The sequence below is a fragment of the Thioalkalivibrio sp. ALE21 genome, from assembly GCF_003208255.1.
Taxonomy (GTDB): domain Bacteria; phylum Pseudomonadota; class Gammaproteobacteria; order Ectothiorhodospirales; family Ectothiorhodospiraceae; genus Thioalkalivibrio; species Thioalkalivibrio halophilus.
In genome coordinates this window covers 1-54,927 of record NZ_QKMA01000016.1, presented here as the reverse complement: position 1 = coordinate 54,927, position 54,927 = coordinate 1, and the positions used below count along the sequence as shown (strand labels likewise).

Annotated in this window: 50 protein-coding genes, 3 tRNA genes, 2 pseudogenes and 1 CRISPR repeat array; of the genes and pseudogenes, 12 read left to right on the top strand and 43 right to left on the bottom strand. The window is 67.2% G+C overall.

Annotated features, from left to right (window positions below; translation table 11 throughout):
• Positions 1 to 87: 87 nt before the first annotated feature.
• Genes D893_RS11545 through D893_RS11535 form a run of 3 tightly spaced genes read right to left on the bottom strand, consistent with a single transcriptional unit; the run spans position 88 to position 2,186 of the window.
• A complete protein-coding gene (locus D893_RS11545) occupies positions 88 to 744 on the bottom strand; it encodes a hypothetical protein (protein ID WP_246863920.1) in 657 nt (218 codons plus the stop codon).
• Positions 734 to 1,921 carry a site-specific integrase gene (locus tag D893_RS11540; protein WP_246863921.1) on the bottom strand — a complete coding sequence of 396 codons (1,188 nt, stop codon included), beginning with the start codon at positions 1,919 to 1,921 and terminating at the stop codon, positions 734 to 736. Before D893_RS11540 ends, D893_RS11545 begins: the two co-directional genes overlap by 11 nt.
• 43 nt (positions 1,922 to 1,964) lie before the next feature.
• Complete coding sequence (locus D893_RS11535) at positions 1,965 to 2,186, bottom strand: hypothetical protein (protein ID WP_018870378.1); 222 nt, start codon at positions 2,184 to 2,186, stop codon at positions 1,965 to 1,967.
• A gap of 158 nt (positions 2,187 to 2,344) precedes the next feature.
• On the opposite strand from D893_RS11535, the gene D893_RS11530 reads away from it, so the two are divergent.
• The 3 genes from D893_RS11530 to D893_RS11520 all read left to right on the top strand — a co-directional run bounded on the left by D893_RS11530 (position 2,345) and on the right by D893_RS11520 (position 4,562).
• The gene (locus tag D893_RS11530) at positions 2,345 to 2,554 is read left to right on the top strand and encodes a CopG family transcriptional regulator (RefSeq protein ID WP_110619874.1); all 210 of its coding nucleotides are present in this window, start codon (positions 2,345 to 2,347) and stop codon (positions 2,552 to 2,554) included.
• A 265-nt stretch (positions 2,555 to 2,819) separates the two neighbouring features.
• Positions 2,820 to 2,896: transfer RNA gene (locus D893_RS11525), tRNA-Val, on the top strand.
• 97 nt (positions 2,897 to 2,993) lie between these two features.
• Positions 2,994 to 4,562: a phospholipase D family protein gene (locus D893_RS11520; RefSeq protein ID WP_168409948.1), complete on the top strand. Its 1,569-nt coding sequence runs from the start codon at positions 2,994 to 2,996 to the stop codon at positions 4,560 to 4,562.
• An 18-nt stretch (positions 4,563 to 4,580) separates the two neighbouring features.
• Here D893_RS11520 and D893_RS11515 read toward each other — a convergent pair whose 3' ends face one another.
• Positions 4,581 to 5,171 carry a class I SAM-dependent methyltransferase gene (locus tag D893_RS11515; RefSeq protein WP_024329535.1) on the bottom strand — a complete coding sequence of 197 codons (591 nt, stop codon included), beginning with the start codon at positions 5,169 to 5,171 and terminating at the stop codon, positions 4,581 to 4,583.
• Between the two features lie 119 nt (positions 5,172 to 5,290).
• Here D893_RS11515 and D893_RS11510 point away from each other — a divergent pair, with 119 nt between their 5' ends.
• The gene (locus tag D893_RS11510; RefSeq protein ID WP_110619872.1) at positions 5,291 to 6,142 is read left to right on the top strand and encodes an ion transporter; all 852 of its coding nucleotides are present in this window, start codon (positions 5,291 to 5,293) and stop codon (positions 6,140 to 6,142) included.
• Here the strand turns inward: D893_RS11510 and D893_RS11505 are convergent.
• From D893_RS11505 to smc, 5 genes are read right to left on the bottom strand one after another with little or no spacing between them, the layout of a single operon-like run.
• Positions 6,139 to 6,453, bottom strand: coding sequence for a nucleotidyltransferase domain-containing protein (locus D893_RS11505; protein WP_110619871.1), 315 nt, complete (start codon positions 6,451 to 6,453; stop codon positions 6,139 to 6,141). The two genes, D893_RS11510 and D893_RS11505, sit on opposite strands and share 4 nt — an antisense overlap.
• Complete coding sequence (locus D893_RS11500) at positions 6,446 to 6,838, bottom strand: nucleotidyltransferase substrate binding protein (RefSeq protein WP_110619870.1); 393 nt, start codon at positions 6,836 to 6,838, stop codon at positions 6,446 to 6,448. The genes D893_RS11505 and D893_RS11500 overlap by 8 nt, the downstream gene beginning before the upstream one ends.
• Positions 6,835 to 8,967, bottom strand: a complete 2,133-nt coding sequence (gene ligA, locus D893_RS11495; protein WP_110619869.1) for an NAD-dependent DNA ligase LigA — start codon at positions 8,965 to 8,967, stop codon at positions 6,835 to 6,837. Before ligA ends, D893_RS11500 begins: the two co-directional genes overlap by 4 nt.
• Positions 8,964 to 10,163 (bottom strand): cell division protein ZipA, encoded by a 1,200-nt coding sequence (zipA, locus tag D893_RS11490; protein ID WP_110619868.1) that lies wholly within the window; start codon positions 10,161 to 10,163, stop codon positions 8,964 to 8,966. The genes ligA and zipA overlap by 4 nt, the downstream gene beginning before the upstream one ends.
• Before the next feature lie 32 nt (positions 10,164 to 10,195).
• On the bottom strand, positions 10,196 to 13,711 hold the full coding sequence (smc, locus tag D893_RS11485) for a chromosome segregation protein SMC (protein ID WP_110619867.1): 3,516 nt from the start codon (positions 13,709 to 13,711) through the stop codon (positions 10,196 to 10,198).
• 148 nt (positions 13,712 to 13,859) lie between these two features.
• On the opposite strand from smc, the gene queF reads away from it, so the two are divergent.
• Positions 13,860 to 14,282 carry a preQ(1) synthase gene (gene queF, locus D893_RS11480; protein ID WP_018870388.1) on the top strand — a complete coding sequence of 141 codons (423 nt, stop codon included), beginning with the start codon at positions 13,860 to 13,862 and terminating at the stop codon, positions 14,280 to 14,282.
• A 7-nt stretch (positions 14,283 to 14,289) separates the two neighbouring features.
• The gene (locus tag D893_RS11475) at positions 14,290 to 15,603 is read left to right on the top strand and encodes an FGGY-family carbohydrate kinase (protein ID WP_110619866.1); all 1,314 of its coding nucleotides are present in this window, start codon (positions 14,290 to 14,292) and stop codon (positions 15,601 to 15,603) included.
• A gap of 30 nt (positions 15,604 to 15,633) precedes the next feature.
• Here D893_RS11475 and D893_RS11470 read toward each other — a convergent pair whose 3' ends face one another.
• The 19 genes and pseudogenes from D893_RS11470 to D893_RS11380 all read right to left on the bottom strand — a co-directional run bounded on the left by D893_RS11470 (position 15,634) and on the right by D893_RS11380 (position 33,115).
• Positions 15,634 to 16,806 (bottom strand): aminotransferase class I/II-fold pyridoxal phosphate-dependent enzyme, encoded by a 1,173-nt coding sequence (locus D893_RS11470; RefSeq protein ID WP_110619865.1) that lies wholly within the window; start codon positions 16,804 to 16,806, stop codon positions 15,634 to 15,636.
• Positions 16,790 to 18,235 carry a ribosome biogenesis GTPase Der gene (der, locus tag D893_RS11465; RefSeq protein ID WP_110619864.1) on the bottom strand — a complete coding sequence of 482 codons (1,446 nt, stop codon included), beginning with the start codon at positions 18,233 to 18,235 and terminating at the stop codon, positions 16,790 to 16,792. Before der ends, D893_RS11470 begins: the two co-directional genes overlap by 17 nt.
• 7 nt (positions 18,236 to 18,242) lie before the next feature.
• Positions 18,243 to 19,433 (bottom strand): outer membrane protein assembly factor BamB, encoded by a 1,191-nt coding sequence (gene bamB / locus D893_RS11460; protein WP_110619863.1) that lies wholly within the window; start codon positions 19,431 to 19,433, stop codon positions 18,243 to 18,245.
• A 14-nt stretch (positions 19,434 to 19,447) separates the two neighbouring features.
• Complete coding sequence (locus tag D893_RS11455) at positions 19,448 to 20,062, bottom strand: tetratricopeptide repeat protein (RefSeq protein ID WP_110619862.1); 615 nt, start codon at positions 20,060 to 20,062, stop codon at positions 19,448 to 19,450.
• A gap of 13 nt (positions 20,063 to 20,075) precedes the next feature.
• Positions 20,076 to 21,350, bottom strand: coding sequence for a histidine--tRNA ligase (hisS, locus tag D893_RS11450; RefSeq protein ID WP_026331455.1), 1,275 nt, complete (start codon positions 21,348 to 21,350; stop codon positions 20,076 to 20,078).
• Positions 21,351 to 21,404: 54 nt separating this feature from the next.
• Entirely contained in the window at positions 21,405 to 22,652 is a 1,248-nt protein-coding gene (locus D893_RS11445; RefSeq protein ID WP_110619861.1) for a helix-turn-helix domain-containing protein, read from the bottom strand.
• Positions 22,645 to 23,418 (bottom strand): type IV pilus biogenesis/stability protein PilW, encoded by a 774-nt coding sequence (gene pilW, locus D893_RS11440; RefSeq protein WP_018945663.1) that lies wholly within the window; start codon positions 23,416 to 23,418, stop codon positions 22,645 to 22,647. Before pilW ends, D893_RS11445 begins: the two co-directional genes overlap by 8 nt.
• Positions 23,418 to 24,551 (bottom strand): bifunctional tRNA (adenosine(37)-C2)-methyltransferase TrmG/ribosomal RNA large subunit methyltransferase RlmN, encoded by a 1,134-nt coding sequence (locus tag D893_RS11435; RefSeq protein ID WP_018945662.1) that lies wholly within the window; start codon positions 24,549 to 24,551, stop codon positions 23,418 to 23,420. Before D893_RS11435 ends, pilW begins: the two co-directional genes overlap by 1 nt.
• 353 nt (positions 24,552 to 24,904) lie before the next feature.
• Positions 24,905 to 25,336, bottom strand: a complete 432-nt coding sequence (gene ndk, locus D893_RS11430; RefSeq protein ID WP_018945661.1) for a nucleoside-diphosphate kinase — start codon at positions 25,334 to 25,336, stop codon at positions 24,905 to 24,907.
• 394 nt (positions 25,337 to 25,730) lie between these two features.
• Positions 25,731 to 25,934, bottom strand: a complete 204-nt coding sequence (iscX, locus tag D893_RS11425) for a Fe-S cluster assembly protein IscX (RefSeq protein WP_018945660.1) — start codon at positions 25,932 to 25,934, stop codon at positions 25,731 to 25,733.
• Positions 25,935 to 25,953: 19 nt separating this feature from the next.
• Positions 25,954 to 26,292: an ISC system 2Fe-2S type ferredoxin gene (gene fdx, locus D893_RS11420; RefSeq protein ID WP_024329468.1), complete on the bottom strand. Its 339-nt coding sequence runs from the start codon at positions 26,290 to 26,292 to the stop codon at positions 25,954 to 25,956.
• Positions 26,293 to 26,295: 3 nt separating this feature from the next.
• Positions 26,296 to 28,185: a Fe-S protein assembly chaperone HscA gene (gene hscA / locus D893_RS11415; protein ID WP_018945658.1), complete on the bottom strand. Its 1,890-nt coding sequence runs from the start codon at positions 28,183 to 28,185 to the stop codon at positions 26,296 to 26,298.
• A 55-nt stretch (positions 28,186 to 28,240) separates the two neighbouring features.
• Positions 28,241 to 28,762, bottom strand: a complete 522-nt coding sequence (hscB, locus tag D893_RS11410) for a Fe-S protein assembly co-chaperone HscB (RefSeq protein ID WP_018870402.1) — start codon at positions 28,760 to 28,762, stop codon at positions 28,241 to 28,243.
• A gap of 121 nt (positions 28,763 to 28,883) precedes the next feature.
• Positions 28,884 to 29,207: an iron-sulfur cluster assembly protein IscA gene (gene iscA, locus D893_RS11405; protein WP_018870403.1), complete on the bottom strand. Its 324-nt coding sequence runs from the start codon at positions 29,205 to 29,207 to the stop codon at positions 28,884 to 28,886.
• Between the two features lie 7 nt (positions 29,208 to 29,214).
• Positions 29,215 to 29,622 (bottom strand): Fe-S cluster assembly scaffold IscU, encoded by a 408-nt coding sequence (iscU, locus tag D893_RS11400; protein ID WP_018945656.1) that lies wholly within the window; start codon positions 29,620 to 29,622, stop codon positions 29,215 to 29,217.
• Between the two features lie 48 nt (positions 29,623 to 29,670).
• A complete protein-coding gene (locus D893_RS11395; protein ID WP_110619860.1) occupies positions 29,671 to 30,894 on the bottom strand; it encodes an IscS subfamily cysteine desulfurase in 1,224 nt (407 codons plus the stop codon).
• A 119-nt stretch (positions 30,895 to 31,013) separates the two neighbouring features.
• Positions 31,014 to 31,412 (bottom strand): annotated as a pseudogene (locus D893_RS11390) (Rrf2 family transcriptional regulator); the annotation flags it as partial.
• 60 nt (positions 31,413 to 31,472) lie between these two features.
• On the bottom strand, positions 31,473 to 32,279 hold the full coding sequence (gene cysE / locus D893_RS11385) for a serine O-acetyltransferase (protein ID WP_018945653.1): 807 nt from the start codon (positions 32,277 to 32,279) through the stop codon (positions 31,473 to 31,475).
• A 56-nt stretch (positions 32,280 to 32,335) separates the two neighbouring features.
• On the bottom strand, positions 32,336 to 33,115 hold the full coding sequence (locus D893_RS11380) for an RNA methyltransferase (RefSeq protein ID WP_110619859.1): 780 nt from the start codon (positions 33,113 to 33,115) through the stop codon (positions 32,336 to 32,338).
• Positions 33,116 to 33,275: 160 nt separating this feature from the next.
• Between D893_RS11380 and D893_RS11375 the strand changes: the two genes are divergently transcribed.
• The gene (locus D893_RS11375; RefSeq protein WP_110619858.1) at positions 33,276 to 34,103 is read left to right on the top strand and encodes an inositol monophosphatase family protein; all 828 of its coding nucleotides are present in this window, start codon (positions 33,276 to 33,278) and stop codon (positions 34,101 to 34,103) included.
• A gap of 111 nt (positions 34,104 to 34,214) precedes the next feature.
• Here D893_RS11375 and secF read toward each other — a convergent pair whose 3' ends face one another.
• Genes secF through queA form a run of 5 tightly spaced genes read right to left on the bottom strand, consistent with a single transcriptional unit; the run spans position 34,215 to position 39,632 of the window.
• The gene (gene secF, locus D893_RS11370) at positions 34,215 to 35,168 is read right to left on the bottom strand and encodes a protein translocase subunit SecF (protein ID WP_110619857.1); all 954 of its coding nucleotides are present in this window, start codon (positions 35,166 to 35,168) and stop codon (positions 34,215 to 34,217) included.
• A gap of 16 nt (positions 35,169 to 35,184) precedes the next feature.
• Positions 35,185 to 37,050: a protein translocase subunit SecD gene (gene secD, locus D893_RS11365; protein ID WP_110619856.1), complete on the bottom strand. Its 1,866-nt coding sequence runs from the start codon at positions 37,048 to 37,050 to the stop codon at positions 35,185 to 35,187.
• 13 nt (positions 37,051 to 37,063) lie between these two features.
• Entirely contained in the window at positions 37,064 to 37,393 is a 330-nt protein-coding gene (gene yajC, locus D893_RS11360) for a preprotein translocase subunit YajC (protein WP_018870412.1), read from the bottom strand.
• A gap of 48 nt (positions 37,394 to 37,441) precedes the next feature.
• Positions 37,442 to 38,557: a tRNA guanosine(34) transglycosylase Tgt gene (gene tgt / locus D893_RS11355; RefSeq protein WP_018945648.1), complete on the bottom strand. Its 1,116-nt coding sequence runs from the start codon at positions 38,555 to 38,557 to the stop codon at positions 37,442 to 37,444.
• A complete protein-coding gene (gene queA / locus D893_RS11350; protein ID WP_110619855.1) occupies positions 38,547 to 39,632 on the bottom strand; it encodes a tRNA preQ1(34) S-adenosylmethionine ribosyltransferase-isomerase QueA in 1,086 nt (361 codons plus the stop codon). The genes tgt and queA overlap by 11 nt, the downstream gene beginning before the upstream one ends.
• Positions 39,633 to 39,722: 90 nt before the next feature.
• On the opposite strand from queA, the gene D893_RS11345 reads away from it, so the two are divergent.
• Together D893_RS11345 and D893_RS11340 are read left to right on the top strand one after the other, a co-directional pair.
• Positions 39,723 to 39,807: transfer RNA gene (locus D893_RS11345), tRNA-Leu, on the top strand.
• Position 39,808: 1 nt separating this feature from the next.
• Positions 39,809 to 39,884: transfer RNA gene (locus D893_RS11340), tRNA-Thr, on the top strand.
• A 469-nt stretch (positions 39,885 to 40,353) separates the two neighbouring features.
• Here D893_RS11340 and D893_RS11335 read toward each other — a convergent pair.
• The 9 genes from D893_RS11335 to D893_RS11290 form a co-directional block, all read right to left on the bottom strand.
• The gene (locus D893_RS11335) at positions 40,354 to 40,764 is read right to left on the bottom strand and encodes a hypothetical protein (RefSeq protein WP_110619854.1); all 411 of its coding nucleotides are present in this window, start codon (positions 40,762 to 40,764) and stop codon (positions 40,354 to 40,356) included.
• A gap of 280 nt (positions 40,765 to 41,044) precedes the next feature.
• Positions 41,045 to 41,293 carry a hypothetical protein gene (locus tag D893_RS11330; protein WP_110619853.1) on the bottom strand — a complete coding sequence of 83 codons (249 nt, stop codon included), beginning with the start codon at positions 41,291 to 41,293 and terminating at the stop codon, positions 41,045 to 41,047.
• Positions 41,294 to 41,549: 256 nt separating this feature from the next.
• The gene (locus D893_RS11325) at positions 41,550 to 42,092 is read right to left on the bottom strand and encodes a terminase small subunit (protein ID WP_110619852.1); all 543 of its coding nucleotides are present in this window, start codon (positions 42,090 to 42,092) and stop codon (positions 41,550 to 41,552) included.
• Between the two features lie 29 nt (positions 42,093 to 42,121).
• A complete protein-coding gene (locus D893_RS11320; protein WP_110619851.1) occupies positions 42,122 to 43,072 on the bottom strand; it encodes a hypothetical protein in 951 nt (316 codons plus the stop codon).
• 515 nt (positions 43,073 to 43,587) lie between these two features.
• Complete coding sequence (locus D893_RS11315) at positions 43,588 to 45,318, bottom strand: AAA family ATPase (RefSeq protein WP_110619850.1); 1,731 nt, start codon at positions 45,316 to 45,318, stop codon at positions 43,588 to 43,590.
• Complete coding sequence (locus D893_RS11310) at positions 45,315 to 45,962, bottom strand: hypothetical protein (protein WP_110619849.1); 648 nt, start codon at positions 45,960 to 45,962, stop codon at positions 45,315 to 45,317. The genes D893_RS11315 and D893_RS11310 overlap by 4 nt, the downstream gene beginning before the upstream one ends.
• Complete coding sequence (locus D893_RS11305) at positions 45,959 to 46,198, bottom strand: AlpA family phage regulatory protein (protein ID WP_110619848.1); 240 nt, start codon at positions 46,196 to 46,198, stop codon at positions 45,959 to 45,961. The genes D893_RS11310 and D893_RS11305 overlap by 4 nt, the downstream gene beginning before the upstream one ends.
• A gap of 783 nt (positions 46,199 to 46,981) precedes the next feature.
• On the bottom strand, positions 46,982 to 48,382 hold the full coding sequence (locus D893_RS11295) for a site-specific integrase (RefSeq protein WP_110619846.1): 1,401 nt from the start codon (positions 48,380 to 48,382) through the stop codon (positions 46,982 to 46,984).
• Positions 48,383 to 48,403: 21 nt separating this feature from the next.
• Positions 48,404 to 48,823 (bottom strand): hypothetical protein, encoded by a 420-nt coding sequence (locus tag D893_RS11290; protein ID WP_110619845.1) that lies wholly within the window; start codon positions 48,821 to 48,823, stop codon positions 48,404 to 48,406.
• A 357-nt stretch (positions 48,824 to 49,180) separates the two neighbouring features.
• Between D893_RS11290 and D893_RS11285 the strand changes: the two genes are divergently transcribed.
• The 3 genes from D893_RS11285 (at position 49,181) to D893_RS11275 (ending at position 52,010) form a co-directional block, all read left to right on the top strand.
• Complete coding sequence (locus D893_RS11285; protein ID WP_110619844.1) at positions 49,181 to 49,720, top strand: PH domain-containing protein; 540 nt, start codon at positions 49,181 to 49,183, stop codon at positions 49,718 to 49,720.
• Positions 49,721 to 49,951: 231 nt separating this feature from the next.
• Positions 49,952 to 50,710 (top strand): bifunctional 2-polyprenyl-6-hydroxyphenol methylase/3-demethylubiquinol 3-O-methyltransferase UbiG, encoded by a 759-nt coding sequence (gene ubiG, locus D893_RS11280; RefSeq protein ID WP_110619843.1) that lies wholly within the window; start codon positions 49,952 to 49,954, stop codon positions 50,708 to 50,710.
• Between the two features lie 16 nt (positions 50,711 to 50,726).
• A complete protein-coding gene (locus tag D893_RS11275; RefSeq protein ID WP_110619842.1) occupies positions 50,727 to 52,010 on the top strand; it encodes an FAD-binding domain-containing protein in 1,284 nt (427 codons plus the stop codon).
• 135 nt (positions 52,011 to 52,145) lie between these two features.
• A CRISPR array of direct repeats spans positions 52,146 to 54,632; the repeat unit is 28 nt; unit sequence TTTCTGAGCTGCCTGCGCGGCAGCGAAC.
• A gap of 16 nt (positions 54,633 to 54,648) precedes the next feature.
• Here the strand turns inward: D893_RS11275 and D893_RS11270 are convergent.
• Positions 54,649 to 54,927: pseudogene (locus tag D893_RS11270) on the bottom strand (integrase core domain-containing protein); the annotation flags it as partial.

Below are 54,927 nucleotides of genomic sequence, written 5' to 3'. Positions count from 1 at the left end.
TCAGTTCATCGACGGCATCGAGCAGACCGAACCGACCAACGACGAGGAATCCTCCATCACCGACCGGAGCGCCGCCTGAACCAGCGATCACTCATACACCAGACTTGACCATAACTCCCCCACATCGTGAAAGAGCGCCAGCAGGATCCCGGCTTCCCGCATGCAGGTCGCCACGCTCATGCGCTCGGTGGCCACGGAGACCGCTTCGGCCACTTCCAGGCTGTGGTTCAGCAGACCGCCCCGCTCCGCATGATGACAGCGGCCCGAGGCCGTGCCGGTCACGAAGCTGATGGCGAAGTCGGGGTCGGAAAAGACGTCCCGAACAAACGCTCGATAGCCTTCGGTCTCCAGGCCTTCGACCAGATCGATCAGACGACCCAGATCCTCCGGATTCGGCGCCCGGTGCGCCGGCAGAAGGTCCAGCGCATCCCGTTCGCACGGCGGTTGACCGTAATCCGGGTGCGCGACCAGCACCCGTTGCCCTTTGGGCGTGTCCGCCGTGTGAAGCGAGAGGTCCCGGAGCTGGCCGTCCACCAGACCGTGGCCGGCCCAGTCACCGCACCGGGCAAACGCCCCGACCCATCCGGAAGAGTCATACAGGCGCAGCCTCAGGTACTCCTCACCACTCGGTGCCGTCCCTTTCCCCTGGATCTCGACCCGGGCCGACAGGTCCACCGGTTCGTGGCAGGCGATGTCGTCGAGCTCCACGAACATCTTGAGGTCTTCCACGGTTTCAGCCTTCATGCTCCACCTCCCTGCTGCTGTCGACCGTCCCGCCCTGCAGGCGCATACGCAGGAGCTGGTCGATGGCGGACCCGTCCTGGCGCGTCAGGTTGGGCACATAACGCGAATACACCGTGAACAGCATCTTGGTGTTGGAATGCCCCATCTGCCGGGCAATCCATTCCGGACTCTCCCCGGCCGCCAGCCACAGGGTCGCGGCCGTGTGCCGCGTCTGGTAGGGATTGCGGCGCTTGAGTCCCGCCTTCTTCAGCGTCGGGTACCAGACCCGGTTGTTCACGTTGCGGTAGGCGATCGGATACCCGTACCGGGTGGAGAACACGTAGCGGCTGCGGTGGGTCTCCGGGCGCTGACGCATGGCCTCGCGCTCCTCCATGAGCGCTCGGTACACCACGTCGGACATCTGGATCGTGCGCGTCGACCCGTCGGTCTTGGTCGTGGTCTCCTCGCCCTGCACCCGGGCCGACTGCACCAGGATCTCCCGACGGTCGAAGTCGACGCAGTCCCACTTCAGCCCGTCGATCTCCGAGGTCCGCATGCCGGTGAAGAAGCGGACCAGGAAATACCCGCGCCACTCCGGCGGCGCGGCGTCCAGAAACCGCTGGACCTCCTCCAGCGAGAACGGATCCACCTGCGAACGCCCGATCCGCATGGGCTTGATGCCCTGAAACGGCGTGTTAAAGTCAAAGCGGTCGGCGGCTTCCTCCAGAATCTGCTTCGTTACGTTCAGAATCTGGTTGATCCGAGACGCGGAGAGCGCCTTCCCGGTATCGCGGTTCACTTTGGCGAGTTCTGCGCGATACTGGAGAATTTCGGATTTCTGGATGTCGCCGACCTTTCGGTCCCCGAACTGCGGGACCACGTGCTTCGACAGGATGTCGGTCACCTTCGTCTGGTACGAGGGCTTCCACAGCGGAGCGTTTTCCGCGAACCAGGTGTCACTGAACTCCCGCATCGTGGGCTGATCCGCTGACGACTCGGGACCGCTATCCTGCGACACGACCGCATCCGGCTGCGCGAAGCGCTGCGCATTGCGGCTGTTCGGGAAGGTCTTGGCGTAATCGAAGACCCCTACCCGGATTTCGGCCTCCACCCGCTCCAGCAGTTTCGCGACCCGCTTTCGGTTCGCAACCGTGTCGGTCATGGCCGTGTACTCCCGGCAGCGAACCCCCTGGTACATGAAGTCCAGGAACAGGCGGCCCGTTTCCTTCCTTACACGAACACTACCCATTGGTCTTACCTCCGTTGGCCATCGGGATCGCGGCCACCGCGTCGGTGAACATGTCCTCTTCGATCGTTTCCCAGATGTAGAGCACCTTGCGGCGCCCGAACGGCCGGACGTAGTGCCGTCCTTCCGAGAGGCACTCATGCCGCAGGACGTTGTTGACGTAGCGGGGATTGAGGTGAAGCTTCTCGGCAAGCTCTGCCGAACTCAGATAAGTCATCATTCATCTCCTTTTGTCGGTGTCTAGCCGCTATACGGCCATGCGTTAAGTGTATAGCGGCTATACGTTGGAGTCAAGTAAATAGGCGCTATTCGCTATACGGCTATACGGACGCGCGGGTATACTGCCCGGAATCGAAACCGACGACGGATCTCTCCATGAAACCCTCCAAGACCCATCAGAAGCAGGTGAACATCCGGCTGGACGACGAGACGCTCGACCGCCTTGATGAATGCCGCTCCGATCTCAGAGATCAGTTCCCGAATATCCCGACACGCTCGGATGTCGTTCGGATGGCGATCGAGGAATTTCTGGAGCGCCGTGGCAGAGAGGGCCACCCGCCCTCGGAGTCATCGAACGACCGTTAAGGCCCAACACGGTGGTACTCACTTCTGTGCTTCCACCTCGGCACCGAATCGGGCCAGCCCCGTTCGATCTAGGCACATGTAAGGCCCACACAAGGCCCAGGCAGCATAACCAGCGATGGCCGGTACGGAACCGGGCAGTCCATGATCAACGCGACATGTGCCACAATAGCCAGAACGCCCTTCGAAATGGCTCAACAAATCCGACACTTACAGCATCCTTTGACACACCCGAAAGACGCTGTAGAATACGCGTCTCGGACACGACAGGCGCGTAGCTCAGTTGGTTAGAGCACCACCTTGACATGGTGGGGGTCGGTGGTTCGAGTCCACTCGCGCCTACCAGATTTGTGAAAGGCGAGCCCGACCTGGTCCGGCTCGCCTTTTTTTCGCCCGGAACCCGTACATCGGGTCGGGCTGCCGGAGATCGGGGCGGTCAGACATGGAGTCCAGGCTCAGGGCGTTGGTAACGGGGCTTGCGGTGCTGTTGCTGGCCTCCGGCTGTGCGTCGCTGGAACCGCGCGACGACCGCCCCGCGAATCCGCCCTCTGCACCGGCCGCCAAAGGTCCCCTCGCCGAATGGATCACGCCCCGGGTGGATGCATCTCCGGGGAAATCCGGATTCCGTCTGCTGGATGATGGCGTCGAAGCCTTTCAGTGGCGGGCCTTCAGCGCGCGCAAGGCCGAGGATCGGCTGAGCATTCAGTACTACATCTGGCGCAACGATGCCGCCGGCCGGGCCCTTCTCGGCGAGCTGCTGCGCGCGGCCGACCGCGGGGTCAACGTCTCGGTACTGCTGGACGACATCGATGCCCGCGGCCGCGACGACATCCTCGCCGCCGTCGATCAGCACCCCAACATCGACATCCGCCTGTTCAATCCCTTCCGCACCCGTCACGGGATGCTCGGCAAGGGGCTGGAATTCCTGACCCGGGGCGTTCAGCTCAACCGACGCATGCACAACAAGGCCTGGGTGGTCGACGGCCACCTGGCGATCATCGGCGGGCGCAACATCGGCGACGAGTACTTCGAGGCCAGTCCGGAATACAATTTCGCGGATCTGGACGTGGCGATCGTCGGGCCAATGGCCGCCGAGGTGGAGGCCTCCTTCCACGATTTCTGGAACAGCCAGGGTGCCATCGGCATCCAGCGTGTGGTCTCGCGTCTCCCGGATCCGCCCCGGCTGCAGGAGCATCGCGAGGCCCTGCAGGAATGGCTGTCGACACAGAACGACCACCCGCTGCTGCAGAAGGCCCCGGCCGGGCGCCTGCCCCCCGGACATATCGATGACGATGAAGCCTATGTCTGGACTGCGGCGGCGGACTTCGTGGCGGACCCGCCCGCCAAGGCGCTGGACACCGCGGGTTTCGATCCCGAGCGGGATGGCGGGGTCACCCCGGCGCTGCGGGCCCGCTTTTCCGGGGTACGCAACGAGCTGCGCATCATCACGCCCTATTTCGTGCCGCAGCGGCGGGGCACCCGGGAACTGATCGAGATGGCGGAGCGTGGCGTTCGCGTCAGCGTGCTGACCAACTCGCTGGCCTCCAATGATGTGGTGTTCACCCACAGCGGATATTCACGCCGCCGACCGGCGCTGCTGCAGGGTGGCGTAGAGCTGCACGAGCTGCGTCCCACCGCCCTGCCCAACGGCGAGGAACGGGCCAGGCGCTGGGGCCTGGGGTCGTCGCAGACCAGCCTGCACACCAAGGCCTTCGTGATCGACGGCCACGAGGCGTTCGTCGGCTCCTACAACCTCGATCCGCGTTCGGCCTACAGCAATACCGAATCCGGGGTGTTCCTGCGCGAACCGGCGCTGGTCGGCCAGGTCGTGGACCTGCACGAGCGGATTATCCAGCCCGAGTTCGCCTACCGGGTCGAGCTGGACGCCGAGGACAACCTGATCTGGAGCGACGACCAGGGCCGCACGTGGCGGCGCGATCCCAAGGCCGGCCACATGCGTCAGATCCTTTCGGACCTTACCATCCTGTTCCCGGTGGAGAGCCTGCTGTAATACCCGCGGGCAGCCCGCTCAGGACGGACGCCGGCCGACCACCTGCACCACCGCGCCGCGACCGGTGTGGTAGATCCCTTCCAGCACATCGCGCTCCAGCTCGTGGGCGTAATCGAACTCGAGGCCATCGAGCTCCTCGCTGAGCGCGTTCAGGTCCATCATCAATTCTTCCACCGGCGGGCCACCGGTGCCGTGCGCCAGCTGCGCCGGCGTGTACGCCTCGAGGATGAAAGTCCCGCCGGGGCGCAGCCCCTGTACGACATCGGCATGCACACGGCGACGGATCTCCGGTGGCACGTGACAGAAGATCGACACGATCACATCCCAGCTTTCCGGATCAATGCGGTAGTCAGCCAGATCGGCGACCTCGGTCCGGATACTCACCCCGCGCTCGGCCGCCAGCCGTTCGGCCTTGCGCAGGCCCACCAGAGAGCTGTCGACCGCGGTCACGTCGAAGCCCTGTTCGGCCAGATACACCGCGTTGCGGCCCTCGCCTTCGCCCAGGCACAGCGCGTCGCCCGGCGGCAGGGTCGCCACCGCTTCGCGCAGGAAGTCGTTCGGCTCGGTGCCGTAGGCGAATTCCTCCGTTGAATAGCGTTCATCCCACATCATCCACTCCTTGCATGTTCCGGGCTCCATTGCCGGGCGCGCGGGTTTGGCCTACTCTTGGCGCGCCCTGCAGTCACCCGATTGCTTCTTCATACGTTCGTTTTCACGACCAGGCCACCATGACCGAGACCGTAACCCTGCGCGGCCGCCTGACGGCCCTGATCGAAGCCAATTACACCCAGCGCTTCATCATCGGACTGATCCTGCTGAACGCCCTGACCCTGGGACTGGAGACCTCGCATGCGGTGATGCAGGCGATCGGCCCCGTGATCAACAGCGCCGACGTGATCATCCTGTCGATCTTCACCGTCGAGGTCCTGACCAAGATGTTCGTCTATCGTCTGGGCTTCTGGCGCAACCCGTGGAACGTGTTCGATTTCTTCGTCGTTGGCATCGCGCTGATCCCGGCTACCGGTCCGTTCTCGGTGCTGCGCGTGCTGCGTCTGCTGCGCCTGGTCTCGCTGGTGCCCAAGCTGCGCTTCATCGTCGAGGCGCTGCTGCGCGCGATCCCGGGGATCATCTCCATCATCGGTCTGTTGCTGCTGATCTTCTACGTGTTCGCGATCATCGCCACCGGGCTGTTCCGCGAAACGCATCCCGAGATGTTCGGCAGTCTCGGAGCGACCATGTACAGCCTGTTCCAGGTCATGACTCTGGAGGGCTGGTCGGAAGACGTGGCCCGCCCCGTCATGGAGGAGCATCCCTGGGCATGGGCGTTCTTCGTGCCGTTCATCCTGATCGCCACGTTCACCGTACTCAACCTGTTCATCGCCATCATCGTGGACGCGATGCAGCGCATGCACGACCGCGCGGTGGAGATCGAAAAGCAGGCCATCCACGAGAGTGTGCACGAAGAAAACAAGGCCCTGCACAACGAACTGCAGGCCCTGCACGAGGAGACCAGCGCGCTACAGGAACGCCTGTCCCGGATGCAGAACCTGCTGGAACAGCGATCGCGCGAAGGACGCTAGCCCAGCTCCCCGACCTCCGGGAGCGGCACGCATTCGGCGCGGATGCGGGCCGCGAACGCCTCCGATATGCGGTGCGCATCCACCACATCCACCGGAAACGGCAGATCCGACTCGGCGAGGTCGGCCTCCAGTTCCCCGAGGATCGCGAAGTCCAGGGCCTCGCCGGCATCCACCAGCAGGTCCAGGTCCGAAGCGGGCGCGCTGGACCCGGTGGCGCGCGACCCGAATATCCACACCCGCGTCCCCGCGGGCAGGTGCCGCCTCACGAGACGCTCCACCACCTCCCGCTGAGCCGGCGCAAGATCAACCATCCGGACGCTCCAGCTTCTCGATCAGCGCCTGCATGGCGGGCAGAAAGCTTCGGGCAATCTCGTACACTTCCTCCGCCACGGCTTCGTTATACGTGTGGGAGGTCATGTTGCGGGCCCTGTGAAAGGCAAACCACTGCGCGGGATCCTCGATCAATCGCCGCGTCGCCGCCAGACGAAACAACTCCCGACGACTGAGCGGCATCACCACCTCGCGGCCCTCATCCTCGACCAGGCGCCGCTGCAGCAGCTTCCACGCCAGCTCGAAGCTGTATTCGAAGCGCTGGATGGTCGCGTCGCGCATGAACTCGTCCTTCGGCTGCGCCAGCGCCCGCTCCAGCGAGGCGGCCGCGTCGCGCAGCGGGGTCACCAGCAGGCCGTCACTCATGCGCTGCCTCCTTCCGTGGGCTCGGGCTCGGGCTCGGCCAGCAGATCCTCGCCCTCCAGCAGCCGTGCCAGTTCCTCCGGACCCAGCACCGTGACGCCCAGCGATTCGGCCTTTGCGACCTTGGAGCCGGGGTCGGCACCCGCAATGACCGCGCTGGTCTTCCTGGACACCGAGCCGGTGATCTTCGCACCCAGCGCCTCCAGATGCGCGCGCGCCTCGTCGCGGCTCATCTCCTCCAGGGTCCCGGTGAGCACGAACGTGCGGCCCGCCAGCGGGGCCTGCGCGGCATGGTCCCCGGCGTCGCCGGGCGGGGCCGGCGCCGGCTCCGGTTCCGGCCAGTGCACGCCGGCCGCACGCAGGGCTTCGACCACCTCGCGGTTATGCGGCTCGGCGAAGAAATGCACGATGTGTTCGGCCACCACTGGCCCCACGTCCGGGATCGACTGCAGGGTCTCGGCATCCGCCGCCATCAGGGCATCCAGGTCACGGAAATGCGCGGCCAGGGCCTGCGCGGTGACTTCGCCAACTTCGCGGATGCCGAGGGCGAAGATGAAACGCGCCAGCGTGGTCTCGCGCGCGGTCTCCAGCGCGCGCACCAGGTTGTCGGCCAGTTTCGGCCCCACCCGTTCCAGCTGCTGCAGGGTCTCCGTGTCCAGCGCGAACAGCTCCGCCGGGGTGCGTACCCGGCCGTTGTCGACCAGCTGCTCGATCAGCTTCTCGCCGAAGCCCTCGATGTCCATGGCGCGGCGCGACACGAAGTGCTTGAGCGCCTCGCGCCGCTGCGCCGGGCAGACCAGCCCGCCGGTGCAGCGCGCCACCACCTCGCCCTCTGGCCGCTCAACATGCGAGCCGCATTCGGGGCAGGCGGCCGGAAGCTCGATCGGGCGGGTCTCCGCCGGCCGCTCGCCCCCGGCGCGACCGACCACCTCGGGGATCACGTCGCCGGCGCGGCGCACGATCACGCGGTCGCCGACGCGGATATCCTTGCGCTCCACCTCGTCCATGTTGTGCAGCCCGGCGTTGGAGACCATCACGCCGCCCACCAGCACCGGCTCCAGCCGCGCCACCGGCGTCAGGGCCCCCGTGCGCCCCACGTTAAACTCGACATCGCGCAGCGTGGTGGTGCGTTCCTCGGCCGGAAACTTGTGCGCGATCGCCCAGCGCGGGGCCCGCGACACGAACCCCAGCACCTGCTGGTCGGCCAGATCGTCCACCTTGTACACGATGCCGTCGATCTCGTAATCCAGATCGCGCCGGCGCGCGGCCAGCTCCTCGTAGTAGCCCAGGCAGCCCGCCACCCCGGTCACCACGCGGCGTTCGGGACACACCGGCAGGCCGAGATCGCGCAGGGCGTCCAGCACCGCCGACTGCCGCCCCGGCAGTGCCCCGCCCTCGACATGCCCCACGGAATAGGCAAAGAAACTCAGCGGCCGCCGGGCCGTCACCTTCGGGTCCAGCTGGCGCAGGCTGCCCGCGGCGGCGTTGCGCGGGTTCATGAAACCGCGCTGCCCCTCGGCCTCCAGGCCCTCGTTGAGGCGCAGGAAATCGGCCCGGCGCATGAACACCTCGCCGCGCACCTCCAGCACGGCCGGGATCGTGCCTCCCACGCCCGGCGCCCCGGCCGGATCCAGGCGCAGCGGCACCGGGCGCACGGTGCGCATATTGGCCGTCACGTCCTCGCCGGTCTCGCCGTCGCCGCGGGTGGCGGCGCGCACCAGTACCCCGTCCTCGAACAGCAGCGAAATCGCCAGCCCGTCCAGCTTGGGCTCGGCCATGTAGGTGACGGCCTGTTCGGCGCGTGCCGGATCACCGGTCTCGCGCGCCAGACGTTCGCGTACCCGCCGGTCGAAGTCGTGGATCTCCTCCGCCTCGAAACCGTTGGCCAGCGACAGCATCGGCAGGCGGTGGCGCACCGTCGCGAAGCCCTCGGCCGGCTGCGCGCCCACGCGCTGGGTCGGCGAGTCCGGCGTGATCCATTCGGGGTGCGCGGCCTCCAGCGCCTCGAGCTCGCGCAGGAGCTCGTCGTATTCGGTATCCGAGATCTCGGGGTCGTCGTGGACGTAGTAGCGCCGGTTGTGGTGTTCGATCTGCCGGCGCAGCGCCTCCAGGCGCTCGCGGTCGGCGCTCATTGCGTCCTCCCGCGACGGAGGATGTCGGGCCGGTTGCGCAGCAGCCACTGGTTCAGGTCCTCGCGCATGTGCGCCAGGGTCTGGTTCGTCGCCGTCGACTGCTGTGCGTCCAGGATGGTGCCCCCGAGGTCGCGTGCCAGCGCGTGCGCGTTCTCCAGCAGTGCCTCGAACGCACGCTGCGGATGGGCACTGTAGTGCACCTGGGTGAACAGGGTGACGCCGGGGGTCATCATGTCCGCCAGGTCCTCGTCACGCAGGGTGCCCGGCGCCACCATGTTGGCCACCGAGAACAGCGGCTGTCGTTTGTCGCTCTCGGGTTCATGGTAGTGGTAGATGTCCATCGCCCCGGGCTTGAGGCCCGCGCGCTCCAGCGCGGCGCCCAGCGCCACGCCGGTGAACGGCTTGTTCCGGGGCGCGACCACGTGCAGCAGGAGAATCTTCTCCTGCAGCGACGCCGACGCGGCGCGCGGGTTCTCGCCCGCCTTCCACGGATCGGACACGTATTCGCCCAGCGATTCCGGATCCGGCCGGTCCGGCTCCTCGATCAGATCCGGATCCACCTCGTGGTCCGGGTCCAGGCGTTCGCCCACCGGGCCACGCGACTTGCGTCCGGGTCCCGGCATGCGTGCGCGCACGGCATCCAGACCCTGGCGACCGACGGCAATCAGGCGTTCCCCGGGCGACGGCTTCGCGCTCCGGCGACGCTGGCGCCCCGGAGCCGCACGGCGCCCGGACTCGGGTTCGGGCTCGGGTTCGGGCGCCGCCCGCAGGTCGCCGCCGTAATCGGTCTCGAACCCGCGCGGGCCGGACGCACCATGGTCGGCGGCCCCGGCCCCGGCCCCGGCTCCGGCGCCGGGCTCTTCGTCCTCCAGCACGCCGTAGATGTCGTTGACGGGTTCCTGCGCGGAGGCCGAGCCGCGCGGCGCGGCCTCGAACGGATCATCCGGATCGGGCTCCGCATCCGGGCCCGGTGAGGTCACGCCGAGATGCGGCTCGCGCCGTCCGCCGGTCACCCGGGGGCCCTCGTCCAGCGGATCGGGCGCGCCGGCACGAATATGTACCGCATCATCGGCCCAGTCGCCGGCGTCATCGGCCTCGTCACGCTCGCGCGCACGCGTGCGCACGCGGTGCGTGATCCAGATCCCCGCGATCAGGACGATTCCCAGCAGCAGCAGACTCAACCGCATCCAGTCCACGAAAATTCCTCGCTCGTTGCGCGCCGGCGCCGTCAGGCCCCGGCCATTTCCACGGCCTCGTCGACGTCCACACTGACCAGACGCGACACGCCCGGTTCGTGCATGGTAACGCCGATCAGCTGTTCCGCCATGGACATGGTCGACTTGTTGTGGGTGATAAAGATGAACTGGATCCGCTCCGACATCTCCCGCAGGAGCTCGCCGAAACGCCCCACGTTGGCCTCGTCCAGCGGCGCATCCACCTCGTCCAGCATGCAGAAGGGTGCCGGATTCAGCTCGAAGATGGCGAATACCAGGGCCGAAGCCGTGAGCGCCTTCTCACCCCCGGACATCAGATGGATGGTGGACAGGCGCTTGCCCGGCGGACGCGCCATGATCGCCACGCCGGTATCCAGCAGGTCGTCGCCGGTCATCTCCAGGCGCGCCTCGCCGCCGCCGAACAGGCGCTGGAACTTCTCCCCCAGCCCGGCGTTGACCTTGTCGAAGGTCTCGCGGAACAGCGTGCGGGTCTCGCGGTCGATGCGCTGCATCGCCGCCTCCAGTGTCTCCAGCGCCTCGATCAGATCGGCGTGCTGTTCCTCCAGATAGCGCTGGCGTTCTTCCAGCTCGCGGGCCTCGTCGATCGCCGCCAGATTGATCGGTCCGAGCTTCTCGATCGCCCGGTCCAGTTCGGCGATCGCCCGATCCCAGGCCTCCACGCCGGCGTCGTCCGGCAGCTCGGCCGCCAGCTCGCGCGCGTCGAATCCGGATTCCTGCAGCTGTTCGCGCAGCTGTTCCAGCTGCGTGGCCCGTGAACGCTGGTCCAGCCGGTATTCCTCGCAGGTGGAACGCTGCTGCTCCACCCGCTGCTCCAGCTCCGTCAGCTCGCCGGCCACCTCGCGCAGGGCATGATCGCACTCGTCCAGCTGGCCGCGCGCGGCGGTCAGCGCGCTCTCGGCGGCCTGACGCGCCTCGGCCGCCGCCTGCAGGTCCTTCTTCCACTGTTCCAGCGGGGCACGCCGGCCCTCCAGACCCTCGCGCAGACGTTCCTGACGCTCGCGATCCTCGCTCAGCTGGCGTTCCAGGCGTTCCCGCTCGCTCTGTTCGCGCTCCAGCCGATGGCGCGCCTCCTGCTCGGCCAGGCGCGCCTTGCCCGCGGCATCGCGTGCCGAACGGGCCTGCTCGCGTGCCTGCTGACGGGCCTCGCGGGTCGCGGCCACGCGGGCCTCCACGGCTTCGCGGTCGGCCTCCAGACCCTCCAGACGCTCGAGTGCCCGATTGCGTTCGGCCTCGGCCTCGTCGAACTGGGTGCGTACGCGTTCGTCCTCCTCGGCGACCTCTTCCAGCTCGCGGTCGATGCGCGCCTGCTGCTGTTCCAGTTGGCGCGCCTGATCGTGCAGCCGCTGCACGCGGTTCTCGCCCTCCTGCACCTGCTTGCGCTGTTCCGCGATCCGCGCGTCCACCGCGTCGCGGGCCTCGCGCGCCTCGCCGATGCGCTCCCTGCGCCCCGCCAGTGAAGCCTCCAGCGCCCGGCCGCGCTCCTGCAGGGCATCGCGCTGCTGCTCCAGCTCGCGTGCCAGACGCACCCGCGCGACCGCCCCGCTGACTTCGGCTTCCAGCGTGCCATGCGCCAGCCAGCCCGGGCCCAGCCAGGTCCCGCCGGGCGTGATCACGCTCTCGCCCGGGCCACAGTCCCGGGCCCGCTCGCGCGCCGCCTGCGCATCGGCGGCGCAGTAGATGCCGGCCAGCCAGCGCCGCACGGCAGCCGGACCGCGCACCCGCGCGGCCAGGCTGTCGTCGGGTACCGGCTCGGCGGACGCCGTGCCATCCAGGCGGCGCAGCGGCGCCTCGGGCAGATCGGCCAGGGCCGCGGCCTCCAGCCCCAGGGGATCGCCGGCACCTTCGGGCACCTCGGCTTCCAGCCAGCTCCCCAGCACCGCCTCCACCGCGGTATCCCAGCCGTCCTCGACCTCCAGCGCCTGGACCAGCGGGCGGCCGGCGTCGATACCGTGGCGCCGGGCCCATTCCTCGCGCCGCTTGCGAGTCGCCTCGGGATCGGCCTCGCCACCGAAGGATTCCAGCCCGGCCAGGCGCCCGGCCACCTCGCGGTGCTCGCGCTCCACGGCATGGGCCTGTTCCTGTTCCTCCGCCTGCTCCGCCTCCAGACGTTCCAGCTCGGCGCGCGCCTCGGCACTGCGCGCCTGCTCCGCCTCCAGGGCCTCACGCAGCCCGGCGAGCTCGCCCTCCACGCGCTCGGCCTCCTCGCCCGGATGGGTCTGCGGCAGTGCGGCCTTTTCGGACTCCAGCTTCTCGCGCCGGCGCGCGAGGCGCTGGCGGGTCTGTTCGGCGCTGTCCATGCGCGAACGGGCCACCTGCGCGGCCTGACGCGGTTCGGCCAGATTGCGCTCCCATTCCTGCTGGGCCTCGCGCGCCGCCTGGTCCGCCTGTTCGGCCTCCTCGGCGGCGGCCTCCAGGCGCTGCTGTTCGCGTTCCGCATTCTCCAGCGCTTCGCGCAGGCGCTCGCATTCGCGCTCCGCCTCGCGGATGCGCCCGGCCACCGCATCCTGCTGCTCGCCCGCCGTGCGGATGCGCGTGTCCAGGTCCTCCAGTTCGCGCGTCTCGCGCTCCAGTTCGGCCTCGGCATGGCGAATCGACTGCTCCAGGCGCGAGACCTCGGCGGCGCGATCGTAGTACGCGCTCTGTGCCTCGGACACTGCCGCCTCGCGCTCCACGCGCTGCTGACGCAGGGTCTCGGAGCGGGTGCGCGCATTCTGCGCCTCGGCCTGCAGCCGGGCGAGTTCGGTCTCGGCGGCGGACAGCTCGGCGCGGCGGCTTTCCAGCGCGGCCTCTTCCGCCTGCAGCCGCAGCAGGATCGCCTCGGCCCGCTTGCGCCGGCGATCCGCGGCCAGCTGCTGGTAGCGCTCCGCGGTCGCCGCCTGTCGGTTCAGCCGCTCCGCCTGCTTGCCCACCTCCTCGCGCAGGTCGTCCAGGCGCTCCAGGTTTTCGCGCGTGTGGCGTACGCGGTTCTCGGTCTCGCGCCGGCGTTCCTTGTATTTGGAGATTCCGGCCGCCTCTTCCAGATAGGTGCGCAGGTCCTCCGGACGCGCCTCGATCAGCCGCGCGATCATGCCCTGCTCGATGATGGCGTAGCTGCGCGGCCCCAGGCCGGTGCCCAGGAACAGGTCCACGATGTCGCGCTTGCGCGCGCGATGGCCGTTCAGGTAGTACTTCGACTGCCCGTCGCGGGTGAGCGCGCGCTTGACCGCGATCTCGGTGTAGGCGCTGTATTCGCCGCCCAGTCGCCCTTCGGAGTTGTCGAACACCAGCTCGATGCTGGCCTGCCCCACGGGCTTGCGGCTGGAGGAGCCGTTGAAGATCACGTCCTCGCCGGAATCCCCGCGCAGATGCTTGGCCGAGGATTCGCCCATCACCCAGCGCACGGCATCGATGGTGTTCGACTTGCCGCAGCCGTTGGGGCCCACCACGCCTACCCGGTTGCCGGGCAGCACCAGGGTGGTGGGGTCCACGAAGGACTTGAAGCCGGCCAGCTTGATTCGGGCAAGGCGCACGTCGGTATCCTGGGTGTTCCGCAGCCTGGGGTGTACGGGCGTAGAATGGTACACGCTTACAGGTCGAACGTGACCCCGACGGGAACTCGCGCGCGACCCGCTTCTCCAACCGCGCACGCAAAAACAGCCGAAACACGAGAACGCATTCATGCCCAGCCAGCCGAGCAAGACCCTGGACACCTTCGACAACCCCTCCCCGGACAACAACTTCGCGATCTACATCCGGATCCCGGAGTTCACCTGCCTGTGCCCGGCGACGGGGCAGCCGGACTTCGCCGAGCTGCATCTGCAGTACGTGGCGGACCAGCGCTGCGTGGAACTGAAATCGCTGAAGAACTACATGTGGTCGTTCCGCAACGAAGGGGCGTTCCACGAGGCCGTGACCAACCAGATCCTCAACGACCTGGTGGCCGCGACCGATCCGCGGTTCATGCGCCTGACCGCAAATTTCTACGTGCGCGGCGGGATCTACACCACGGTGGTCGCGGAACACCGTCAGGAGGGCTGGACCCCGCCGGAGAGCGTGACCCTGCCGCCGCCGACGCGCAGCCCGCAGGGCACCGAATACTGACGCCGCCGTGCACCCGTCCCGGGCCATAGGACTGGACGTCGGCACCTCGGGGGTGCGCGGCGTGCTGCTGGACCCCGACGGAGGGCGCCGGGCCACCGCCAGCCGCGCGCTGGAACCCGCCGGTATCCGGCATGACGGGCCACTGCACGAACAGGAGCCGGAGCACTGGTGGGATGCGCTGCAGGAGGTCCTGGCAGAGCTGACCGACGGCCTGGAGGGTGAACCCGCCGCCATCGCCGTGGACGGCACCTCGGGCACCCTGCTATGTGCCGACGAACAGGGCCACCCGCTCCACCCGGCGCTGATGTACGACGACCGCCGGGCGGCCCCGGCGGTGCCCCGCCTGGCGCGCCTGGCCCCGCCCGAGGCCGCGGTCCACTCGGCCTCCAGTTCCGCCGCCAAGCTCCTGTGGCTGCGCGGGGAACACGGGCTCTACGGCGTGCGCCGCGTGCTGCACCCCGCCGACTGGCTGGCCGGCCGCCTGCGCGGACGCTACGACCGCATGGACGAGAACAATGCCCTCAAGCTGGGCTACGACGTGGTCCGGCGCCGCTGGCCGGAATGGCTGCTCCGCGAGCTCGGCACCCATGCCGGCCTGTTGCCCGAGGTGGTGCCGGCGGGCACCCCGCTGGGCCCCGTGGACCCGGACCTGGCCGCAAACCTCGGCCTGAGTCCGGCCTCGCAGGTGGTCGCGGGCACCACCGACTCGATCGCCGGTTTCCTCGCCGCCGGGGTCGCGGATACCGCCACGGGTGTCACCAGCCTGGGCTCGACGCTGGCACTCAAGCAGCTCTCTCCGCGGCCATTGTTCGCCCCGGAACTGGGGGTCTACAGCCACCGCCTCGGGGATCGCTGGCTGGCCGGCGGCGCGTCGCACAGCGGCGGGGCCGTGCTGCAGCAGTTCTTCGACAATGCAGACCTGGAGCGGCTGGGTGCGGCGCTGGATCCGGAACACGACAGCGGCCTGGACTATCTCCCGCTGCCCGGCCCCGGCGAACGCTTCCCCGTCAACGATCCGGATCTGCCGCCCCGCATGGAACCCCGCCCGACGGACGATGCGCGTTTTCTGCAGGGGCTGTTCGAAGGGATCGCGCGCATCGAACGCGATGGCTATGCTCGGCTGCGGGAACTCGGCGCGCCCGAGCTGCAGCGCGTGGTGACCCTCGGCGGTGGCGCGCGCAGCCCCGCCTGGAGCCGCATCCGGGCGCGCATCCTCGGGGTCGAGGTAAGCATAGCAGCGGACGACGAGGCCGCGGTCGGTACTGCCCGTCTGGCGCGGGGCACCGCGCTCGCGGCGCTGCAGGAACCGGCTCCGGCCTGACCCGGAGACGGGCCCGGCTCTACGCCCGGGTCAGGTCAGCACGCCGCGCAGGCGCTCCACCGCCTCGCGCAGCCGGGCCTCGCTCTGGGTATAGGCGATGCGCAGATGGCGCGCGCCATCGGATGGACTGAAATCGGTCCCCGGCGTCAGCGCGACGCCCGCCTCGTCGAGGATGCGGGCGCACAGGGCCTCGGAATCCGCGCCATGGGCACTGCAGTCGGCATAGATGTAGAACGCCCCTTCGGGACGTGCGCGCACCTCCAGGCCGAGTTCCGGCAGGGCCTGCAGCAGGAAGTCGCGGCGGCTTTCGAGCTCGCGCACCCGCTGCTGCAGTTCCGCTTCGGTGTCCGGTTCGAAGGCGAACATCGCCGCCGCCTGGGCCACGCTGGAGGGCGCCACGAACAGGTTCTGCGCCAGGCGGCGGACCGGATCGACCCACGAGGGCGGCACCACCATCCAGCCCAGACGCCAGCCGGTCATGGCGAAATACTTGGAGAAGCTGTTGATCACCACCACGTTGGGGTGCAGGGCCGCGGCACTGCGCTCGGGCTCTCCGAACACCAGCTGGCCATAGATCTCGTCCATGATCACCAGCCCCCCGCGGGCCTCCACCACCGCCACGATCTCCGCGAGGGTCCCGCGCGACAGACAGGTGCCGGTGGGGTTGGCCGGCGACGCCAGCAGCACCGCGCGGGTCGTGTCGCTCCAGGCCGCGGCCACCGCGGCGGCGGTCGGCTGCCAGGCGTCCTCGGCCGACACCACCAGGGGCCGGGGCCGCGCACCCCGGGCCGCGACGAACTGCCGGTTGCAGGCGTAGCCCGGGTCCGGCAGCAGAACCCCCTCCCCGGGATTCACGCCGGCCGCCAGCGCCAGCAGGATGGCCGCCGAGGCCCCGGACGTGACCACGACCCGTTCCGGGTCCACTTCGGCCGCGTGGCGGTTGCGGTAGTCCTGCGCGATCGCCCGGCGCAGTTTTTCGCGCCCGTGCGCCGGCGTGTAGCGGGTTTCCCCGGCGGCCAGGGCGATCTCGCCGGCGGACACCACGCCACGCGGGGTCACGAAATCCGGCTCGCCGACCTCCAGATGGATGATGTCGCGGCCGGCACGCTCGGCCGCCTGGGCGCGGTCGAGGATGTCCATCACGCGGAACGGCTCGACCACCTGCGCGAAATCCGACAGGGCGGGCTCAGCGCTTGCGGACATGACGCATCAACCTTTTGCGTTTCTGCTGCTGGCGCGGCGTGAGCTTGTTGCGCCGGCCGGCGTAGGGGTTCTTCCCGGAACGGAACTCCAGCCGCAGGGGCGTCCCCACCAGCTTCAGCTGGCGGCGAAAGAAGTTCTCGAGATAGCGCTTGTAGGCCCCGGGCAGACGGTCGGTCTGGTTGCCATGGATCACGACCACCGGCGGGTTCTGTCCGCCCTGGTGGGCGTAGCGCAGCTTGATCCGCCGCCCGCTGACCAGCGGCGGCGCATGCTCGGCCACCGCGGCCTCCAGCAACCGGGTCAGCTCCGGGGTGGAGATGTCCACGAACGCACTGGCGTGGGCCTCGCGCACGTCGTCCAGCAGGTGCCCGACGTTGGTGCCGTGCAGGGCCGAGATCAGGCGCATCCGCGCGTAATCGACGAAACCGAGGCGGCGCTGCATCTCGGACCGGACCCACTCGCGATCATCCGGGTCCATGCCGTCCCACTTGTTCACGGCCACCACCAGCGCACGGCCGGCATCGATCACCAGCCCCAGCAGGTGGGCGTCCTGATCCGAAAGACCGGCACGCGCGTCGATCACCATAATGACCACGTGCGCGGCCTCGATCGCCTGCAGGGTCTTGACCACGCTGAACTTCTCGACGGTCTCGTGGACCCGGGCACGGCGCCGCACCCCCGCGGTGTCGATCAGGGTATAGTCCTGATCCTCGCGCGTGAACGGCACGAAGATGCTGTCGCGGGTGGTACCCGCCACCTCGGTGGCGACCACCCGTTCGTCGCCGAGGATGCGGTTGACCAGGGTGGACTTGCCGGCATTGGGCCGCCCCACCACCGCGACACGGATACCCGGCCAGTCGTCCAGGGCGGCCTGCTGGGCGTCCACGTCGAGGCCGTCGCCGGCGCCCTCGCCTTCACCACCCGCCGCTTCCCGATCCCGGGCCACGTCTTCCCGCACCGCCTGCATCAGGCCGCGCACACCGCGACCGTGAGTCGCCGCGATCGGGGTCACTTCACCCAGCGCGAGGGCGTAAAACTCCGCACTGACCACGTCGGCGTCCAGGCCGTCGGTCTTGTTGACGATGACCCGGGCACGCACGCCACTGGCGCGCAGCTGTTCGGCGATCGCCTCGTCCTGCGGTGTCAGACCGTCGCGCGCATCCACCATGAACAGGACGTGATCGGCCTCGGCGACCGCGCGGCGGGTCTGTTCGGCCATGGCCCGGTCGACCCCGTCTTCCTCGCCGGACAGGCCGCCGGTGTCCACCACCATGTAGGGAAACTCGCCCACCCGGCCAATACCGTACTGGCGGTCGCGGGTCAGACCGGGCATATCCGCGACCAGCGCGTCGCGCGAGCGGGTGAGCTGATTGAACAGGGTCGACTTGCCCACATTCGGGCGGCCGACCAGCGCGATGACGGGGATCATGAGGGGATCAGGCGTCCTCGTCGATGCGCGCGTCGATCGCAGTCAGCCGACCATTGTCGGTAATCACGTACAGGGTATCGCCCGCCAGCACCGGCCGCGCCACCACGGCACCGCGCGCCACGCGGGTGCGGGCGGCGAATTCGCCGTCTTCCAGGTCGAGCCAGTGCAGGTAGCCCTCGAAATCGCCGACGATGGCGTAACCCTCGTGAATCACCGGCGCGGTCACCCCGCGCAGGCGCAGACCCGCGTTTTCCCACAGATCCCCGCCGTTGCGCGGATCCACCGCGCGCACGTGGCTGTCGGCGTCGCTGACCACCATCACGTTGCGGCTGATCGAGACATCCCCGCCCTGATAGGACGAGAACTCCCGGTCCCAGTAGAGCTCGCCGGAATTGAGATCCACCGCGGCCATGCGCCCCTGGTAGCTGACACCCAGCGCCGCACCACGGTAGACCGGAATGTGGCCATCCACGTCCACCATGCGCTCAACCTCGGAGCGGCCGGTGGGCACGCCCAGGGTGGCCTCCCACAGGGTGTTGCCGCGGGTGAGGCCCAGCATCATCAGCCGACCGTCATCAAAGCCAGCCAGCACGCGCCCGCCAACGATCTGCGGCACATGCGCCCCGCGCAGGCTCAGTGCCGGCGTGGTCCGCAGCGCGGTCCACTGCACCGCGCCGGTGGCCGCGTCCATGGCGTGCACCCGCCCGTCGTTGGTGCGCGCGATCACCATTCCCGACGCGACCTCCGAGATCCCGATGACTTCGCTGGAGAGCTGATTCCGCCAGCGCTCGCCTTCGCCGTCATCGCTCACCGCAATCGCCAGACCTTCCAGCGTCCCCACAACCACGATGCCCTCGCCGACGCCCACGCCCGAAGCGATGCGCACGTCGTCCAGTCGCGTCTGCCAGGCGCGGGCCCCGGATTCCCGGTCGTGCGCCACGATCCGGCCATCCGCGCCAGCCGCGAACACCCGGTCGTCCTCGATCGCCGGATAGACTTCCCAGAGGAAGCGATCCCCGCCCCGCCCCAGCGAGGCCGACCAGCGCTCGGAGGGTTCGCCGCGCACTTCGAAATCGGTCAGTTCCGCCGGAGGCTCGCTCTCATCCCGGGAAAACAGGCCACAGGCACTCAGTGACAGTGCCAGGCCCGCCACCGCGAACCACTGCAGGGCGTAGCGAATTTTCGCGAAATGATCCATGTCGGCGGGCGTCCTCACGCGGAGAGATCCTCGAATTTCAGTTGCAGGTATTCCGGGCTGTGGCCGGCGTCCAGGGCCTCGCGGTAGCGCTCGCGGGCAGTGTCGTGGTCACCCCGGGCACGTGCCAGATCCCCGTCGAGTTCCAGCCGCAGGCCGCGGAATGCATCGTGCTCGACGGTCGCAAGGACCGATGCGGCTTCGTCCAGGGCCTCGGTCCGGATGAGCTGACGCACCAGCCGCAGACGGAACAGCGCACGATGGCCGTCATCCGGGGCGGCGTCCACCGCCTCGCGCAGGGCAGCGACCGCGGCGTCGCGTTCACCGCCGGCCAGGGCCACCTCGGCGCGATGGGCCCAGGCCAGCGCCACGTAGGGCGTGCGCCCGCCATGTTCGATCAGTTGCCGGGCCATTTCGTCGGCCTGCTCGTACTGGCCGGCGCGCATGCTGAACTGCAGCGCCTGGTACATCTCCGAGGCCTGCTCGGCACGTTCGGCCTGCTGACCGCTCCACCAGTTGTAGCCGAACAGGCCGGCGATCCCGAGTACCAGCCCGGCGATGACCGCCATGCCGTTGTCGGACCACCACTGCTTGATCCGTTCCGCCTTTTCTTCGTCGGTGAGATAACTCATGTCAGGTATTCCTTCAGGATTGCAGGGCGGTGTCCATATGCGCGGACAGATCGGCACGCGCCACGGTCTGCTGTTCGCCGCCCTCGCCGCGCAGCGGCTTGACGGTCACGGTGCCCGCCGCGGCCTCGTCGGGCCCCAGTACCAGCGCCACGCGCGCACCCAGCCGGTCCGCGCGTTTCATCTGCGATTTCATGCTGCCACCGCCGCAGTGCTGTACCAGTTGCAGATCGGGACGCGCCTCGCGAAGTTCCTCGGCCAGGCGCAGCGCCTCGCCCGTCTGTTCCGTATCCGGCACCACCAGATAGGCGTCCGGCACCCCCGCCGCCGGCGCGTCTTCGCGGGCCTCCAGCAGGGCCACCAGGCGTTCCAGCCCCATGGCCATGCCGATTGCCGGCGTCCCGCGGCCACCCAGCTGCTCCACCAGGCCATCGTAACGGCCACCGGCGCACACCGTACCCTGCGCCCCCAGCTCGTCGGTGATCCACTCGAACACCGTATGGGTGTAGTAGTCCAGCCCGCGCACAAGACGCGGGTTGTGCTCCCACGCGATGCCCAGCGCATCCAGGTGACCGCAGAGCGCATCGAAATGCGCTCGCGATTCGGCGTCCAGATGGTCCATCAGCGACGGGGCCGTGGCCACCACCTCGCGGGTCCCCGGATCCTTGCTGTCGAGGATGCGCATGGGATTGTCGTACAGCCGGTTGCGGGCCTCTTCGTCCAGCTGCTCGCGATGTGCCTCGAAGTGCGCGATGAGGTGCTCCCGATACTGCGCGCGGCACTCCGGGGTTCCCAGCGTGTTGAGCTCGAGGCGCACATTGCTCAGACCGAGCATGCGCCACAGACGCGCGGTCATCGCCAGGACCTCGGCATCGATGTCCGGTCCCGGCAGCCCGAACACCTCGACTCCGACCTGATGGAACTGGCGATAACGCCCTTTCTGCGGACGCTCGTGGCGGAACATCGGACCCATGTACCACAGCCGCTGAACCTGATTGTGCAGCAGCCCGTGCTGGATACCGGCGCGCACGCAACTCGCCGTGGCCTCCGGGCGCAGGCTCAGGCTGTCACCGTTGCGGTCCTCGAAGGTGTACATCTCCTTCTCCACGATGTCCGTAACATCGCCAATGGATCGCGCGAACAGCTCCGTGGCCTCCACCAATGGCATGCGGATCTCGTGGTAACCGTAGCGCGTCAGCAGGTCGCGCAACTGGTCCTCGAGGTGCTGCCACAGGTGAACGCTGTCGGGCAGGATGTCGTGCATCCCGCGAATGGATCGGATGGCTTTCATCGGGTGTATTCGGATTGGTATCGGGTTGGGGCGCGCCGAATGATGCGCGCCTGATTATTCTTCCAGATCGAAGCGGGCCGTACGGTCGTCACGGACATGCTCGTCAAATGCCACCGGCTCGCCGTTCAGCGTGAGATCCACGCCGGCGGCATTGCCCAGGACCGCACGTCCGGGGAGTTCCAGCTGCAGTTGCTCGCGCGTGCCCGGCGACAGCACGCCGGTCAGGACCACCGCCCCGTCCGCGTCACGGATCTCCACCCAGGAGGTCTCGCGGATCTCGAGGATCAGTTCGGCCCGCCCGTCCGCGGACGGCGCCGATTCGGCCTCCCCGGTCGTTCCCTCGGTGATTTCCTCGGGGACTTCGACGACTTCGGTTTCCTCGCCGGCCGCACCGGCCTCGTCCACCGGGGCCGGCGCGACCGGTTCGTCGATCCCCGCATCCTCGGGCACGGTATCCATGCCCGTGTCCGCTGCGGTGTCCTCCGACGCCTCCTCCGCAGCCGGATCACGTTCCGGCCGGGCCAGGGGTTCTGGCGGACCGATGGCCGGCGTTTCGGCCTCAACGGTCCCTGTTTCCGTGTCGGGGGCAGTGTCGCCCTCGGTGGCGGCCCCGGGCTCATCTTGTGGCCGACCTTCAGCGGGCTCTTGCCCTGCCGGCTCGTCCGGTGTGGTCTCCGTTTCCAGAGTCGGCAGGCCATCGCCCGTACCGAACTCCGGCAGCGCATCCAGGGAGACGTCTTCCGCCCAGAAAACCGTGGCGACGGCCAGCAGCACAACAACCAGCAGTGCACCCACCCAGTACGGCCACACCGCGCGGCGCCGGTTAGCCCGATGCTTGCGCGTGGCGACCGGTCGCGGAGCCGGCTCGGCCGGTGCCCGACGATCGTAGGCCTGCACCCAGGGCTCGGCATCGACCCCGAGTTCCCGGGCGCAGGACCGAAGATACCCGCGCACGTACGCCGGGGTGATGTGTTCGAAGCGATTGGCCTCGAGGTCTTCCAGCAGCGCGCGCCCCAGGTGGGTGCGGCGCGAAAGCTCGGCGATTTCCAGGCCGGCGCCCTCGCGAGCCACGCGCAGGCCGCGACCGGGCTGCGCGTCAGCGTCGTCCATGTCGTCAACGCTCACGCCGACGCCGTCCGAAACACCCTCCGGCTGATCACGCGTTGAAAGACCCGCCGTCAGCGGCGGTTCCTCGCCGGCGCCTGCGCCCGGCTTTCCACCCAGCGCAGGCCGGCCGGAGGCCGTATCATCCACGTCCTCCACCCGGCCAAGCTCCGGATCCCGGTCGCGACGATCAGCCACCGTCACGCTCCAGGCGCCGCAGCCGTTGGGCTTCGTCACTGTCGGGGTAATCCTCGCGCAGGCGGTCGGCACAGGCGCTCGCGTTGCGATCCCGTCCCAGCGCCGTCTCCGACTGATAGCAAAGCAGCAGCGTCTCGGCGTTCTCGATGCCGCGACCGCTCAGCCGCTGCAGGAAGGCGCGCGTCTGCATCGGCTGGCCCGCCTGATAACTGACCGACGCCAGCTCGAGGAGCGCGCGCGGATTCTCCGGGCTGCGTTCCAGTGCATCCCGAAGGCGCTGCTCGGCACGCTCGTATTCACCCGCATCGGCGTAACAGGACCCCGAATTCAGGAGCGCAACATCGCGCCGGTCGTAATCCACGTTGTTGATCGCCTTGTCGAACAGCTCCTGGGCCCGCTCGAACTCGCCCTGGCGGCAGAGCATTGCGCCGGTGCTCACCTGGATGTGGGGATCGTCCGGGTCCTGCGCCAGCGCCACCTCGTAGTGCTCGACCGCCTCGTCGACCGCCCCCCGGCGTTCATACACCGTCGCCATCCCCAGATTGGCCATCGGATGCCGATGGTCGAACTCCAGCGCCCGCTTCAGGCTGCGTTCGGCCTGTTCCATTTCGCCTTCACGCAGGTAGCCGATGCCGAGCTCCGCATTGATATCCGCCGCTTCTTCGCCATCGCGACCCGTTTGCCGGTCCATCCCGGCACAACCCTGCAGCAATGCCACCACAACCAGCATTGCGGCCGCCTTCCCCTGCCAGCCACCGCGCATCATCACGATGCCCTCCGTTCGGTTCCCGGGATCTCCGCATGCAGACGGATCATGCGCATCCCGCGATTGGTACGGTCCTCCACCTGACCGACGAGCTGACCGCAGGCGGCGTCGATGTCATCGCCGCGCGTGCGCCGCACGGTGGTCACATAGCCGGCCTTCTGCAGCAGACGTTCAAAACGTTCGATGTCCGCCTCGGAGGGCCGGTCGAACGGCGCGCCCGGGAACGGATTGAACGGGATAAGATTGAGCTTGCACGGCAGCTCGCGCAGCAGCGCCGCGAGCTCGCGCGCATGCTCCGGCCGGTCATTGACCCCGGCCAGCAGCACGTATTCCACGGTAACCCCGCTGTGCGACCCCGTTGCTTCCACATACCGTCGGCAGGCGTCGATCAGCGGGGCAATCGGGTATTTCCGGTTGATCGGCACCAGCCGGTCCCGCAGCTCGTCATTGGGGGCATGCAGGCTCAGAGCCAGGGCGACATCGGTGTGCCCGGCCAGGCGGTCCAGCGCCGGCACCAGGCCCGAGGTGGACACCGTCACCCGCCGGCGGCTGAGGCCATAGGCATTGTCGTCGGTCATCAGCTGCAACGCCGGGACCACCGCATCGAAATTGGCCAGCGGTTCGCCCATGCCCATCATGACCACGTTGGTCACGGCGCGCGGACGCCCTTCGGGCGCCGGGAGGCGCTGCATGGCCAGCCACACCTGACCGATGATCTCGGCGCTGGTCAGATTGCGGTTGAACCCCTGCTGCGCGGTGGAGCAGAAGGTGCAGTCGAGGGCGCAGCCCACCTGAGAGGACACGCACAGCGTGCCGCGACCGCTGTCGGGGATGTAGACGGTCTCGATGGCGTTGCCATCGGGGAGACGCAGCACCCATTTGACGGTGCCGTCGTCGGAGGTCTTTTCCAGCGCGACCTCGGGCGGCCGAATCTCCGCCTCACGCGCCAGTCGCTCGCGCAGCTTGCGCGAGACGTTGGTCATTGCGTCGAAGTCCGTGACCCCGTGCTGATGCATCCACTTCGCGACCTGGGTGGCGCGAAAGCTCGGCTCCCCCCATTCCCCGAACAGCTCCGAGAGCTGATCGCGGCTGTAACCCAGCAGGTTGACGGGGACGTGGTTGGGCAAGGACATTCTTACGACCGATTGGAGCGGATGCCACAGTGTACTTCGCCCGGGCACCGCATGCCTACAGGGCGACCCCCATCGGCAGGAGGCCAACCCTCCGGCCGATTGTGCGTCCGGGGCACCTCCTGTGCCAGGTCGGGCCACGCCGGGTCGGCCAGCGGGCTGGCCTCCTGCGGGTCGAACCCTGCCCCGGCAGGAGGCCGACCCTCCGGCCGATTGTGCGTCCGGGGCACCTCCTGTGCCAGGTCGGGCCACGCCGGGTCGGCCAGCAGGCTGGCCTCCTGCGGGTCGAACCCTGCCCCGGCAGGAGGCCGGCCCTCCGGCCGATTTCACGCTCCTGCGGTTTGACCGCAATCGCCTCAGCGGGTGCGCGGGCAGACACCGTCATCGCCGAAGAAGAACGCGATCTCGCGTTCGGCGGTGTCCGCGGCGTCGGAACCATGCACCGCGTTCTCGTCGATGGAGACCGCGTAGTCGGCACGGATGGTACCGGGGGCCGCTTCAGCGGGGTTGGTCGCCCCCATGATGTCGCGGTTCTTGGCGATGGCGTCCTCGCCTTCCAGAACCTGCACCATGACCGGACCCGAGATCATGAACTCGACCAGATCGTTGAAGAACGGGCGTTCCTTGTGAACTTCATAGAAACGCTCGGCCTGGGCGCGATCGAGGTGCATCATGCGCGCGCCCACGATCTTCAGGCCGGCCTTCTCGAAGCGGCTGTAGATCTCGCCGATCACGTTCTTGGAGACGGCGTCGGGCTTGATGATGGAAAGGGTACGTTCTTCGGCCATGGGGCGGCTCTCCTGTAGGGGCAATGATTCGAGTCGGGTCGCCACCCGCTCCCGCAAACGCGAAACCCGCCATATGGCGGGTTCCCGATGCGAACGCGGTCACGGGGCAACATGCGGCGCGCAGTGTAGCGGCCCGGCCGGCGCGCGGCAACGGCCGCCCCCGCAGGAGGCCAGCCTCTGGCCGATCCGGCACCTGCCGATCCCGCACGTCCGTTCGCGGCCGAGGCCGCTCCCACATGCCTGACGAATCCTGCAGGAGGCCAGCCTCTGGCCGATCCGGCGCGGTAGATGGGCCGGACGGGGAATCGGCCGGAGGGCCGGCCTCCCACCGGGGACAGGGTTCAACCTGTGGGAGGCCAGCCCCCTGGCCGATCCGGCGATTCGGCGCCGCCGCTCAGTCGTCGACGTCCGCCTCGTCCATCCAGGCGAGCTGGATCGCCTCCAGGATGCGCTCGCCGGACCGTTCCGGATCGTCATCGAACTCCGGCAGTTCCACCACCCAGTTCCTCAGGTCAACGAAGTTGACGTTGCGCGGATCCACGTCCGGATGCTCATCCGCAAGCTGCATCGCGATTTCGCTGGTATCAGTCCATTTCATGACCGCACTCTCCCGCTGATCAGTGGTGCTCGGACACCTGGTTGATGGTGTACTTGGGCAGCTCCACCACCAGATCCGCATCGCTCACGACCGCCTGACAGGACAGGCGCGAATCGGGCTCGAGCCCCCAGGCCTTGTCGAGCATGTCCTCTTCATCCTCGCTGGGCTCCTCGAGGCTGTCCATCCCTTCGCGCACATACACGTGGCAGGTCGTGCAGGCGCAGGACTTCTCGCAGGCGTGTTCGATCTCGATCCCGTTCTTCAGGGCGAGATCGCAGATGCTGATGCCCGGCTCGGCCTCGATGGAGGCGCCCTCCGGACAGATTTCCTGGTGCGGCAGAAAGATCACCTGTGGCATGGGTCAGTTCCCTGAGTCGTCGTATTCGGAGACGTTGTGCCCCGCCAGTGCGCGGCGAATGCTGTCGTTCATGCGGCGCGCGACGAAGGCCTCGGATGCCTGCTCGACGCGCTTGCGCGCGGCTTCGATGGCGTCCGGATCCTCGCCCCGGCCGCGTTCTTCGGCCAGGGCGTCGCGGGCACTCTCGATGTTCGCGCGTTCCTCGGCGTCCAGATAACGGTCGCCGTCGGTTTCCAGGGCGGCGTTCAGCGCCTCCAGCACGCGATCGGCCTCCACCTGCTCCTCGCGCAGGCGGCGGGCCTCCATGTCGTCACGTGCCGCCGAGGCGGAATCACGCAACATCTGTTCGATCTCGGCATCGGTCAGGCCGTAGCTGGGCTTGACCTCCACGTGGGCCTCCACGCCCTGCGTCTGCTCCCGCGCGGTCACGCTCAGCAGGCCGTCGGCGTCCACCTGAAAACTCACGCGGATGCGCGCGGCCCCGGCGACCATCGGCGGGATCCCGGACAGGGTGAAGCGTGCCAGCGAACGGTTGGCGTCCACCACGTCGCGCTCGCCCTGCACCACGTGCACCGACATGGCGGTCTGGCCGTCCTTGAAGGTGGTGAATTCCTGCGCCCGACTGACCGGGATGGTGGTGTTGCGCGGGACAATGAACTCGACCAGCCCACCCATGGTTTCCAGTCCCAGCGACAGCGGGATCACGTCCAGCAGCACCAGCTCGGTGTCCGGCTTGTTGCCGGCGAGTATGTCAGCCTGTTGCGCCGCGCCGATCGCGACCACGCGATCCGGGTCGATACCGGCGCGCGGTTCGCGGCCATAGAACTCCTGCACGGCCTCGCGCACGGCGGGCATGCGGGTCGACCCCCCCACCAGAATCACCTCGTCGATGGCGTCGCGCTCCAGATCGGCGTCCGCCAGAACCTGACGGCAGGACTCAAGGGTGCGGTCCAGCAGCGGGCGCGCCAGTTCCAGCAGGCCGGCGCGATCCAGCTGCCCCTGCCATTCACTGCCATCGGCGCGCGTCACCCGCACCTTGGTGGTGTCGGCCTCGGTCAGGGCCTCCTTGGCGCGGCGCGCCTCGAGGGTCACGCGGCGCAGGCGCTGCGGATCATTTTCCCCCTGCATCCCGGCCTGCTGCAGCAGCCACTCGGCCACGCTGCGGTCCACGTCGTCGCCCCCCAGCGCGGAGTCGCCGCCGGTGGCCAGCACCTCGAACACGCCGCGACGCAGCTGCAGGATGGAGATGTCGAAGGTTCCGCCGCCGAGGTCGTACACCGCGATGGTGCTTTCCTCACCCTGGTCCAGCCCGTAGGCGACCGCCGCGGCGGTCGGCTCGGAGATCAGGCGCAGGACATTCAGGCCCGCAAGCTGGGCGGCGTCACGAGTCGCCTGGCGCTGGGCGTCGTCAAAATACGCCGGCACGGTGATCACCACGCCTTCCAGCTCATCGCCCAGGCTCTCCTCGGCGCGCGCCCGCAGGCTGCCGAGGATATCCGCGGAGACCTCGACGGCGCTCTTGTCCCCGGCGGCGGTCTCGATGCGCGGCACGCTCGAACCGTCTCCGGTCTTCAGCCGGAACGGCAGCTCGCCCGAGAGCGTCGCCACGTCGGATGCCGCGCGGCCGATCAGGCGCTTGACCGATGCGATGGTGTTGTGCGGATCATCGCCGGCATGCTCCGCCGCCTCGTATCCGACCTGCGCACCGTCCGCCGAATAGTGCACCACCGAGGGCAGGATATGGCGACCCTGTTCGTCCGGCAGGGTATCGGCCTCGCCGCTGCGGACCGTCGCCACCAGCGAGTGAGTGGTGCCCAGGTCGATACCCGCGGCCAGGTGACGCTGGTGCGGGGCGGAATCAACGCCGGGTTCGGTGATCTGCAATAACGCCATCGCGTTCGGCTCCTGATGAAGCTCTCGGTCGGGGGGAATCTTCCGCCGGCGTCGGTTACGACGCCAGCGACTGTCGGGTTCGCTGGAGCTCCTCCAGCAAACGGTCGAAGAATCGCAGCTCGAGCACCCGATCACGGGCATCGTCCGCCGGTTTCTCCGGGTCGGCCAGGGCCGTGGCCACTTTCTCGCGTGCCTCGGCCCGCGCCCCATTCAGCTCGTCGGCCAGGGTATCCAGTGCGGCGGCATCGCCGGCACGTTCCGCATCTTCCAGGCGTTCCCGCCATTCGATCTGGGCCTCGATGAACCCCATGTCCCGGCTGGTGTCGCGTTCGGGATCGAATTCGAACCCGGCCCGCTCGAGGATGTGCAGGGCGCGCCGATAGTCGTTCGCCAGGATATCGTGGGCCTCGTTCACGTCCGCCGCCATCGCCGCGGCCATGCGCCGCGCCTGATCGCCCTGACGCACGAAGCGGTCGGGATGAAGCTCCGCCTGCAGGCGCCGGAAACGTTCCTCCAGGGCATCGCGATCCACCTCGAAGGCGACCGGAAGATCGAACTGTTCAAACGGATCGTTCATCGGCCGACTGTCATCCCTTGTCCGTAGCGAAAACCGGGCCCGCAGGCCCGGCAAAGAAAAGGGGTGAGCGGGACGCCCGTATCCGGACGATCCCGCCGCACCCCGCGCTGGCCCGGTACCTTCAGACGTTGAAGCTTTCACCGCAGCCGCAGCGGGCCTTCTCGTTCGGGTTGTTGAAACGAAAACCCTCGTTCAGGCCTTCCTTGCCGAAGTCGAGCTCGGTGCCGTCGAGGTACACCAGGGACTTGGGACTCACCACCAGCTTCACCCCGTCGACCTCGAACACCGTGTCCGTTTCCTCGACCTCGTCGGCGAACTCCACCACGTAGGCCATGCCGGAGCAGCCCGTGGTCCTCACCCCGAGCCGCACGCCGACACCCTTGCCCCGCTGTTCGAGGAAGTGCCGGATGCGGTCGGCCGCGCTGTCGGTCAGTGTGATTGCCATATCGTCTTCAGGCCGTCTTCTGTTCCGGTTCCTCGGCGCCGTGCTTCTCCTGATAGTCGGAGATCGCTGCCTTGATCGCATCTTCGGCCAGCACCGAGCAGTGGATCTTCACCGGCGGCAGCGCCAGTTCTTCCGCGATCTGCGTGTTCTTGATCTGGCTCGCTTCTTCCAGGCTCTTGCCGCGCACCCATTCGGTGAGCAGCGAGCTGGACGCGATCGCCGAACCGCAGCCGTAGGTCTTGAACTTGGCGTCCTCGATCACGCCATCGTCGTTGACCTTGATCTGCAGCTTCATCACGTCACCGCAGGCCGGCGCACCGACCATGCCGGTGCCTACCGATTCATCGCCCTTCTCGAAGCTGCCGACATTGCGCGGATTTTCATAATGATCCATCACCTTGTCACTGTAAGCCATGATGACTCTCCTGTTCGCGTACCCGTGGGTGGATGTTCCGGAACGGCCTCAGTGGGCCGCCCATTCGATGCTCTTGAGATCGATCCCGTCCTGGTACATCTCCCAGAGCGGCGACAGTTCGCGCAGCTTGCCAACTGCCTTGTGCACGATGTCGATGGTGTGGTCGATCTCTTCGACCGTGGTGTAGCGGCCAATGGAGAAGCGGATCGAGCTGTGCGCCAGCTCGTCGTCGCGACCCAGGGCGCGCAGTACGTAAGAGGGCTCCAGGCTGGCCGAAGTGCAGGCCGAACCGGAGGAAACCGCGATGTCGCGCAGCGACATGATCAGGCTCTCGCCCTCCACGAAGTTGAACGACACGTTCAGGTTATGGGCCACCCGGCGTTCCTTGTCGCCGTTGAGGTAGACCTCTTCCATGTCATCCAGGCCTTCCCACAGGCGGTCGCGCAGCATGCGGATACGTTCCAGCTCGCTGCCCATCTCTTCGCCGGCGATGCGGAAGGCCTCGCCCATGCCGACGATCTGGTGCGGCGCCAGCGTGCCGGAGCGCATGCCGCGCTCGTGGCCGCCGCCATGGATCTGCGCTTCGATACGCACGCGGGGCTTGCGCCGGACATACAGAGCGCCCACGCCCTTGGGCCCGTAAGTCTTGTGCGCGGAGAAGCTCATCAGGTCCACCGGCAGCTTCGTCAGGTCGACGGCCACCTTGCCGGTCGACTGCGCCGCGTCCACGTGGAACACGATGCCGCGTTCGCGACAGAGATTGCCGATCGCCTCGATGTCCTGAATGACGCCGATCTCGTTGTTTACGTGCATGACCGACACCACGATGGTGTCGTCACGCATGGCGTCTTGCAGTTCCTGCAGGTCGACCAGACCGTTCTCGTCGACCCCCAGATACGTCACCTCGAAGCCTTCGCGCTCCAGCTGGCGCGCCGGGTCCAGCACCGCCTTGTGTTCGGTCTTGACCGTGATGACGTGCTTGCCCTTGCGCTGATAGAAATGAGCGGCACCCTTGAGGGCCAGGTTGTCAGCCTCGGTGGCCCCGCTGGTCCAGATGATCTCCTTGGGATCCGCACCCACCAGAGCGGCGACCTGTTCCCGCGCGTTCTCGACCGCCTTCTCGGCATCCCAGCCGAAGCTGTGACTCCGGGAGGCCGGGTTACCGAAAAAACCGTCCCGCGTCAGGAACTTCTTCATTTCTTCGGCGACGCGCTCGTCCACCGGGGTGGTCGAGGAATAGTCGAGATAGATCGGCAGTTTCAGGTCACTCATCACGCATTGCTCCTGTCCGCGGCCGCTACCGTGGCGCCCGCATGATCGTTTTCTTTTCCGTTCGAGCCGTGCACCGTCACCGGATGCTCTCCCTGTTCGCGCGCCTGCACGCTTGCCTCGTGGCGCTCCAGCACTTCCGCCAGCGAACGATTGCTGAGGAAATCATAAAGCTGATCGCTCAGGTCCGCCCACAGATCGTGAGTCAGGCAGCGCGATTCCTTGTTGCAGTTGGCCTTGCCGCCACAGCGGGTCACATCGACCGGTTCATCCACCGCCACGATGATCTCGGCCACACTGATCTCGGCCGCGTCGCGACTCAGCGCGTAACCGCCGCCAGGGCCGCGGCTGGAGACCACCAGCCCCTTCTTGCGCAGCCGCGAGAACAACTGCTCCAGATAGGACAGCGAAAGCTTCTGCCGCCCCGCCACCTCGGCCAGCGAGACCGGGCCCTCGCGGGTATGAGTCGCCACGTCGAGCATGGCGGTTACGGCGTAACGTCCTTTGGTCGTCAGTTTCATGACTCGATGCGCCTTCTTGTTCAGGTTGCTCGAGAGCTTAGCAATTCCTGAGCAAAACGGTCAACTATTACCCTGCTGTTTGCGTGGCGGGATTTCACAATCGTCCGGTTCCAGCCCCTCGAGGTCACAGGGCTCCAGCGGATGGCCGGTATCCTCGCCCATCGCCTCGCCCGGGTCGATCCCCGCGCGCTTTAGCGCCTGACAGGCCTTCTCCATACGGTCATCCAGCTCGTGGACGCGATCCACGATGCGGTGCAGGGCGTTCGCCACCGGGTCGGGCATGTCCCGGGTGACACCGTAGGCGTCGAAACCCATGCGACTGGCGGCCTGCTGAAAGCGTGGGTCCGGCTCCGGGCGCGGCCCCAGCACCCGCGCCGGAATCCCCACCGCCGTCGCGTCCGCGGGCACATCCTTGAGCACCACGGCATTGGAGCCCACCCGCGCATGGTCCCCTATATGGATCGGCCCCAGCAGCTTGGCCCCGGCCCCGATCACGACCTCGTTCCCCAAAGTCGGATGGCGCTTGCCGCCCTCCCAGCTGGTCCCCCCGAGGGTCACCTGGTGGTAGATCGTGCAGTCATCGCCGATCTCGGCCGTCTCGCCGATCACCACGCCCATGCCGTGGTCGATGAAGAACCGGCGTCCGATGGTGGCTCCGGGATGAATCTCGATCCCCGTCAGAAGCCGCGCAATATTGCCCAGGATGCGCCCCAGCCAGCGCATGCGATGATTCCACAGCCAGTGCGACGCGCGATGAAACCACAGCGCATGCAGACCCGGATACGCCGTCAGCACCTCGAAGGCATTGCGGGCAGCGGGATCGCGCGCAAATACGCAGCGGATATCCTCGCGCAGGGTCTTGAACATGATTCCGGTCTCAATCCTGAGTTATTCGGTAGGGTATCACAGCCGGGAATCCGCGCTCACCGGCCCCGCAGGGTGTGCGTCAATATGCCGCGCAGCAGCCGCACCTCCGAGGCCGTCGGTTCCGCGCGCAGGTACAGATGGCGCAACCGGCGCATGGTGTGGCGCGGATTCTCCGGATCGAGCACGTCGATGGCCTCCAGGGTCTTCTCGTAATGTTCGAACAGACCTTCCAGCTCCGCGTGGGTGGCCGCAGGATCCCGCTCCGCCGCCGAGGCCTGGCGCACCACGGCATCCGGTTCCCCGACATCGGCCAGCGCCGCCCGGCGCACCGCCCAGGTCATGATCTGGACGCTGCCGGCGAGATTGAGGGAGGAAAAATCGGGGTCGGTCGGGATGCGGACGAATGCGTGGCAATGGTCGAGCTCTTCGTTGGTCAGGCCGCTGTGCTCGCGGCCGAAGACCAGTGCCACCGGCCCCTCGGCCGCCCCGCCGAGCACCCGCGACGCGGCACCGTCGGGCTCCAGCACCGGCACCGAATGGGTGCGCGTGCGGGCGCTGGTCCCCACCACCTGATGACAGTCGGCGACCGCCTCGGTCAGCGTGTCGACCACCGTGGCCCCGGCCAGCACGTCGTCGGCACCGGACGCCAGCGCGGTTGCGTCGGCATGCGGGAAGCGCTCCGGCGCCACCAGCGCCAGGTCGCGCATGCCCATCGCCTTCATGGCGCGGGCCGCGGAGCCAATATTGCCGGGATGGGTCGTGCCCACCAGCACGATCCGCACCCGGGCGGCCGCGCCCGCACCGATCTGTCGATGCTCGTCAGTCTTTGATTCCATGGCACCCCCGCCCCTTCCCATGCGGGCGCGATTGTACACCGCCCCGCGCCGGCTGGCCCGCACACTTCCAAAGCCTCGATGCGTTGTGTATCGTTCGCGACCTTCGGGGGCGTCCGTGCGCCGGCCCCGATTCCTTCCCAAGCGATGTCGGAGATCCCTCATGCACCCCATGCTGAACACGGCGGTATCGGCGGCCCGCGCGGCCGGACGCATCACCACCCGCGCCTGGGGCCGGCCGGACCGGATGAACACGCGCGAGAAGGCCCGCAACGACTGGGTCAGCGATGTCGACGTGAATGCCGAAGAGGCCATCGTCCAGACCCTGAAAAAGGCCTATCCGGATCACGCGATCCTCGCGGAGGAGGGAGGCAACCAGCCCGGGGCCACCGGCGCCGAGCACGAATGGATCATCGATCCGCTGGACGGCACCACCAACTACCTGCGCGAGATCCCGCAGTACGCGGTGTCCATCGCCCTGCGGCAGAAGGGGCGCCTGGAACACGCGGTGGTGTACGACCCCCTCAAGGAAGAACTCTTTACCGCAACACGCGGTGGCGGCGCCTTCCTCAACAACCGGCGTATCCGCGTGGGGCAGCGCAAGGATCTGACAGGTGCGCTGCTGGGCACGGGCATCCCGTTTCGCGAGGGGCAGGACCTGGAACGTTATCTGCGCACCCTGCGCCACATGATCCCGGGCACGGCCGGCATTCGGCGGCCGGGTTCCGCGGCGCTGGATCTGGCGTGGGTCGCCTGCGGCCGTTTTGACGGCTTCTGGGAGATGGGCCTGCAGCCCTGGGACATGGCAGCGGGACTGCTGCTGGTGCAGGAAGCCGGTGGCCTGACCAGTGACTGGCAGGGTGGCAACGAGATCTTTCGCAAGGGCGATGTCGTGGCCGGGAACCCCAAGGTCCTGAAAACGATGCTGCAGCGTCTGCACGCTGCGGAGGTGGAGGGACGCAAGACCGGAAGCCCGCACGGCGAAGGCTGAATCGCCCGGGGCGGTCATCGGCCCCGCTCTGCTCCCGCAGCCACGCCCTCATATCCCTGTGGGGGCGGGCTTCCTTGTCCGTCCCTGCCCTCCCCCCGAATCAGGGCGTTCTCAGGGCGTCGCATCCTCCTCGTCCGCCCCTTCCTTCTTCACCGGCAGCAGCACCTGGCGGTCGACCCCCAGCATCAGCGCCGCCGTGGCCGCGATGAAGATCGAGGAGTACGTCCCGACGATGACACCGATGATCAGCGCCACCGAGAAGTTCTGCAGAGCCGCCCCGCCAAGGAAGAACAGCGCGAACAGCACCAGCAGGGTCGTCATACTGGTCACGATGGTGCGTGCCAGGGTCTTGTTGACCGCGTTGTTCATCACGAACTCGGTCCCCTGCTTGCGCAATATTCGGAAATTCTCGCGTATTCGGTCGTAGACCACGATGGTGTCATTGAGCGAATACCCGATCACCGCCAGGATCGCCGCCAGCACGCCCAGATCAAACTCCAGCTGGAGCATGGAGAAGATCCCCAGAGTGATCACCACGTCGTGGACCAGCGCGAGTACCGATCCCGCCGCGAAACGCCACTCAAAGCGCACCGCTACATAGATCAGGATCCCCACCAGGGCATACAGCATCGCCAGGCCGCCCTGCTCCCGCAGTTCCTCGCCCACCGACGGGCCGACAAAGTCCACCCGTCGAAGGTCGGCCCCCTCGGGGCCGCCGGCCTCCAGCAGCTCCATCACCTGATTCGAAAGCGCGGCCTCGTCCACTTCCTCGTCTTCGCTCGGCGGCAGACGGATCAGCACGTCGCGGGCGGTCCCGAAGGTCTGCACCTGGGCCCCTTCGAACCCGCCCTCGTTAATGACCTCGCGGATCGGATCGAGCTCCACGGCCTCGGGGTAACCGACCTCGACCAGGGTGCCCCCGGTAAAGTCGATCCCGAAGTTGATGCCGCGCGTGGCGAGCATCACCAGCGACAGGATGATCAGCACCGCCGAGATCACCAGTGTGATCCGGCGCTTGCCCAGGAAGTCGATGTTGGACTCGGCGAAATTGAGATGCGGCAGCATTCCGCGGCTCCCGGACTTAAATGGAAATACGGGCCAGCCGCGGCTGGCGTCCGTACGTCAGATTGACAATGGCGCGCGTCACCACGATCGCGGTGAACATCGAGGCGACGATCCCGATCGACAGCGTGATGGCGAAGCCCTTGATCGGGCCGGTCCCGAAGATGAACAGCACCACGGCGGCGATCAGGGTCGTCACGTTGGCATCCGCGATGGTGGTCACGGCGCGGTCGTAGCCCGACGCGATCGCCGCCTGGGGCGACATGCCGTTGCGCAGCTCCTCGCGGATGCGTTCGAAGATCAACACGTTGGCGTCCACCGCCATGCCGACCGTAAGCACGATCCCGGCGATCCCCGGCAACGTCAGCGTGGCCTGCAGCATCGACAGCACCGACACGATGAACACCAGATTGAGCGCCAGCGCGACGTTGGCGATCACGCCGAACACCCGGTAGTACAGGATCATGAACAGCATCACCAGCACGAAACCGATGATGACCGACTGGATCCCGCGGTCGATGTTCTCCTGGCCAAGGCTCGGGCCGACCGTGCGTTCCTCCACGATCGACATGGGTGCGGCCAGCGCCCCGGCCCGCAGCAGCAGCGCCAGATTGCGCGCTTCGGTGGTGGAATCCAGCCCGGTGATCTGGAAACGCCCGCCCAGCGGCTCGTTGATGCGCGCGACGTTGATCACTTCCTCGCTCTGCGAGCTGCGCATCACCACTTCGCCGTCTTCTTCCTCGGTCTCGATCGTGGTCTCGATGAACACCGTGGCCATCAACCGGCCGACGTTGTCCGAGGTCACGCGCGAGAAGATGCGGGCGCCCTGGCCATCGAGATTGATGAAGACCGCAGGCCCGCCCGTATCGTCGGCGATGCCGGACGAGGCGTCCGTAATGAACTCCCCGGTGAGCATGACCTGCCGCTGCAGCAGCACCGGGGTGCCGTCACGCTCTTCGTACAGCCGGGTCCCGGAAGGCACCTCGCCGGTTTCGCGGGCCTCCATGGGATCCCCGCTTTCAGACACCAGGCGGAATTCCAGCGTCGCGGTCGCACCCAGCACTTCCTTGGCGCGCGCGGTGTCCTGCACGCCCGGCAGCTGCACCACGATGCGATGCTCGCCCTGCTGGGCGATCAGCGGCTCGGCCACGCCCAGCTCATCCACGCGGGTGCGCAGCGTGGAGATGTTCTGTTGCAGCGCCTGGCGGCGCAGTTCGGTCAGGTGCTCCTCCTCGAGAGTGCCGACCAGCAACCAGTCGTCGTCCTCCCGGCGCGGGGCCCACTCGAGCTCGCCGCGGTATTCACTGCTCAGCCAGCTCTCGGCCTCGTCGCGTTCGCCCTCACTGGCAAAGCGAATGCGCAACTCGTCACCGCCATCCTCGAGCGCGGAGAAACTCAGGCGTTCCTCGCGCAGACGGGGACGCAGCTCGTTGGTGTAGCGTTCGATGGCCGTACCGATCACCGCATTGAGGTCGACTTCCATCAGGAAGTGCACCCCGCCCCGCAGATCGAGCCCGAGCGACATCGGCTGGCCATTGATGGCACGCAGCCAGTCGGGCGTGGCCGGCGCCATGTTGAGCGCAACCGTATGGTTGTCGTCCAGCGAGTTCCGCAGGATTTCCGCGGCCCGGGCCTGCTGGTCCGCGGTTTCGAACCGCAGCAGCAGCTGGCCGTCGCGGCGCTCGGCCCGCATCGGGGTCAGGCCCTGGGCACCGAGCACGGTACCGATCACGCCCTCCATGTTCTCCTCGACTTCCCCCGCCATGGGGTTGTCGATCTGCACGGACGGATCTTCGGGGAACAGGTTGGGGGCGGCATAAAGCAGCCCGATCGTCACGACCACGACGATCAGGGCATACACCCACACCGGATAGGAGTTGCGCATCGGCTACGGGCCTTCAGAGGTCTTTCAGGGAACCCTTGGGCATGACGGACTGCACGGACTGCTTCTGCACGACGACGTTCACGCCATCGGCCACATCGACGTGAATGAAGTTTTCGCCGACTTCCGTGATCTTTCCGGCCATGCCGCCATTGGTCACGATCTCGTCACCCTTCGACAGGGACTCGACCATGGAGCGATGTTCCTTGGCCCGCTTGCTCTGCGGACGAATGATCAGGAAGTACATGATCGCAAAGAAGATCACGATCATGATCAGGAATTCGATCAGGCCACCACCGGCGGCCTGGCCTTCCTGCGCGTGGGCGGCGGAAATCAGGAAATCCATGCAGCTTCTCCGTTCAGCAAATCGGTTCGGTCAAACAGGCGGCGCGAATTATGGCACAGCAGGCACGTCCATGCCGCGCCGGTGATAGAAATCCGCCACGAAGGCATCCAGAGCCCCTTCGGCAATCGCCTCGCGCATCCCGCGCATCAGGTCCTGGTAGTAATGCAGGTTGTGCGTGGTCGCCAGGCGCGAGCCGAGAATCTCGTTGCACTTGTCGAGGTGCTTGAGATAGGCCCGCGAGTAGTTGCGGCACGCGTAACACCCGCACTCGGGGTCGATCGGGCGGGTATCGTCGCGGAACCGGGCATTACGGATCCGCAGAACCCCCTCGCGGGTATACAGAAAACCGTTGCGGGCGTTACGGGTCGGCATCACGCAGTCGAACATGTCCACGCCGCGGCGCACCGCCTCCACGATGTCCTCGGGCCGCCCCACGCCCATCAGATAGCGCGGCTGTTCCACCGGCAGCTGCGGCAGGGTCACATCCAGGGTGGTCAGGCGTTCGTCTTCCGGCTCGCCCACCGACAGCCCGCCGATGGCGTACCCGTCGAAACCGATCGAGCGCAGGCCGGCCGCCGACTCCCGCCGCAGCTCGGGGATCATGCCCCCCTGCACGATCCCGAACAGCGCCGCCGGGTTGTCCCCGTGGGCCTGACGCGAGCGGTCCGCCCAGCGCAGCGAGAGCTCCATGGAGCGGCGCGCTTCGTCATGCGTGGCCGGGTACGGGGTGCACTCGTCGAAGATCATCACGATGTCCGAGCCCAGCTCGCGCTGGACCTGCATCGAGGACTCGGGCGTCATCAGCACCTTCGAGCCGTCCACCGGCGACTGGAAGCGCACGCCTTCCTCGCTGATCTTGCGCATCTCGGCCAGCGAGAAGACCTGGAACCCGCCGGAATCGGTCAGGATCGGCCCCTCCCAGTGCATGAAGTCATGCAGATCGCCGTGCGCCCGGATGATCTCCGTCCCGGGGCGCAGCATCAGATGGAAGGTATTGCCCAGGATGATCTGCGCCCCCAGCCCCGTGAGTTCCTCGGGGGTCATCGCCTTGACCGTGCCGTAGGTTCCCACCGGCATGAACGCCGGAGTCTCCACCTCCCCCCGCGGGAAGGTCAGCCGGCCGCGGCGGGCCGCACCGTCGCTGCCCAGATGTTCAAACTGCATCGGAAGCCTCCGCGCTCGGCGGCTGATCGTCCGGATCGCCGGGTGCCAGCCACATCGCATCCCCGTAACTGAAGAACCGGTAGCGCTGCGACACAGCATGTGCGTAGGCCGCGAACAGCCGCCGATACCCGGCAAACGCCGATACCAGCATCAGCAGCGTGCTCTGCGGCAGATGAAAATTGGTGATCATGCGGTCCACCACGCGGAACGGATATCCCGGCTGGATGAACAGCCGCGTATCGCCCGTGAACGGCTCCAGCTCGCCACCCGCCGCGGCCGACTCCAGCGCACGCACGCAGGTCGTGCCCACGGCCACCACCCGGCCGCCGCGCTCGCGGCAGCGTGCCACCGCCGCGCACAGCTCCGGCGAGACCTCCAGCCACTCCGCGTGCATCTCGTGGTCCGTCGTGTCCTCCACCTTGACCGGCTGAAAAGTACCCGCGCCCACGTGCAGCGTCACCGTTGCCGTCTCCACGCCACTGTCGCGCAGTCCGCGCAGCAGGGTGTCGTCGAAATGCAGCCCCGCCGTCGGCGCCGCCACCGCCCCTTCTCGCCGCGCGAACACCGTCTGATAGCGCGTGGTGTCCTCCTGCTCCGGCGCACGTTCGATGTACGGCGGCAGCGGCACCTGACCATGGGCATGCAGCAGGGCCGGCAGATCCTGCTCGCCCGCCTTTCCTTCGCCACACAGCGACAGGCGGAAGAACGGCCCCTCGCGCCGGGTCACCTCCACCTCGAAGGCCCCGTCCGCCAGCCACAACCGCACTCCGATGCCCGGAGCCCGGCTCGCACGCACCATCGCCAGCGCCTCGCGCCCGCCTTCCAGCACCCGCTCGAACAGGACCTCCACCCGGCCGCCGCTCGCCTTCTGCCCGAACACCCGCGCCGGGATCACCCGCGTGTCATTGAGGACCAGCAGATCGCCCGGACGCAGCCAGCGCCCGATGTCCGCGAACACGGCATCCTCCGGCTCCTCGCCCTCCAGGACCAGCAGCCGGGACCCGGTGCGCTCCGGCAACGGATCCTGCGCGATCAGCTCGGACGGGAGCGCGTAATCAAAATCGGCAACTCGCATGGCGCGCGATCCTACCATGCCCCGGCTCGCGGGATACCGCTCGGCCGTATTGCCACACCCCCTGCGTGCGCTACACTACGGACGCTGCACGCCGGGATGGTGGAATTGGTATACACGGCGCACTCAAAATGCGCTGGCTTCGGCCTTGTGGGTTCGAGTCCCACTCCCGGCACCAGGCCGGTGTAGCTCAGCTGGTAGAGCGTCTGATTTGTAATCAGAGGGTCGCGGGTTCGAATCCTGTCACCGGCTCCAATTTTTCAACGACTTACCTCACCCTCACACCCTCTTCCTGTCCCGCCCTCGCTGACTGGCAGCGAAACTGGCAGCGCTCACGCCGGCCTGCCCCGCCTGTGCCTGGACGTGACCGGCCACCGGCGAAGCAGATGGAAGGCGGTCCCTCGAATCGCGTGCACGTTCCCGGCGGGTATGGATGGACGGCCGGGCGGTCACAGGTGGCTAACAGGGCGCGGGGGCTGCGGACAGGCGCCGGAGGGACGGACGGCGGGCTGTGCACAGCAGGACGCGGGCCTGGTGACGGACGGACAGCGGGCCGGCCCAGAACGGACGCAGGAGCCGCGGGCACCCGAATACCGCGCCCGGCCTCAACAGACGCCCCGGGGGCAGGGCAACCGCCTACCCTAGGGCGCGATCCGCCCCCTGGGGTATTCCCGTCAGCGGTGGCGAGAGCCTACTCCCGAGGCCGCGAGAAATTTTTGCCCGATCAAAACCGATCGTCGCGGCAGGCATCTTCACCCTGTAGCATGGCGAACAGCCAGAATACCCCCGCCCAAAAAGCACCCAGTAGCATGGCCCCACCACCAAGCGAGAGGCCAGCCAGTGCAAGGGGAGCCGTAAAGAACGCCGCAACGCCGCCTGTGATCCAGAACCACCGAGCCAGCTCGCCCCTCATCCGCCAGCACTTCACCGCTGTCACAACCCGGGGCGCTCCAACCAGTACGATCATCGCCCCCATGCCGATCAAGAGCCAACGCGAGGCCGTGTCCCAGCGGCCCGGGTCGTCCTGGAGCCACAGGAAGATGAGGATCGCTCCGGCCAGCAGGGACAGACGATACGCGGCCGTCGAGATAATCTCCGGCAGGGACCTCTTTCGGGGCGGTTCGCGTCGGGCCATTACGGGTTCCTGCTCCTTGCGTCCGCGAACATGAGATTCCAGCAATCTCTGGCGTGTGCCCATTGCCGTAGCACCGGCAGCGCCTGCCCGATGCGGGCTCGCGGTTGCTCCCCCGGCGAGCTTTCCGGGCCTGCCGCTGCGTCCTGTGCCCGGAGGGGCTGCTGGGATTCGTCTGCCAGCGGCCCCACCTGTCGCCACCGGGGGCCGTGGTTGCGGGGCGACCGGCCGAACCGCCGAACTCTTGGCTCCCCAAACACCCCAGCACTCCCCACCCCCGTTATTACTGGCGATCCGCAGACAGCGCCCATGCAATGCCCCAGCCGATCAACACCGGGAGCATGCCCAGGACAATCCACCCACCCAGAAATTCGGCGAGATCGAAGGTCGCGGATCCACTGCCCACGCGGCTCGACGTTGCGGGCTGGTAGGCCATGTCGAAGAACATGACAAAGGTGAGCACCACCCAGACGACCGAACCCACAACCCCCGATCGACCTTTCCTGCCCAGCCGGTTCAGCTTCGACAGCATCAGCCGCCCCCCGCGTATGTTCGCCTCCCGGCGAGGATACAAAAGGTCCGCGCCGGTCGTCGTCCCCGTGGCTATTGGGCTCGGCCAGCTTGAGCGCATCGCCGCCATTCAATCCACCACCCTGTGCATTCTGTGCGGCTCTGACAGCCGGGCCGAGCAACCCACCGGAAAGGCTTGTGCAACGTCTCCCCAGCCAGCTCCATACCGGATGTTATGGTGTAACGCTCGTGAGGGCCTGAATTGGCGCGGGGACGGTTCAGTCCTGGTCGTCGTCCACATTCCGGCGACGCACCGCCCCCTCCACCTCTTTGATTCCGGAGCGCCCTGCCTCCAATACGATCTGCTGGAGTTCTTCGACCGACAGCTCGTTGAGGGGGCGATCATGGTCGCCCCTGGCGTTCGGGCCGGCATCGTGGCCGGCCATCTGGAGAGAGAAGCGGGCGGCCTGGAAACGCACCGGGGCCGGTGTGTCCTCGGAGTCCATGAGGTCCTCCAGGGTCCGAAGGGCCTTGTTGGCAACTCGGCCGGTGATCTGGCGCTCCCGCTCTTTCTGGAGGGCCGCTTTCACATGCCGCTGGCGGGTCAGTTCCCGAACACCCTGTGCCGGGTCCTTGTAGTTGTAGCCGGCAGCCTCCAGGGCGCGCCGGCCATCGCCACCGTTCTGCACGTACGCGTGCACGAATCGCTCCTGCTTCTCGGTCAGGCCGGTCGCCGGCTGAAACTTGCCGCCGCGCCCGTTCCGGATCACGCCCTCTTTCGCCGCGACGCCACCGCCGGCTCCTGCTTTCCCTTTCTGCATTTTCACCTCCCGCAGGTCCTGGGTGTCCGTCAGACGGAGGCCGCCGCTGTACCGTTCACGACCGCCCGCTGTGCCCGGGACACCGGGTCTACACCGAGCATCAGGCGCAGCCAGAAAACCCGCCACCAGTATCCAACGTCCTCGATCTCGTGGCCGGGGCGAGCCCTCCCGAGCGCAACATCGGTTCCGATGATTCGGGCCGGTAGATCGTCCGCACTCTTTTGCAGCCACGCGCGTTCCGCGTCGCTCAGGTTCCCGGCCGCGAGTCGCGCCTCTCGCCAGGCGGCACCCCTGGAGCGCGCCTGCTCGATCTCCTGATCATCCAGGCCGATCCGGTCCATCAGCGCGAGTGCACCCTCGGCCTTGTGCGCGCGGGATAGCGCGGGGAGCGCCGCGCCGCTTCCAGCCGGTGCACTACTCCCAAACCCGCGGCGGGCCTCAGCCACTGCCCGGCCCCAGCGCTCCCCGGCAGGCGCCTTCCTGGCGGACGTTTCGAGGGCCACAAGCGATTCTGGCGCATCGATATGCCACCGCGTGCCGGAATACGTCTTATGCACGGTCTCAAGGACAGCGCCGGCAAAGTACAGCAGGACCGCCCTCACCGAATCAAACTCCTCCATCAACCGTTGGTCACTGCCCGGAACGCCCTCAAGGCCCAGAGCGTTGGGGATGCCCACCTCGGCAGCCCAATCGCGCGGATCCGGCTCGGTCAGCGGGACATGGCACAGGTTGGGCATAACCGAACGCGCGATCTCGATCCGCAGGGCAAAGCCTTCGGAGTACGCACGCCCGGACGCGGGGATCACCTCCACTTCGGAGGCCCATCCCTCTCCGCGCACCCTGGACACCTCAACCCGCACCACGCTGTCGCCGTGCGCGGCTCGGACTGCCGCTTCGCCCAGTGCCGACGCAATGGCCGCCGCCGGGCTGCCGGCCGCGTTTCCGTGCCTCTGGTTTTCAGTCAATCCGTGTTCACTCATCGGTTGTTCCTCGTCTATTTGGTGTAGGTGATAGCTCGATACATCCCGCCACCCGTGCGTCCTGGCGGCCTGCCGGCCAGCTCCGGGCGGCGACTGGCCGGAACGGACACCGGGGCTTCCGAAGGCATGGGGCGCGTTCCGGCCAGAGCAGGCACAGGGGGCGGGGATACGGGCCGCATTTCGGTCGGGCCACCTGCCGGGTAGGCAAGATCCGCCACAGCTGGTCCCCCTGAGGCCGGTCCGTGATCCCCGGCGGTGCTACAGGCTGTCGTAGGTATATCCACCGGGGAGAGCCTATCGCGCCATTGCGCCGCATTGCGCCGTCGGCGCTGGCGCAATAGCCGGAGAACGGGGGATGGGGGCGGGCGCTCCATTGCGCCGCCCGCCCCCTCCCTATAGGCGGCGCAATAATGGAATACCCCACAGTGTCGTATATGGTGGAGAGCCCTCGCCGCACTCTTCGGCTACCATTGCGCCGCGACCCCGGCGCAATGGGATACCCCACGGTGTCGTAATCAGAAGAGGCCATCGTCATCGCCTCCATCGCCCCCCACTGTGCAGGGGTCGGGGCCACCATCCGCGCCGCTGGGCATGTCCTGCGCCATCAGCGATTCGCCCCCGTCATCCAGGCCATCGACCGGGCACAGATATGTCTGCCGCATGCCGCGCCGCTCCTCCTTCGGGAGCGTCCGATCTTCTATCCGTCCGCGGCCTTTCAACCTCTCCAGTGCTAGCCGAACCTGCTGGCGGGCCATGCCCATACCGGCGGCCGAGTCCTCCAGCGCACGCTTTGTGGGCCATTCGCCGCGCCCCATCCGCTGGTGCAACTCATTGAGCACGGTACGATCCTGCTCCGCGTGGACCTGCTCGGCGGACTTCGTTTCTTCCTCCGCGAACTGGAACGCGAAGCCCGTCCGCTTGATCCAGATCGTCCGCGCCTTGCCCCTCGGGGCGTAGCTGGTCTTCGCGGGATGCAGTTGCAGGACCTCGCTGTCTTCCAGGCTGCCCAGCGCTTCCGGCGGTCGAGCAGAACCCGCGGCCCCTGTGCCATCCCATCGGGTCAGCACGAACACCATTCGCGACCCGTCCGCCAGCGCGGACCCGCCGCGCCCGGAATACTGGTCGGTGGTTTTGTCGCGGGCGTTCGCCTTGCCCGTGTGGTGGATCAGCAGAACGCAGCACCCCAGCCCCCGGATGATCTGGCGGGCGGCGGCGATGATCCCCTGCTCGTTGTCGTTCGGGCGCCCTTCCGAGGTACCAAACGACACAACCGGGTCGAAGATCACCAGCACCGGCGGGTCGTCCTTGTATGCCTCTACAATCTGCCGTGCGACCGGTGTGGGTTCGATGTTTCCGTGGAGGTCGCGGGTGAGCTTCACGCCACCTTCCGAGACATCCCAAACCCCGAAGTTCTCGCGCACCCGCTGCTTCTCGCCTTCGGGGAGAAACAGGCTGTCCATGATCCGCTCGCGCCTGGCCGCTAGCTGCTCCCGCGCGTCCTCCCCGGTGACATAGAGCACCCGGCCCGAAGTCACGACCTCACGTCCGAAGGCGTAGGTGCCGAGCGCGAGGCCGATCCCTGCGCTCAGCACGGCTGTGGTTTTCCCCACCCCGCCCGGCGCGATCAGGGCCGCGAGGTCGGCGAACAGCAGACCCTCGACAATCTCCGTGGGCGTGAGGCGCGCGGCTTCGGCTTCGGCTTTTGATACCTGCGTCTCCGGCCAGCCCGGCACAACGATGGAGCCACCCTGTGTACTGCCCTCAACATCGGGCCGCGCACTGAACACGTCCTGCGGGTTGCGGCGGTGGGCGGCTGCAAATGCCAACGCCTTCGTCACCGTCCCTTTCAGATACGCCAGTGCCTTCGTGTCGTTCTGGCCACGGTGGTCAAGCGCAACGCTGACCACGGGGCCGGATCGCCAGAGCGCGGTCAACACCTGGTCCTGCGACCAGCCGCACCGAAGCAGATCGACAGCGGCCGCCTGGACCGCACGCGAGCGGTCCCCGTACTTGCGGTCGAACGCATCGCCCCCGCTGCCCTCCGGATCGAGAAGATCGTGCAGCCACTCCGGCGCACTCTCCGGCACCGATGGCAGATCGTCCTCGTCGATCAACTGGGGTTCGTCCACCGCGCTGCTGGCGGTGGTAACTGGTCCCGGTGACCGGAACGGGGCGAGCTTCTGGCGAAGTTCGTCCGCGTCCCACGTCGCGAGAGTGTTGAACGTCTTGCGTGCGGTGGCGGTCATAGCGCGCACACCTCGCCAGTCACAGTGATGAAGCGGGGCGCTCCGCCGGCTGGGTAGACCTCCAGATGCTCACCCGTAGAAGACCGCACCGCTTTCGGGCGGTCTGTTTCCACGAACACGTGAAAGCCTTCACCGGAGGGAGAAACCTCGGTATAGCTGCCCAGCGGCACGACCAGGTCGTCCCATAGTTCCTGGCCCGTCTCCGTGAGCGTGCCGGTGCCGGGGTCGCGGACGTTATCGAGGTCCAGCGCGACAAGGTTCCTCGCACAGGAGATGACGAAGCCCAGGCCGTCAAAGGGCCGACCGGACTGCTTCGCGGCCTCTAGCGCGGTCAGCGCTTCCTCGAAGCTGCCCGGTGTGTCCTCCCGCGTGCTGAAGGCATGGAAGGGCTCTCGCGGGTGGTACGGTATCTTCTTGGTCTTGGGCTGGCCGAACGGGGTGAGTTCATTTCCCTTTGGCTCGCGGCGATAGACGACCCAGCAATCCTGCTCTCGCATCCTCCGCGGAATGTTCTCCAGGTTCGCCGCGTTGTCCGGCGGGTCGTCATCGAATAGGCTGATCACAGTCGTCGAAGCGGTTCCCCCTGCGCCGGCGACATTTGCGCCCTGGTCCTCTGCCAGGGCGCGGTCTTTTGGGGCGATCATGTGCGGCCCTCCCGGTGACGCTCCCGCCACCCCTCGGGGTCCTCCAGATAGTCCAACACCTCGGCCTTGCGCCAGGCGACCCGCCGCTCTCCAAGCTGCAAACGCTTGGGGAAGCGCCCAGTGCGCTCCCAATTGCGCAGCACGGCGCGGCTTGGATTATCGAGCAGGTCCAGGACAGTCTTCTGTGAAAGGAAGCCCGCCCGCTCCAGGGGGGTCGAGTCGTTTTCTGCTTGCATTACCTCTGGCCTCTCCAAGATGGGCACAGAAGTAGGCTAATGGCGGTGATGGACTCTAGGGAGGGACAAAAACTGCCTATTTTCTCGCGCTGCCGGCTTGCGGGCCTCTCCCTCGGATTCGCTTCCTTTCTCGCTGGATCGCTTTCCGCATGGCATCGAACGACTTCCCGGTCTTGGCAGACAGGGCGTCCGCACTCCCGTTAAGGGAGCGACCAAATAGGGCATGGGGACGGACCATGCTCCGAACCCGTTTCCGCTCCGACATGCGCGCATCGTCCAACGGTTCCGCGTTCAGCCCCATCGCCTTTGCGACCGGGTGCCGCCAGTTCGCTTTCTTCTGGAAATCGACAGACAGGACGCCAGCCAGTGAGCGTGCCACCGTCCGAAGCGTCGTCATGGATGAAGTGCGGCCAGCGCGAACGTCCTGAACAAACTCCCTCGCCGCCTGCTTTCGCGCTTTAACCTGAACGGCTGGGAATTTCTTGGTGGCAGAGAACCCAAGCGCATGAGGCACCGGACTCTCCCGGTTGCTGTGTCTGCTGTAGTCCACCGATAGCGCTCCATCGAGCATACCCGCGACCACCGCCAGCACGTCCACCGGTGGCAACGCGCCTGACTCAACATCCGCCACAAAGTACGCAGCAATCTCCTTGCGCCCGTGGACGACCGTTTCCGGGTCCCCGGACTCGCAGTCACTCAACGCCCGCCCCACGTCTTCTGCGCACACCTGGAGCGGATCAAGTGGCGCGCCGTCATCTCGGCACCGGGCTTTGCGGCGTACGGTCACGCAGCCCCCATCGAAACGACCACCGCCCCCGGTGCCTCGCCCGCGAGCGAACGCTGGAGCCACGCGGCCCAGCGCTCCATCGCCGCACGCTTCTCGGTCAGATAGTCGTAGCGGTCATAGTGGCGCGACCCCACATCGGCCATTGCATGCCCCTGAATCCGGTTGCGGATCTCCAGGTCGATACCGGCCCGGCCGGCCAGCGTTTTCCATGTCCGGCGCAGGTCGCGCGGCTGGAAGCGCTCAAGCCCAGTGCGATCACAGAAGCGGCGGATGCCTTGCGATAGCGTGTTGGGCGGTAAGGCCTGCTGCGGGTTGCGCGGGGACGCGAACAGCCAGGGGGAGTCATCCACCCGGTGTTCGGCGATCTCATCCAGCAGCTCAAGGTGCCAGTCCGTGAGCGGAACCAGATGCGGTTCCCGGCTCAGGTTGTGCGCCCGATTCTTCCGGCGCTCCGCGGGCATCACCCACAGCCTTTCACTCCGGTCGATCTCGTCCCAGCGCATGCCCAACACTTCCTCGACCCGCTGCCCGGTGGCCAGCATCCAGCGCACCGCGTCCGAAACAACCGGCTCCGCCGCGAAGGTCTGGGTCTGGGTGACTTCGCGGCCCCGCCGCACGAAGGTCCGCGTCCGGGTGTACGGCTCGGAGAGCCCGAACCACACCGCGCGCACTTCGTCCGGCGACAGGTTCCGATTCCGAGGCAGCTCCCGCTTGGTCGCCTTCTCGATCTCACCGACCGGGTTGGTTTCCAGGTCGAAACGCGGTGCGAAGGACCGCAAAGCCGGATCACGCGCGGCGCGGCGCCCGACCTTGAACGCAGCGCGAAGGTACGAACGCACCCGGTTCGCCATCGTCTCCCCGGTGCGCCCTCTCGCCCGCGCCCTTTCCAGCACACGGGCGAGAATGTCCGCCACATCGTCCGGCGTCACATCGCGGGCGGGTTTCTTACCGACCACCGGGGACACGTCCCGCGCCCATATTGAGCGCACTTCATCCGCCCCCCGGTGCTTCCCCTGCATCTCCAGGTGATGCACGTACAGCGCCCCCAGCGCATCCATGTCGCCGCGCTGTTCGGCCTCGCGCTGTTCGGCTCTGGTGCGCTCGCGTTCCGCCTCCAGGTCCTCCAGCGGATCGCGCCCGGCGTTCACCGCGTCACGCGCTTCCCGGCACCGCTGGCGGGCGTCGGCCAGGGATACCCCCGGATACTCGCCCAGCGGCATCGTGCGCCGCTTGCCAGTCGTCGGGGACGTGAACGCGACGAAGAACCGCCGCGCCCCGGTCTTTGGCATCACGCGGATACCGAACCCCTTGAGCTGGGGGTCCGCCGATCCCTCGAAGTAGCGTTTCGGGGACTTCTCCGGCACCGGAAGCCCCTTGATCTTCGCGTCTGTCCACATGTCCGCCCCGTGTCCGAATGGTCAAAGGGTGTCGAAGAGCACCCACTCGGGCGAGCGAGCGGTTTCCAGACGCGACAGCGCGACGCGGGCCTCATCGGTCCGGAGCCGTCCGTGGCTACTGGCCAGCGACAGAAGTTCCCCTCCAACGAACGCTCGGACACCTTCCTCGCCCCCGGGCGTCTCGGCGAGCGATGGACAGTGGAGCAGGACCTGTCGGGCTACGTGATCAGTGGAGATCGGATGAAACTGGCAGGGTTGCAGTCCGGCAGCCGCCAGGTCGAATGCATCATCCATGTCCGCGACGAAGCCGTCCGGGATCAGGTGGTCCGGTACGTCAGGGAACAGGTATTGGCGTTCGTTCACCCGCAGGGAGCGGGCAGCGGTGCGCTCGGCGTTGTCGGCGGCGGTCGGGTGCAGTGCAAGGCTGGCGGTATGGGTCATGGCGGCGGGTCTCCCGGTTGGTCTCGGAACGCTGCCAGTCGATGAACTGGCAGCGTAACTGGCAGCGTTGGCAGCGTTCCACTACTGCCGTTAATTGCCATTAGTAACCAACGCTGGCAGCGCGGGTCAAGCGAAAACCTCGCTATTTCGCCACTTGCATACCCATGACCGGGTGATCTTTTCCGTCGTTATCCATGCCCAAGGGTGATTTGTAATCAGAGGGTCGCAGGTTCGACTCCTGTCACCGGCTCCATTTTTTCAGGTACTTGCCCGACCTCTTCCTGCCACCCTGGCCTTGGGGCGGCACCAGAGTGCACATTGTGATGCACCGCACCGGCCCCGAAGGGAGAGCGAACCGTGAGCGACGCGTCCGAAACCATCGTGATCCGGCCCGCCGTCCGTGCGTTTTACGGCCGATTGATCGTGCTGTTCCTGTTACTGGCGGGCGGACTGTCTGCACCCGCGGGCGTGTCATGGCTGGCCGGCCAGGACGCGGAATTCCTGCAGCGGATCGCGGCCACCAGCCCGCAGCTCCCGCTGCTGGGAGAGACCGGCGTCGGCATGCTGGGAATGGCGACGGGGATCCTGGGGGCGCTGATTGTGACGCTGTGGATCACCCTGTCCCGTTACTACTTCACCTGGACCCTGCATCCGGACTACATGCACGCCTCCATTGGTCTCGTGGCCAACAAGGAACGCGCGATGTACTACGAGAACGCGCGGATCCCGACCATCCGGCGCGGCATCGTCGACCGGCTGCTGCTGGTAGGGTCACTGGAGGTGTCATCCAGCGGCGGCGGCGACGAAGGCGAGTTCCACATGCAGCATGTCTCCAACCCCAAGCGCCTCAAACGACTGCTGATGGAACGCATCGAGGCCGCCCGCGCCCGGAATTGATCAGCTGGGGCGCTACAGATCGCTTCGCAAGCGTGATCTATCACCTGACCCGAGATTCCGGGCCACTTTACTCCCCGACAAGCTCCCGGTCGGGCTTCGCTCCAGCGCCCAAGACCCCGGATATCCGCTCTTTTTTCCGAGGCGGGCACCCTGTGCACGAGCGGATGCGATCAAAACCGTCGTCGTATGGTCAGACAGAGACCTTGATGCCGATGGCGAGCAACCCAGCCCATGACCTCCCCCCATCCCGAACACGACCGAACCGTTGATCCCGCCGAGGTGGAACGCTACCGCGCTCTGGCCGAGATGTGGTGGCAACCGGACGGAAAACTCTGGCCGCTCCACGTGCTGAATGGCCTGCGCAGCGATTACATCCGGGACCAGCTCTGCCGCTCGCTCGGACGGGATGCGAAGGCCGAGCGCCCCCTAGCCGGCCTGCGCATGCTCGACATCGGCTGTGGCGGCGGGCTGCTGAGCGAGGCCATGGCCCGCCAGGGCGCGGATGTACTGGGCGTGGACGTCGTCGACCGCAACATCGCCGCGGCGAGGCTGCATGCCGAGGAGCAGGGCCTGGATATACGCTACGAGTTCAATACGGCGGAGGCCCTCGCCGAGCGCGGGGAGGACTTCGACGTGATCCTGAACATGGAGGTGGTCGAGCATGTGGCGGATCTGCCCGCGCTCATGGCGAGCGTCAACCGCATGCTGCGTCCCGGCGGCCACACCTTCGTGGCCACCATCAATCGCAATCCGGTGTCGTTCGTGGTCGCGATCGTCGGTACCGAATACCTGTTCCGCATCCTGCCCCGGGGCACCCATCAGTGGAAGCGCTTTGTCACGCCCCGCGAAACACGCGATCTGCTGGCGCGGGACGGCCTGGAACCCGTGGCGCAGACGGGGGTGAAGGTGAATCCGCTCACCCGCCGGATGTGGCTGTCGCGATCCATGAGCGTCAACTACATGCTGCTGGCACGAAAGCCCGCCGACTGAAGGTCCGGTTCGCTGTATGCGCCTCCCGCTGATCCATCATCAGGGCTACACGATCGAACTGCCCGAAGGCCATGTGCCGGACGGACGCGCCGCCCTATTCCCGCCGTCGCGGGCGACCGCCCTAGAGCGGCTGTCGGATTTTGCCCCGCGTGCGGGCCATCACTACGCGGCCCGGCGCAACCACGATCCCGGACCCGGTGAACGCGACAACGTGTCGCTGCTTTCGCCCTACATCCGTCACCGGGCCATCAGCGAACACGAGGTGATCGCGCGGGTGCTGGCCCGGCATTCACCCGAGGCGGCCGAGAAGTTCGTTCAGGAGGTCTTCTGGCGCACCTACTGGAAGGGTTGGCTGCAGATGCGCCCCGGGGTCTGGCGGGCCTTCCTGGCGGAACGTGACATCGAACGGTCACTCCTTGCCGAAGACGATGGCCTGCGCGAGCGCGTCGCCGCGGCCGAGGCCGGACACAGCGGAGTCGAAGGATTCGACCACTGGGCCCGTGAACTGGTCACAACCGGGTATCTGCACAACCACGCGCGCATGTGGTTCGCGTCGATCTGGATTTTCACCCTGAGGCTGCCGTGGACACTGGGGGCGGACTTCTTCCTGCGCCATCTGCTCGACGCCGACCCCGCCTCCAACACCCTGGGCTGGCGCTGGGTCGCCGGCATCCAGACGCCGGGCAAGACCTACCTCGCGACGACCGACAACATTGCCCGCTTCACCGACAATCGGTTCAGCCCGCACGGTCTGGCGTCCGAGGCGCCCGCGATCCGCGACGAGAGCCCGCCTTCCGCCAGCGCCCTTCCGGCCCCGCGAACCCTGCCGCGCGGCCGGCGCGTGCTCCTCCTGTTGCATGGCGACGACTTCAGCGGTCAGGAAGTGTTGCCGGCGGGAACGGACGTGGCGTCAATCGCCGTCGCCCGGCGCGGCCACCCCGACATCCCCTGGCCCTTTGGTGCCACCACCGCCCACTGGGTCGATTCACTGGCCGAGGATGCGGCACGGCGCGCGGGCGAGACCCTGCAGCAGCCCGCAACCCTTCTCCCGCAACTCCACGCAGAGACCCTCCGGGCGCAGTGCGCCGCCGCGGGCGTGACCACCATCGCCACTCCCGAGGCGCCCGTCGGCCCCCTGGCCGAGGCCCTCGATATCGTCGCCCGCGAGCTGGCGGAAGACGGGATCGAAGTCATTCCGCTGCGCCGGACCTGGGACGATCTCGCCTGGCCACATGCCACCCACGGCTTCTTCCGCTTCAAGCGCCAGATCCCGGAACTGCTCGCCCGGAACGGCGTGTAGTGCCAGGCAGTCCGACAGCGCTCCTGTTGGATGCATGATGCATTCAGATCACGTCAGCACTGGCGAGTGGTCACCCCGTCAAAGATCAAAAAGCCAAACGAACGCAATCGGCTACGAGCCCCTGCGCCTGGTGTCTTCCTAAGCTGCCTGCGCGGCAGCGAACTGTCGGATGTGGCGGCTGAGCTGATCGGTCACTTTCTGAGCTGCCTGCGCGGCAGCGAACCTGATGATCCGGGCCCGGGGCGGTCTGGTCGATTTCTGAGCTGCCTGCGCGGCAGCGAACGATCAGACGGTCGGGACGTGGCAGGACGTGCATTTCTGAGCTGCCTGCGCGGCAGCGAATGATGTGCTCAGGGTCGAGAGCGTGGAAGGAGTTTTCTGAGCTGCCTGCGCGGCAGCGAACCACTCCCGGTTGATCCATGTAGCCGAGACGCTTTTCTGAGCTGCCTGCGCGGCAGCGAACCTCGTCATTCCATGCCCGCTCCACATCTGCGATTTCTGAGCTGCCTGCGCGGCAGCGAACGGGATGATGTAGCTGTCGCCCTCGCTGGGCGATTTCTGAGCTGCCTGCGCGGCAGCGAACGCATTCCTTGACAGCGAGAGCATCACGGCCGATTTCTGAGCTGCCTGCGCGGCAGCGAACGAGCGTTACTACGACACCTCCGCGCGTTTTCATTTCTGAGCTGCCTGCGCGGCAGCGAACCGAGCTTGCGACGATGCCGGGGATCATGCCGATTTCTGAGCTGCCTGCGCGGCAGCGAACCGCCCGAGACCATGGAGTGGCAAAATGACTAATTTCTGAGCTGCCTGCGCGGCAGCGAACTCCGAGCTCAGCGCAGTACCGATATAGATCGCTTTCTGAGCTGCCTGCGCGGCAGCGAACGCCACAGGCGCGCAGGTAGAGGGCGTCTATCATTTCTGAGCTGCCTGCGCGGCAGCGAACGATCCGGCACACCCGCCCCGGGATTTTGAGGCTTTCTGAGCTGCCTGCGCGGCAGCGAACTTGCCGTAGGGCGCTTCGCGGACGGCCGGGAGTTTCTGAGCTGCCTGCGCGGCAGCGAACCACCAGATGCGGGTGGTCGGTGTCGTCAGGTTTTTCTGAGCTGCCTGCGCGGCAGCGAACGGGTAACTGATGGCCGCGCGTGAACACCCTCTTTTCTGAGCTGCCTGCGCGGCAGCGAACCGGCTCGCTAGACGCTCGCGATGTGTGCGTGCTTTCTGAGCTGCCTGCGCGGCAGCGAACAGGCACCGCCAATCCCTCGCCGCCCACGACAATTTCTGAGCTGCCTGCGCGGCAGCGAACGGTGTCGAGTACGTCGGCCGCCTTGCGCAGCTTTTCTGAGCTGCCTGCGCGGCAGCGAACGTCGGACCCCGGCAGGCGTCAGGGTGGGCTTTTTTCTGAGCTGCCTGCGCGGCAGCGAACGGCCACGGCAAGATCCTCTCCGTCGACATCGATTTCTGAGCTGCCTGCGCGGCAGCGAACAACAGCTTCAGCTTCACCCCGCGGCATGCTCTTTTCTGAGCTGCCTGCGCGGCAGCGAACACCGTCCGCATCAACAGCTACGGCGGCAGCGTTTTCTGAGCTGCCTGCGCGGCAGCGAACCGCAAAGGAGGAGGTATTTGGACGCTGATTCGTTTCTGAGCTGCCTGCGCGGCAGCGAACGTCGTATCGTGACAATCTTTTGTGGAGCGAAATTTCTGAGCTGCCTGCGCGGCAGCGAACATGGCCCCCCGTTTTTTTTTGCGATGAGGTATTTTCTGAGCTGCCTGCGCGGCAGCGAACTCCTCCTGGTCAGCGTGACCGATCGCCGCATATTTCTGAGCTGCCTGCGCGGCAGCGAACCGGCAGACGATGATCGCGCGCTTCGATGGGGATTTCTGAGCTGCCTGCGCGGCAGCGAACCTAGAGTCTGCGCCCCTGTGCGCCCGGCCACTTTTCTGAGCTGCCTGCGCGGCAGCGAACAAAACCGCCTGCGCGCTCAACGGGACAGATCATTTCTGAGCTGCCTGCGCGGCAGCGAACCGCTTCGTGGCACTCGGACCAGTCCACCCGCATTTCTGAGCTGCCTGCGCGGCAGCGAACCGCGCGTGTCGGGCGGTCGGCTCAGGCTTTGTTTTCTGAGCTGCCTGCGCGGCAGCGAACGCCTTACCTTGAAAAGCCTCACGCGGTCCTGTTTTCTGAGCTGCCTGCGCGGCAGCGAACGTAGGGCGCGGCGAGGATCGCGGCGGGTCCGCTTTCTGAGCTGCCTGCGCGGCAGCGAACGACCGACACGACCGGCACGATGCCGCCGTTTTTTTCTGAGCTGCCTGCGCGGCAGCGAACACGATCCGCCTGTTCCTTGTCCTTCTCGCACATTTCTGAGCTGCCTGCGCGGCAGCGAACAAGGTCCTTCGGCTCCATCGGCTTGAACAGGTTTTCTGAGCTGCCTGCGCGGCAGCGAACAGCGCGGAACTGCACCAGCGCGTTTGCAGGCTTTTCTGAGCTGCCTGCGCGGCAGCGAACCCCGCCGTGTCCGGCTGCGCCCCGGTGCCAATTTCTGAGCTGCCTGCGCGGCAGCGAACACAAGGTGAAGCAATACAGCGCGGTTGCGGATTTTCTGAGCTGCCTGCGCGGCAGCGAACTACGGGAAAGATAGGTGTCGGGTCCCGGCTGTTTGTATACATGTTTACGAAATAAATCGGGGCGTTCCTGTTGCCAGGCCTTGAGTGTCTCAACCGGCGTTCGATGCCCCAGCGCTTTCTGCCCGATCTGATGGTTGTAAAGGCGCTGGTAGTCCTGGAGGGTGTCCTTCAGATGTTCTCCCGAGCCGAAGCGCCGGGTCCGCAGCAAGTCGGCGATGCGGCCGTTGAAGCGCTCCACCATTCCGTTGGTCTGCGGCCGTTTCGGCCGGATCAGACGATGCTCGATCCCGTGGTC

What these genes read in the sequence shown, in the direction of transcription:
- D893_RS11545 (WP_246863920.1), bottom strand. Translation starts at nt 744, where the DNA reads ATGAAGGCTGAAACCGTGGAAGACCTCAAGATGTTCGTGGAGCTCGAC.
- D893_RS11540 (WP_246863921.1), bottom strand. Translation starts at nt 1,921, where the DNA reads ATGTACCAGGGGGTTCGCTGCCGGGAGTACACGGCCATGACCGACACG.
- D893_RS11535 (WP_018870378.1), bottom strand. Translation starts at nt 2,186, where the DNA reads ATGACTTATCTGAGTTCGGCAGAGCTTGCCGAGAAGCTTCACCTCAAT.
- D893_RS11530 (WP_110619874.1), top strand. Translation starts at nt 2,345, where the DNA reads ATGAAACCCTCCAAGACCCATCAGAAGCAGGTGAACATCCGGCTGGAC.
- D893_RS11520 (WP_168409948.1), top strand. Translation starts at nt 2,994, where the DNA reads ATGGAGTCCAGGCTCAGGGCGTTGGTAACGGGGCTTGCGGTGCTGTTG.
- D893_RS11515 (WP_024329535.1), bottom strand. Translation starts at nt 5,171, where the DNA reads ATGTGGGATGAACGCTATTCAACGGAGGAATTCGCCTACGGCACCGAG.
- D893_RS11510 (WP_110619872.1), top strand. Translation starts at nt 5,291, where the DNA reads ATGACCGAGACCGTAACCCTGCGCGGCCGCCTGACGGCCCTGATCGAA.
- D893_RS11505 (WP_110619871.1), bottom strand. Translation starts at nt 6,453, where the DNA reads ATGGTTGATCTTGCGCCGGCTCAGCGGGAGGTGGTGGAGCGTCTCGTG.
- D893_RS11500 (WP_110619870.1), bottom strand. Translation starts at nt 6,838, where the DNA reads ATGAGTGACGGCCTGCTGGTGACCCCGCTGCGCGACGCGGCCGCCTCG.
- ligA (WP_110619869.1), bottom strand. Translation starts at nt 8,967, where the DNA reads ATGAGCGCCGACCGCGAGCGCCTGGAGGCGCTGCGCCGGCAGATCGAA.
- queF (WP_018870388.1), top strand. Translation starts at nt 13,860, where the DNA reads ATGCCCAGCCAGCCGAGCAAGACCCTGGACACCTTCGACAACCCCTCC.
- D893_RS11470 (WP_110619865.1), bottom strand. Translation starts at nt 16,806, where the DNA reads ATGTCCGCAAGCGCTGAGCCCGCCCTGTCGGATTTCGCGCAGGTGGTC.
- der (WP_110619864.1), bottom strand. Translation starts at nt 18,235, where the DNA reads ATGATCCCCGTCATCGCGCTGGTCGGCCGCCCGAATGTGGGCAAGTCG.
- bamB (WP_110619863.1), bottom strand. Translation starts at nt 19,433, where the DNA reads ATGGATCATTTCGCGAAAATTCGCTACGCCCTGCAGTGGTTCGCGGTG.
- D893_RS11455 (WP_110619862.1), bottom strand. Translation starts at nt 20,062, where the DNA reads ATGAGTTATCTCACCGACGAAGAAAAGGCGGAACGGATCAAGCAGTGG.
- hisS (WP_026331455.1), bottom strand. Translation starts at nt 21,350, where the DNA reads ATGAAAGCCATCCGATCCATTCGCGGGATGCACGACATCCTGCCCGAC.
- pilW (WP_018945663.1), bottom strand. Translation starts at nt 23,418, where the DNA reads ATGATGCGCGGTGGCTGGCAGGGGAAGGCGGCCGCAATGCTGGTTGTG.
- D893_RS11435 (WP_018945662.1), bottom strand. Translation starts at nt 24,551, where the DNA reads ATGTCCTTGCCCAACCACGTCCCCGTCAACCTGCTGGGTTACAGCCGC.
- ndk (WP_018945661.1), bottom strand. Translation starts at nt 25,336, where the DNA reads ATGGCCGAAGAACGTACCCTTTCCATCATCAAGCCCGACGCCGTCTCC.
- iscX (WP_018945660.1), bottom strand. Translation starts at nt 25,934, where the DNA reads ATGAAATGGACTGATACCAGCGAAATCGCGATGCAGCTTGCGGATGAG.
- fdx (WP_024329468.1), bottom strand. Translation starts at nt 26,292, where the DNA reads ATGCCACAGGTGATCTTTCTGCCGCACCAGGAAATCTGTCCGGAGGGC.
- hscA (WP_018945658.1), bottom strand. Translation starts at nt 28,185, where the DNA reads ATGGCGTTATTGCAGATCACCGAACCCGGCGTTGATTCCGCCCCGCAC.
- hscB (WP_018870402.1), bottom strand. Translation starts at nt 28,762, where the DNA reads ATGAACGATCCGTTTGAACAGTTCGATCTTCCGGTCGCCTTCGAGGTG.
- iscA (WP_018870403.1), bottom strand. Translation starts at nt 29,207, where the DNA reads ATGGCAATCACACTGACCGACAGCGCGGCCGACCGCATCCGGCACTTC.
- iscU (WP_018945656.1), bottom strand. Translation starts at nt 29,622, where the DNA reads ATGGCTTACAGTGACAAGGTGATGGATCATTATGAAAATCCGCGCAAT.
- D893_RS11395 (WP_110619860.1), bottom strand. Translation starts at nt 30,894, where the DNA reads ATGAGTGACCTGAAACTGCCGATCTATCTCGACTATTCCTCGACCACC.
- cysE (WP_018945653.1), bottom strand. Translation starts at nt 32,279, where the DNA reads ATGTTCAAGACCCTGCGCGAGGATATCCGCTGCGTATTTGCGCGCGAT.
- D893_RS11380 (WP_110619859.1), bottom strand. Translation starts at nt 33,115, where the DNA reads ATGGAATCAAAGACTGACGAGCATCGACAGATCGGTGCGGGCGCGGCC.
- D893_RS11375 (WP_110619858.1), top strand. Translation starts at nt 33,276, where the DNA reads ATGCACCCCATGCTGAACACGGCGGTATCGGCGGCCCGCGCGGCCGGA.
- secF (WP_110619857.1), bottom strand. Translation starts at nt 35,168, where the DNA reads ATGCTGCCGCATCTCAATTTCGCCGAGTCCAACATCGACTTCCTGGGC.
- secD (WP_110619856.1), bottom strand. Translation starts at nt 37,050, where the DNA reads ATGCGCAACTCCTATCCGGTGTGGGTGTATGCCCTGATCGTCGTGGTC.
- yajC (WP_018870412.1), bottom strand. Translation starts at nt 37,393, where the DNA reads ATGGATTTCCTGATTTCCGCCGCCCACGCGCAGGAAGGCCAGGCCGCC.
- tgt (WP_018945648.1), bottom strand. Translation starts at nt 38,557, where the DNA reads ATGCAGTTTGAACATCTGGGCAGCGACGGTGCGGCCCGCCGCGGCCGG.
- queA (WP_110619855.1), bottom strand. Translation starts at nt 39,632, where the DNA reads ATGCGAGTTGCCGATTTTGATTACGCGCTCCCGTCCGAGCTGATCGCG.
- D893_RS11335 (WP_110619854.1), bottom strand. Translation starts at nt 40,764, where the DNA reads ATGGCCCGACGCGAACCGCCCCGAAAGAGGTCCCTGCCGGAGATTATC.
- D893_RS11330 (WP_110619853.1), bottom strand. Translation starts at nt 41,293, where the DNA reads ATGCTGTCGAAGCTGAACCGGCTGGGCAGGAAAGGTCGATCGGGGGTT.
- D893_RS11325 (WP_110619852.1), bottom strand. Translation starts at nt 42,092, where the DNA reads ATGCAGAAAGGGAAAGCAGGAGCCGGCGGTGGCGTCGCGGCGAAAGAG.
- D893_RS11320 (WP_110619851.1), bottom strand. Translation starts at nt 43,072, where the DNA reads ATGAGTGAACACGGATTGACTGAAAACCAGAGGCACGGAAACGCGGCC.
- D893_RS11315 (WP_110619850.1), bottom strand. Translation starts at nt 45,318, where the DNA reads ATGACCGCCACCGCACGCAAGACGTTCAACACTCTCGCGACGTGGGAC.
- D893_RS11310 (WP_110619849.1), bottom strand. Translation starts at nt 45,962, where the DNA reads ATGATCGCCCCAAAAGACCGCGCCCTGGCAGAGGACCAGGGCGCAAAT.
- D893_RS11305 (WP_110619848.1), bottom strand. Translation starts at nt 46,198, where the DNA reads ATGCAAGCAGAAAACGACTCGACCCCCCTGGAGCGGGCGGGCTTCCTT.
- D893_RS11295 (WP_110619846.1), bottom strand. Translation starts at nt 48,382, where the DNA reads ATGTGGACAGACGCGAAGATCAAGGGGCTTCCGGTGCCGGAGAAGTCC.
- D893_RS11290 (WP_110619845.1), bottom strand. Translation starts at nt 48,823, where the DNA reads ATGACCCATACCGCCAGCCTTGCACTGCACCCGACCGCCGCCGACAAC.
- ubiG (WP_110619843.1), top strand. Translation starts at nt 49,952, where the DNA reads ATGACCTCCCCCCATCCCGAACACGACCGAACCGTTGATCCCGCCGAG.
- D893_RS11275 (WP_110619842.1), top strand. Translation starts at nt 50,727, where the DNA reads ATGCGCCTCCCGCTGATCCATCATCAGGGCTACACGATCGAACTGCCC.